We start from the raw sequence: 42,672 nt of genomic DNA, 5'->3' as shown, positions 1-42,672 counted from the left end.
GGCGCGCCGTTCTTTCGTAAGCCGTCGAACGACGGGACAACACAGGCATCACCGAGCGGCAGACCCACAAGGAACAAATCCCGGCCAGTCGACCGGCCACCCATCCCTACTAAACGATTAGGAGTGCATCGTATGACCGTTACCCTGACCGAGACAGTGGGGTGGACTCGGGCACAGATGGCGGCCAGAGCCGCATTGGAGCTGTCTGCGGGTGAGTACGTCAACCTCGGCATCGGGCTACCGACGCTGATTCCCAATCACCTTCCGGCGGGCATCGACGTCGTATTACACAGCGAGAACGGGATTCTCGGGACCGGGCCGTATCCGGACGCGGACGATATCGATGCCGACCTGATCAACGCGGGCAAGGAAACGGTCACCGTCAACGCCGGCGCCGCTTTCTTCGACTCCGCGCTGTCGTTCGGAATGATTCGGGGCGGACGCATCGACACAGCGATCCTCGGCGGGATGCAGGTGTCCGAGTCGGGCGACCTGGCGAACTGGATGGTTCCCGGCGCCATGATCAAGGGCATGGGCGGGGCGATGGACCTGGTCCACGGTGCGCGCAAGGTGATCGTGCTGATGGAACACACGGACAGATCCGGTGCACCGAAGATCGTGCGCGAGTGCACGTTGCCCCTCACCGGGCAGGGGGTGGTGCACCGGATCATCACGGACCTCGCCGTCGTCGACGTCACCGAAACGGGCCTCATTCTGCGTGAATGTGCGCCAGGCGTGTCCGAGGAGTCGGTGCGCGCGGCAACGGGAGCGTTGCTCGCATGACCGACGATCCCTCCACTCCCGTCATAGACCACATGCGCAGTAGTGGTCAGTGGAATCCGCAATGGAACGGACTCGCGGAGATGGACCCCGGCTGGATCGAGCAGTACATGACCACTGCGACCCAGCCGTGGCGGAGCGACGTTCTCTCGCCGAAGGTCATCGAGTTGCTCTGCATCGCAGTCGATGCCGCCTGCACGCACATGTATGCGCCAGGAGTTCGCCGACATATTCGCGCCGCCTTGGAACTCGGCGTCAGCGGCGAAGAGATCCTCGAAGTCCTGAAGTTGGCCACCGTTGTCGGCATTCACTCCTGCAACATCGGCGTGCCGATTCTGGTGGAAGAACTTCAGGAGCGCGCGAGCGCCGGCTCGATCGACGACCGCTCGAACGTGCCTGCAGGAGCGAAGCGAGACAACAACTCTGCCGGATCCTCGCCGGTGACCCGCGCGACGTAGGCACCGGCATCCTCCGTAGAGGAACGCCCAGATGCCGAAACTCCGCCGCGAGTAGCGCGGCAGGCGCACACTTTCGAGTATGCCCATTTCGCGGAAATTGATCCTGTTTATATGCGCACTCGGTTTGGTCGCTGGTTGCACGACGGATGATCACTCTAACGATTCATCGACAACCTCGGCGGCGTTGTCGTCCAACCCCGCACAGGCCGATGCCGTGCTGAAGGTCGTACGCGACTACATGGCGGAAGCGCACATGCGGTCCGTGATTCTGCGAGTTTCCGTCGACGGCAAGGAAATCGTCACGAAGGCGCTCGGTGAATCCATGACCGGCGTGCCTGCGACGACCGACATGCATTTCCGCAATGGAGCCGTCGCGATTTCCTACGTCTCGACGCTGTTGCTGAAGTTGGTCGACGAGAAGAAGGTCAGCCTCGACGACAAGGTCTCCAAGTACCTGCCCGATCTTCCGAACTCCAACCGGGTGAACCTACGCCAGCTGTCCCAAATGACCTCTGGCTACCAGGATTTCGTCCTCGGCAACGAGGCATTCGCGAAGAAGGCGTATGCCGATCCGTTCCAGGCATGGAGCACCGACGACCAGTTGGCGCTAGCGATCGACAAGCCACTGCTCTACGAGCCGGGCACCAACTGGAATTACGCCCACACCAACTATGTCATCTTGGGCCTCGCGTTGGAGAAGGCGACCGGCGAGAAGATGGCCGACCTGTTGCAGGAGAACGTACTCGGCCCGCTCGGTCTGAAGAACACGGTCCCGAACCTGACAGCAGAGATTCCGCAGCCAGTCCTCCATGCCTTCACTTCTGAGCGCAAGCAATTCCTCAATATCCCTGCGGATCAACCGTTCTACGAAGAATCGACCTACTGGAACCCGTCGTGGACCATCAATCACGGCGCCATCGAGACGACCAACATCGACGACCTGCACGACACTGCCGTCGCGCTCGGCACCGGAAAGCTGTTGTCCCCAGAGTCGTACAAGGCGATGACCACCACGGACCTCCGCGGCAAGACGACAGCCCTGCCGGGGTGTCTCACCTGCCGGCCGTTCGACAAGAACCAGACCTACGGGCTCGGCGTCTGGGTCATCGGCGATTGGTTGATGCAGAATCCGCTGTTCTACGGTTACGCCGCGTCCGAGGCATACCTGCCTTCGAAGAAGATCGCGATCGCGGTGGCCGTCACGTACTCGGAAGCAGCGTTCAGCGGATCGGGCGGCGTCCCCAATGGCGGCGATGTGTTGTTCCGCAAGATCGGGGCCGTGCTGGCGCCGGATGATGCACCACCGATGAAGTAGTTGCACAGCGATGAAGTAGTTGCACAACACAGCGCCACCCCGGCAGGAGACATCCGGGGTGGCGGTGTCGGCGGGAAAGGGTCAGTGGGCGTATGCCGGTGCGAACGACGACCGTTCGAACCTGCCTGCCGGGGCGAAGCGAGACAACAACTCTGCCGGATCCTCGCCGGTGACCCGCGCGACGTAGGCGCCCGCATCCTCCGCAGAGTCGACGTCGAGGAAGGACTGCGGGCGGTGCAGCAGGCCGACCAACGCCGAAGCGAACTTGGGGTCGACGGCGGCGGTGGCGAAGAACTGGCCACCGATATCGGCGAACTCGGGATCGCTGAGGAACAACCGGGTCACCTTGGCGGCAGCATCAGAGCGTGCGGCAAGGAACGATTCGTACTGCTCGGTCAGCCACGCCTCGTCGAACGACCCGTCGTGGTTGGCCGCCGCGGCCACGTACCGCTGCGCCTGGATCAGACCGCTCTGTGCACCTTGGCCCGCGATCGGGTCGTAGGCAACGGACGTGTCGCCCAGCGAGCCGACGACGTGGCCGCTCGCGGTCCGGCCGAAGCCCGCACGCACGACGGGACGAACGGCGCCCTTGAGCCACGAGTGCGGGTCCTCGGCGATGACCTCGGCGGTCTCCACCTCCGGCAGATCCCAGTCGATGTAGTCGCGGTACAGATCTTTGACGATGGCCAGCGCGGATTCTGCGGAATCTGCTGCGGCGAAGCGGGTTTCCCAATCGCTGCCCGGTCGCGCCCAACCGAGGAATGCCCAACTGGGTCCTGCATCCTTGTGCAGGTAGGGGCCCCACCACGCTTCGCCCTGCTCGGCAAAGATGGAGAACAGGCTGTGCCCGCCACCTGCGGGGCTGCGATGCGCGAAGACGCCCTCGTCGAATCCGAGGCCCTTGACGGTCACGGTCAGCAGGGTGCGCTGCGGCGCGTCGTAGACGGTGCGATCGGTGTCGATGGCGAACAGATCCGAGAGTCCGCCGCGACCGGTGGCGACGAGCGTCAGGTCGCTACGACCCGCGATGTCGTCGAGCGACTCGGGCGTGACGGGCTCGACGACGAACTTGCCGCCGCGCTCCAGGAACGCAGTGAGGCGCTCGTCGGCCTTGAGTCGGGTATCGACTGCGACGCCGACATAGCCGTCGAAGTTGCCGTCGAAGGCAATGAGTTCGGCGTTCTCGGGGCCGGCGATCCGAACGCTCAGGCCCGAATGCCGTGGCGCCCGTGATGTGTAGGTATCCAGTCCGAGCGCGACCTCGGCTTGCTGGGCCTCGCCGAACTCGAGCGCGGTGCCGGTGGCAGGCACGTCGTCGCACAACGATCGTTGGTCGCGGTCGCTGTAGAGCGTGACGTCGAACCCGGCGTCGAGCAGTCCGAGGGCGGCGGTCACTCCGGTCTGACCGGCGCCGACGACGGTGGCCGTACGGGTGGATCGGGATGCGGAAGTAGGTGATGTCATGGTCGAAGTCTCGCGCTGGCGCGCGCGTATCAGCAGAGTTGCGATCAGCGCGAATCGATTCCATGCCTGCGGTTCTCGACGATCTACGATTGACCGATGTCGTTGACCAGTTATCGTCAGATCGCAGCGCAGGCCGAGGCGCTGGTTGCGGGCGAGTCCGATCGAATTGCCAACGCCGCCAACCTGTCTGCGCTGCTGTTCCAGGAATTGCCTGATGTGAACTGGGCAGGCTTCTATTTCTACGACGGGCTCGAGCTGGTAGTGGGCCCGTTTCAGGGCAAACCCGCTTGCATCCGAATCCCCCTCGGCAAAGGCGTATGCGGCACGGCGGCTTCGACGCGCGAGACGCAGCTGGTGCCGGACGTGCACGCCTTCGCCGGACACATCGCCTGCGATTCGGACAGCCGATCGGAAATCGTTGTGCCGCTTGTTCATGACGGCGAGCTGATCGGTGTGCTGGATATCGACAGCCCGGTGCCCGATCGATTCGACGGAACCGATCGGGCCGGACTCGAAGCGATCGCGGCGGTGTACCTGGAAAGCCTCAGCCGCTAACTCTTGCGCTCGCCTGCACTCCATCCGAACGGCAGATCGGTGCCGTTCAGCAGGTGGTCACCGATCGAGCGGGTCTTGAAGATCGCCGGATTGTGCACCGAGATGGTGCGGGCGTTGCGCCAGTGCCGATCGAGCCGCAGCCGCTCCGAGACGATCGACGCACCCCCGAGTTCGAACAACTGGGTGGTCGCAGCAAGGACGGTATCGATCACGCCGAGCTGAGCCTGCCCGGCCGCCAACTCCGCTGCGACGATTACCTTTTCGTCCTTCGCGCCGCCGTCCAAGACCTCGTCGAGCACGTCGGCAACCGCAAGCACGCTGGCACGCGCCGAGAAGGTGGCAGCAGACAGTCGGCCGATCACCTGCTGCACCAGCGGGTCCTGGCGGGGCAGGTCAGCGGTGCCATGGGTGTACGTGCGGGTGCGAGCTTCGACGTAGTCCTTCGCGTCGCGCTCGGCACGCTGCGCGATTCCGGCCAGCACAGCCAGCTGGACCAGCTGCAGGTACGACGTCGCGTACGTCGGACCGGCGATGCCGTAACCCGGCCCGAGAATGCGATCCTCGGCGACTGCGACGTCGGTGAATTCGGTTGTGCCGCTGGCGGTCAGTCGCTGACCGAAGCCGTCCCAGTCGTCGTTCTGCCGCACGCCCTCGGCGTCCGCATCGACCAGAATCCCGAGCCGCTCGCCGTCACGGTCCGCGGCGACCAGGATGTGATCGGCGTACAACGATCCGGTGCTGTAGTACTTCACCCCGTTGAGCGCCCACGCGTCGCCCGAGGCGGTGAGGGCGGTGCGATACCGGTCCACCGCGCCCACACCGGGCTCGGTGATCGCGTTGCCGACCAGAGTGCCGTCGCTCACGGCACGGAGCCATCCATCACGTACCGGCCCCGGCTCGGCCAACAACTGGTCTTCGACGAACGACCAATGCACACGCAATGCCTGCGGCAAGTTCGACTCCGCGGCCGCCAGGTCGATGAGCAGTCGGAAGAGCTGGCGGACGCTGACGCCATAGCCGCCGTGCTCGACCGGCACGCGCAGGGCGCCGAACTTCTTCTCCTTCAGCCAGCCGACCTCGTCATATGGCAACCTGCGGTCGATCTCGCGCTCGACGGCGCCTGCGGCGATGCGCTCGAAGATCGGCGCGAAGATCTCGTCCAGCTCGACATCGGAATACTGCTTCTGGGCAATCTGAGTCATGCACCGGATCGTCGTCCTGTGGGCCGCGCGATTCACTGATTGCGCGCAGCGAGATTGGAATTCGTGCGTGGAGACTTTCCAGAAACCGGAGCCCGGCAGACCTCTTGAGCCCCAACAGTTTCAGGAGTTTCGTGTCGGTGGTCGCCGATACAATTCGGGCATGGGTTTAGGGGAGATTCTCGAGGAGATCAGGTCGGTGGGCCGCGTGTCGTGGCAGCTGACCGACGACGCGTTGGCGTCATCTCTTCTCGATGTCTGCTCCGCCATTCATGGTCTCGAAGCGTTGCGGTACCGGTTGATCAGCGACATGAACGAGCGGGGTGCCTCCCGTCCGGGTACACCAGTGTCGCCGCCTGGTTGGCGTGCAGCACCTCGCTGAATACCCGCGAGGCGGTTCGGATCGAACGGCGCGCGGATGCGTTGCGGAGTAGTCCGGAGGTGCGGGCAGCGTTCGAAGCCGACGACATCTGTGCCGATCACGCCGCGATGATCATTTCGTTTATGGAACGACCCCCGGCGGCGATGCCAGAGGAGGCGGCACCCGCTGCCCTGAAGTTTCTGTTGGATGCTGCGACGGATCGGGATACTCGGGTGTTGCGGGGTGCGGTCGTAAAGTTGAAGCAGGTCTTCGAAACCGATGATCCGCCACCCGCCGAAGATGTCGATCGCAACGAGTTCTTCGCCTCTCCCACCAGCAACGGGCGGGTGGTGCTCAAGGGTGATGTCGACGCCGAGACCGGGGAGATGCTGCTCTCCGCGTTGTCCCCGTTGTCGAAACCCCGACCCACCTCCGATGCCGAACCCGACCGACGCACCCCCAGCGCAACGCCGTGCGGATGCGTTGACCGAGGTGCTGCGCCGCTACCACGATGCCGCGTGCGGACCCGACGAAGGCAACGAACGCCCACACCTGCACGTCCACATCAACGCCAACGATCTCGTCGAAAGGCCTGCTGCGGATCGGGGTGCGTACGACGAGATGTTCGCCCAAACGGATGTGGGTTGGACGCCCTGGATGGGACCCTTATCGGTCGATACGGTTCGCCGGTTGGCCTGCGACTGCACCCTCTCACCGATTTTGTTGGACGAGAACGGCACCCCGATCGATCTCGGCAGAACTACGAAAGTGATTTCCCGAAAGTTGCGGCGCGCGTTGGTCGCTCGGGATCACGGCTGCGCGTTCCCCGGCTGCGGACGACCCCCGTCCTGGTGCGACGGACATCATGTCAAGCATTGGGCAGATGGCGGGCCCACAGATCTGGATAATTTGGTGCTGCTCTGCCGGTTTCATCACCGGATGATTCATCACAGCGGCTGGGAGGTGGTCATCGGGGAGGATCGCCACCCGTGGTTCATCCCACCCGTACAACGAGACCCATACCCGCCAACAACCGCGGCGCACCTGTACGGGTCTGACAACTACACAGCACGGCTCCGCATCGGTAACCGATGCGGAGCCGTCGTGCGTGTGGGTGAAGGAAGCTCCAGATCAGCCCGCGAAGTTGGGGCAGAGATTCGTCGTCGCTGCGCTGACGAAGAGCGTGCCCTGGCTGAAGTGGTAGGTCTGCTCGACGGCGCTCATTTCGTCGAGAACCGAAACCCCGGCGCGCAGGTGATCACACGTCGCATAACCCGCCGCCACCATCTGGTCCCCCGTCATGCCTGGCAACGTCGCCCCGTTGATGCTGATCTCGTCGAGGAACGATCCCGGGGTGGCCATAGCCGTGCCTGCCCCGAGAACGCCGGCACCCAGACCGGCAACTGTCAGAGCGAAGATCGAAGTGGCGATACGGGCGCGGATCCGGGTGTTGGGCATTTGTCCTCTTCTCGGTCTGTGGGGCGCCTTTGCGGCGTGAGATAAACGATCCGGCATTTCGCACATACCTGAAACCCACCCTGGGGCTGGGTGAACCCGACCCCGGGGTGGCGTTATCGCACCCTGACGTCCCAGCTGACATCATCAGGCAAGCGTCTGGACTCACTCGATGAAGGAGCACGCGTGGATACCGATACCGAAGCAAGGCCAGCGATCCACCCGACCGGCCGAAAAGGCGTTCGCGCTGCCGTTGTAGTCGGAGCACTCGGCGTCGTGTTCGGCGACATCGGTACCAGCCCGATCTACACCATTCAGACCGTCTTCAATCCGGCTGATCCGCACCCGGTGCCGATCAGCATCGACAACGTATACGGCGTGGTGTCGCTCATCTTCTGGTCGGTGATGATCATCGTGACGCTCACTTACGTCCTACTCGTCATGCGGGCCGACAACGACGGCGAGGGCGGCATCATGGCCCTGATCACGCTGCTGCGCCGGATGAGTCGTTCCGCGGGCCGAGCGGCGGCTCTGCTGGCCGTCCTCGGGATCTTCGGTGCCGCATTGTTTTTCGGTGACAGCATGATCACACCGGCAATTTCGGTACTGTCCGCTGTGGAGGGCCTGAAGGTCGTCGAACCAGGAATGGAACGGCTGATCATTCCGATCACCGTGGTGATCATCGTCGTGCTGTTCTCGTTTCAGCGCCGCGGTACGGCCTCGATCGGCAGGCTGTTCGGGCCCGTGATGATCGCCTGGTTCACAGCGATCGGCGCGTGCGGCGTGGTCGGCATCGTCGATCATCCGGCGATATTCAAGGCGCTCTCGCCGACGTACGCGCTGTCATTCGTGTTCGGGCACATCGGGATTGCCTTCTTTGCGCTCGCTGCGATCGTGCTTTCGGTTACCGGCGCCGAGGCGCTGTACGCCGACATGGGCCATTTCGGCCGCAAAGCAATTACCTACGGTTGGCTGGGGCTGGTACTACCGGCCTGTGTCCTGAGCTACCTGGGCCAGGGAGCGCTCATCCTCGGCGACGAAAGGAACGTGAGCGCGCCGTTCTTTCTGCTCACCCCCGACTGGGCCCGCTGGCCCATGGTGCTGTTGGCCACGGCTGCAACGGTGATCGCGTCGCAAGCGGTCATCACCGGCGCCTTCTCGGTGGCGTCGCAGGCCGCGCAGCTCGGCTACCTGCCCAGATTGCGAATCGCGCACACGTCCGAGTCGACGATCGGCCAGATCTACGTGCCGTGGATCAACTGGGTGCTGATGGTGTCGGTACTCACCCTCGTCTTCGCGTTCCGAAGTTCGGCAGCATTGGCGTTCGCGTTCGGCATGGCCGTCACCGGGACGATCACCATCACGACCACGCTGTTTCTGTACTACGCCCACACCAAATGGCGCACTCCGCTCTGGCTGGTCGTGATCGGTGGCGGCTTCCTGCTCACAGTCGACTTCGCGTTCTTCGCGGCGAACCTGACCAAACTGGTGCACGGCGCATGGCTGCCGCTGCTCATCGGGCTCACGGCATTCACCGTGATGACCACCTGGCAGCGTGGGCGCCAGATTGTCACCCGCGCACGGGAAACCGCCGAGGGATCGCTGCGCGAGTTCATCGACCACCTCCACGACTATCAGCCGCCGCTGGTGCGGGTCGCCGGCACTGCGGTGTTCCTCAACCGCGGCAACGAGACTGCACCGCTGGCGATGCGCGCCAATGTCGAGCACAACCGCGTGCTTCACGAATACGTCGTGATCATGTCGATCGACACGCTGCCGGTTCCGCGCGTGCCCGATGCCGAGCGGACCGAGGTCGACGCCCTCGGCTACGTCGAAGACGGGATCATCCACGTGACCGCACACTTCGGGTACATGGAAACGCCGAACATCCCGGACGTGTTGCGACTGCTCGACCACGCGCAGACCGAAGGGCCGATCGCGGTCGACGACGCGTCGTACTTCCTCTCCACGATCGAGCTGACGAAGGGCCCGGAAGCCACCATGGCGGCGTGGCGAAAGCACCTGTTCATCGCCACCTCCCACATCACAGCGGACGCCGCCGAGTACTTCGGCCTCCCGCGCGATCGAACAGTGATCATGGGATCGCGGATCGACGTCTAGGACTGCGCATTCGCCTTCGCAACACCCCGATCGACGTGCATAGTTAACGCGCCGCGTCGCAACGCTGCGGCATGGCACTAGGAGCGCGCATGCGGCGTCGGCTACGGGTCGTTGTCCGGGGGATCGTGGCGAGTTGCGCCAGCGCGTTGTTGGTGACCGCGGGCGGCGCCACCGCGGTCGCCGAGCCGCCACCCGTGGCCGATACGCCGACGACGGCAACGCAGGTCGATCCGCTGTACATGCTCTTCAACGCGCTGATGCTGCTGGAGGGATACCAGCGAGACTTCACTCCCGCGTCGTTGCAGTTCTGGGCTGAGCACCTGCTGAGCCTCCCGGGTCGTGTCGGCGAGAGCCTCCAGCACATGCTGGACCCGGCGCAGTATCAGGGCCCGGACGGTCAACTGCGATTGCGCGACAACGTGCAAAAACTCATCGACGACACCGCCCATCTCAATCCCACGCTCGTCGGCGCATCCACTCTCCCGGCCAACCCCGACTACCTGCCGAACTGGAGCAACAACGGCCGCTTCGGCACCGCCGCCGACAGCGCTCTCGACAGCGACGCGCTCGACGTCGCTCACGCGGGCAACGTGGGACTGACCGCCAAGTTCCGCTACCCGTGCACCGCCGCGGACGGCAGCGTCACTTACGAAACCCGCAGCGGCGCTTGCGTTCCCGGTAACCCCCCAGGCGCCGATTTCAAATACGGCGAGGCCCGCAAGATCCAGATCGTCAACTCACGCGGAATGCGCCTGGCCGCGACTCTGTGGTTGCCGGAACAAGCGCTGCAGCCGGGCAACACCAAGAAGTTCCCGATGACCGTCTTCACCGACGGCGTCGGCTCGATCCAGTCGTCGTACTACCTGTACACGATGACCGCGGTACGCCACGGCTACATCGGCCTCACATACGACGAGGCCGGCCAAGGCAGCAGCGACGGAACGGCTCTCGATCTGGTGGTGCCGTACAACACCCCACACTGTTTCGCCTCCGGTCCGTGTCGCGACATCGAGGACGTGATGCATTGGGCGGTCGGCGACGACGTGGTGCCGTCCGTCGATCTGAACAGCGAACTCCCCGACGGATCCAGCCTCGGCAGTCTCTGGAATACGTTGCGGTTTCCACGAATTGGCCAGCGGTACAACCCCGCTTACGCGCCGGCCGGTATGAACGTTCGCAATCCGGTGCTCGACAAGATCGACGTCGATCGGATCGGCGTCTGGGGGCACTCGTTGGGATCGGTCGCGACCAGCCACTACCTGTGGGACGTCGGTCGGGGCCACGGCATGGACGGGCGTCCGCTACCCAAACCTGCTGCGGCGGTATTGCTCTCCGGAGTCGAGCCGACCAACGGCGATGTGCCGACCCAGACGATCACCGCCGATCTGGACATCCCCGGCATCACCAGCGGCAGCGTCTTCCCGATCAACGACATCTACGACCCGACCGACGGCCCGATCGGCACCAAATCCTGGTACGACTGGGTTCGCGACCACGGAACCGGGCACGCCCCGCTGGAGTTTCTGACGATCAAGGGCGGCAGCCACTTCGACACTCAAGATCTCGATTTCATTTATCCGCAGACGCTCGAATCGCGCAAGACGTCATCGGACTACGCGCTCGCCTGGTTCGATTGCAACATCGAAGATGTCGGTGCGGCGTGCACCCAAGTCGTCACTCCCACAACCGGATTGTCGGAGTCGGTTGCGGCCGAATTCGCACCCAACGGAGGCCCGGGACCCAGCTACTGCCTCAACGTCCCGACCAAGCAAAGTCTGGAAACCGCCATCGCCGGACCGATCAGGGCCGCACTGGACTTGTTGTACAACGAACCGCAACCGCATCCATGCGTGGCTGGCCAGCCGATACCGATTCCCCACGCCGGATAGCGTGATCTACGACGTCAGTGCTCGTTCTTGATCACGAAGTACGAACCGCGAATTGTCCCGGCCAACTTCGACTTCTGTCGAGCGAACTTGAAACGTGAGGCAAGCTCCTCGGGGACTTCCATCCCGTCGGAGAGCTTGAATCCGACTGCCCGCTTTCCCTCGTCGGCAAGGGTGTACATCACGTTGATCGAGAGGCCGCTCTCGTAGAAGACGTACGCCATCCGGATGCCGTCGACCTCGAATTCGGTGGCCTCCAGCGGGCGAGAGGCGATGACGATGTCGCGTTCTTGCTCCAGGATCCCGTGCACCCAGTCGACCGTGGCTTTGGCGTCACCTGCGGACTCCACAGTGAACGTGTAGTCGTATTTGTTCTTGAAGTAGCGGGCCTCGTTCGCCCGTAGACCGGCAAGAGCGTCCGCCACTGGCGACGACTCCAATCCGACGGTCGAGACGTTTTTGAAATCCACTGCGTACGACATGCCTCCAGAGACTAGCGACTCTTACACAACTCGACGGGCACACAGCACTTTCCCGCCGGCCGCGTACGGCCGACGGGAAAGGATTCAAGGTGGCTCGTGATCAGCGGGCTACGGCGGATCAGCCCGCGAAGTTGGGGCACAGGTTCGTCGTGGCAGCGCTGACGAAGAGGGTGCCCTGGTTGAAGTGGTAGGTCTGCTCGACCGCAGACATTTCGTCGAGAACCGAAACCCCGGCGCGCAGGTGATCACACGTCGCATAGCCGGCGGCGATCATCTGATCCGCCGTCATGCCCGGCAACGTCGCGCCGTTGATGGTGATCTCGTCCATGAACGACACCGGATCCGCCATCGCCGTACCGGCGCCCATCACTCCGGCACCGAGACCGACGACGGTGAAGGCGAAGATCGAAGCGGCGACGCGGTTACGGGTGCGGGTGCTGAACATGGGGTTTCTCTTCTCTGTCAGGGGGAAGGTGACCGTTTCCGGTGTGAGATAAACGATCCGGCATTTCCGCCCCCGGCACTACACACCCTGGGGGTGGCCCAACCCGCCCCTCGGGATGAGGATCCCACACCCAGCGAGTCAGGTGCTCGCATCCTCGAGACCGAGCGCAGCCTTGAACGCATATGCCCACCAAGCCAATTGGGGGCCCGACCGACGTGCCGCAACCTCTCCGATGCCCGCACTACGACGAAAGGCGGCACCGTACACAGGATCGAGGGCCAGTGCCTGGTGTAGCGCAGCGACCGCCAACCTGGTGTCCGCCACCGGGCCTGCGTTACCGGCGCGCATTCGGGTGTCGTGCACGACGGCGACCACCGGTTCCAGGAAGCCCGCGCCCGGGTCCCGCCAACCGGCGGCGTGCAGCGAGACCGCCAAGGCCGCGTAGCCCTGGTCGTAGACGTGGGCGATCGCGTTGATCAGGGAGTCGACGTCGGCCCGATCGTCGGCCCAGGCGCTCACCGCACCCTCGACAGCGTCGCGAATCTTTCGCCCGCCGTGGTGCAGGAGCGCCACGAGAAGGTCTTCGCGGCCGCCGAAGTGATGTGCCACGCCCGCGTCGGTCATCCCCACTCGGTCGGCAACGGCCCGAACTCCGACGGCGCTCGGTCCGCGCGCGATCAGCAGGTCCTCGGCGGCGTGCAGTATCAGCCTCTTCGATTCCTCGGGGGACCTGCGAATACGAGTGGGCGACATGAGTCCACGATCTTACCTCGACATGTCAAGGTAAATCGTTTACCTTGAGCTACCAAGGTAACGAGGAGCATCGCAATGAACCGGATCACGCTCGAGCGCCCGAACGCGACCTTGGTCGGCACCTGCACCGGCGACGGCCCAGGGGTACTACTTCTGCACGCCGGGGGTGAGCGGCGTGACGTGTGGCAGCCGATCGCGGAAAGCTTGGCCGCCAACGGATATCGCTGCATCGCCTACGACTTGCGGGGACACGGCGACAGCGACAGCGCAGGTTCCGACGAGCTTGCCACCCATGTAGACGATGTCGTAGCGATGATCGCTGCGGAGCCCGATCCGATCACCCTGGTCGGCGCATCGCTGGGCGGCCTGGCCTCCGTGCTCGCCCTCGCCGACCCCGACGTGCGACGCCGCATCTCGGGAATGGCGCTGGTCGATGTTGTTCCCTACCTGGACCCCGGCCGAGTGCGCGGCTTCCTCAACGGTCTCCGCGACGGCTACGGTGATCGCCCACTGGTGCTGGACACACTGCGTCGACGCGCCGAGCTCGAAAACGCAACCACCGGTTTGGCCGAGCTGCCCACGCTGCTGGTGCGCGGCGAACTCTCGCCCGTCACCGATCACGAGAGTCGACGCTTCTCCGCCCAGGTTCCCCACGCCGTCATCAGAACTGTTCGCGGCGCAGGTCATCTCGTCGCGCGGGATGCGCCTGCCGACCTTGCCGAGCTACTACTGACGTTTCTGAACTCCCCCCAGGCGCGTCGCCGCCGAATGGACCTGCTGCTCGACGCGGTCTGCATCGACGACATCGCGCATCCAGGCGGAAAGCTGCGCAATCACCTGGATCGCACTGCCGCTACCTTGGAATCCTGGGGCGCTCCCGGCTGGGTCGCGGACGCGGGCAGGGTGCATGCCGCATACGGCACCGACGGATTTCCGCAAGCGATGCCGGGCCTCGCACCCGCGAGGATCGTGGCGGCGGCAGGGGTCGAGACAGAACGCCTGGTGGATCTGTACGGCCGATGCGACCGCACCCGTAGCTACGCGACCTTCCGCACCGACAGCCCGATGATCGTCGACCGCCACACCGGTGAGCAATTTCTGCTGACGGCAACGGAATTGAGAGCATTCGTGGAGCTCACAGCCGCCAACGAGCTCGACGTCGTCGCACACAGTCAGTCGGTGGCGGCCGAACACGGTGCCGAGCTGTCAGACCTGTTCGCCCGGCTGGCACCGCTGCTGTCACCTGCTGCCCGCGATGCGTGGTCGGCGATGTCGGCAACGGTGTCGTCCACAGCGGGGAAGTCGGTTAACGTCGATAGCGACCGGGCCTAGCGACCAAGGACTTTCGATGATCATGACAGGCAACAGCAATGTCTGAGCACGCGCTCGGCGACGGCGAACTATGGCGACTGCTGGCAGACACCCTCGGCGATGACGCCTGGCTGCATGCCGATGCCAAGCTGATCGCGGGCGGAAAGTCCAACCTCACGTTCGAACTGACCGCAGGCAATCGATCCGTCATCCTGCGACGTCCCCCGACCGGCAACGTGCTGCCCAGTGCACACGACATGGGCCGTGAAGCACGCGTCATCCGCGCACTCGGGCCCACGGCCGTGCCGGTCCCCGAGATCCTGCTCGAGGACCGGACCGGTGCCGTGGTCGGCGCGCCGTTCTATGTGATGTCGAAGGTCGAAGGCCTGATCATCCGCGACGAGTTGCCGACGGGCTTCGCCGACACCCCGGCCGAGAAGACGACGCTGACGAACACGCTCGTCGACACGCTGGCAGCGATCCACACGGTCGATCGCGCTGCGGCGGGCCTGGAGGACTTCGGCCGGCCACACGGGTTCATGGCACGCCAGCTGCGCCGCTGGACCGCACAGTGGGAAGCCAGCCGCGACGGCGGCGTCTCCCCCGTCGACGAACTCGGCAAAGAGCTCGCACCACTGCTGCCTGACGACGGCCCGATCGGACTGGTGCACGGCGACTTTCGGCTCGACAACTGCATGGTCGACAGCAAAGACCCCGGCCGGATCACCGGAGTGCTCGACTGGGAGATGTCGACCCTCGGTGACCCCTTCGCAGATCTGGGCATGCTGCTGTTCTACTGGCGCGAATCGGGCGACCCGATTCCCGCCCTCACCCCGGCCGTGACCGCGTTGCCCGGCTTTCCCGGCCGCGAGCATGTCGCGCAGCGATACGCCGCGCAAACCGGCGCCGATCTCGCCACCCTCGATGTGTATCGAGCATTCGCACATTTCAAGTTCGCCGTGATCGCCCAGGGCATCGCTGCCCGCGTCGCATCCGGTGCGATGGCAGGCCAGGATTTCGGCGATCTCAGTGCCGAGGTCGAATCGACTGCCGTTGCGGGATTGGAGATTCTGCGGCAGCACTAGTCCGCACGTGCCGGCAAGATCGAATGTCAGAGATCGAGTTCGATGTCCGAACGCGGAAGGCTGTTGCAGACGGTGATCCTGGCCAATTGTGCGCCGTCGCTCTCGAGTTGAGTGATACCGCGCAGCTTCGGTGAGACGCACGCACGGCACAGTCCACGCTCACACCCCGACGGCACGGTCACCCCGGCAGACCGCGCGGCCTCCAGCAGCGTTGTGCAGCCGTCGATTTCGATGTCGGTGTCGCTGCGCCGGAATCTCACCCGGTAGCGGTCGTCGGCGCCCTCGGCCGGGCGGACCAGGGCAGGCGGGCTGAACGACTCGGTGTGGAATCGGTCGGCGGGCAGTCCCAGTTCGGTGCAGAAGTCGCGCGCTAGATCGACGACGACACCCGGCGCGCAGACGTAGACGTCGCGGTCCGCGAGGTCGGGGACGAACTCGCGCAACAGGTTCACCGAGATCCGGCCCTGGCGCAGATGGTCGCGCGAGCGGGGCGCCACGTCGCAGAAGTGCTCGACTCGCAGGTTCGTCTGCTCCGTGAGTTGCCGGATCTCGTCGTCGAAGACGATCGAATGCTCGTCGCGGTTGAAGTAAAGCAGCACCGCGTCGGTATCCGGCGCTTCGCGCGCGATCTTGCGAATCATGCTGATGATCGGAGTGATTCCGACGCCGCCGGCGATGAACAGCGGACGCTCGGGCAGGTCTTTCATCACGAACGGTCCGTCGCTCGTCGGCGGACCGACGAGCATGATCCGCTTGCCGGAGCGCAGCGCGTCGTTGAGATGGTTGGACACCCGGCCGTCCTCGACGCGCTTGACGCAGATCTCGAAGACGTCGGAGTCGACGCTGTCGCGGACCAAGCTGTACTGGCGCACTAGGGTCTCGTCCCTGACAGGAACCCGGACCGACAGGAAAGCGCCTGCGTCCCAGGTGATGTCGTCCCACCCAGCGGGCTTGGCGATCCGGAAGGTGTGCGCCTGCCCGCGTGCCTCGCGACGAGTGCGAATCACCTTCGCTTTGGCGTCGAAGAACTTCGGCGCCTCCAGATACGGCTCGTAAGGGTTCCGCTGGAAGCGGACGCCGTACGCGAGACGCCTTACGGCGTCGATCGGTGCGCGTAGCAGCCGCAGCGGGTTTCGGACCTCCCGCTCGCCCATAGGCAGCGCAAGTATTCCGAGTTTGCGAAAGGCGAGCGGAATGTAGGTGTTGATCGGATAGGTGTTGTACGGCAGCCCGTGCCGCGCGCAAAGGTCACGCACATCGTCCTGGATCTCACGCTGGCGGTTCGGTGGCAGATCCGGAAACAGGTGATGCTCGAGGTGAGTGTCCAAGCCTCCGTAGAAGATCCGAAAGTCCGGCGGGTTCGGAAAATCGACATCCGCAAGGATGAATTGCAGCCAGTTGTCGAACCGCTCCGACCGTTCAAAGTTCGTTGTCCCGCGTATCTGACGCTCGTAGTACTGGTCCGGCGTCTCGCCCGGGCCCGGGTCGTGGAACAGTTCGACGTTCGGCGCGTGATGTTCGAGAGCGACGAGAAAGAACACCGCCATGTGCCCGAGCGTTGCGCCCAGCGCGTTGCCGAGCGCGGTGTGCAGCAGCCGAGGCCCCGCGGCGAATGGTTCACGGACATAGTCGCGTGAAGCGTGTTGCGCGATGATGTTCGACGTCGCCGGGAACGTTGACGGCCGCAGCACCTTCCGCCCTTCGGTGCGCGCCGCGGACATCGCGGTGTAGACGCCCATGTAGTACGACATCGATGACAGCAAGGCCGGGGCGATCAACGCCAGCTGGACCACGTGGTGGGCGTACCAGTCCTGACCGGGTTGCAGACGGACGATCGAGTACCCGAGGTCGTGATCCTTGTCGGTGATGTTGGTGAAAGGGTGATGATTCTGGTGGTGCATCACCTTCCACTCGTGCGGGTCGATGTTGAAGTCCCACACCCACCGATCGGAATGGAACTCGCCGCAGTTGGACAGGTGGTCGTAGCTACCGTGCAGGATGTTGTGCCCGAGCTCCGAGAATTCGAGCAGCGAATGCAGTGCGTAGAGCACGACGCCACGTCGCATTGCATCCGCTGAGCCACCCTGCTGGAGCAATTCGCGGCTGCACTTCTTGATCGCCTGCGAATACGCGGCAACGGTTCGGATGTGCTCGAGATCCTCGTCGCCCATTCGTGCGCGCGTCCGCTCGTAAAGTTCCGCAACATCCGTCGCAAGGCTTCGGTCGGCGACCGTCGGTCCGGCGAGCGTCATGGATCCTCCAAGGCGTGGCAACACGAAAGCTCAATCTTAGACAAATTGTGCCATTTGTCAACCAAATGTGCATCATCATGAATTTGTCGATCTGTTGAGGATGTTGCCAACCTGCTTCGGCTGAAGAATGTGATTCTGTGGACGCTCGGCAGGGCAGTCGGGACAACCACCCTGCCGCACAATATCGACGACGGGCGGCGGCGCCCGCGCACTGAGCGTCGCTGTGGCGATGCGCGAAATGTCGCGAAAGTTACTGTCCGACAACGGACAATTTGCTCATCAGCGGAAGATCGGCAAATCGCGAATCGGCCGTTCGAGCTAAGATCGGCGCATGCAACGCCATCGGCGCATGGTCCTGGCAGCGGCTGCGGCGCTGACGTTCGGCGTCGCGGCCTGCTCGTCGAACGCGTCTCCGGCGGCGTCCGCGGGTGACGCTAGTCCAGACAATCCCTTGATCGACTGCCGAGCGGTGACCGACGCCGAGATCGGCGTTGTCGTCGACGCCAGTGCGAGTAAACATCTGATCGACCACACCTCGTGCACCTGGCATGCGCAGGGGCCCGACGGTGCGACCGACATCAGCTTCACCTGGTCTCGACACGCGACGCTCTGGACCGCGGAGACGGCAGCCAAGCAGCAGGGCTACACCACAGAACCCGTCGACTTGCAGCATGGCAGCGGTTTCTACGCGCGCAATCCCCACGACGCCGACGAGTGCAAGTTGGCTGCCGAGGATCAGGGTGTCGTCACGTGGGGTGTGCGGGACGAGAACCGCGATGTCCGGCCCGACCCGTGCAACGCGGCATTGCAGCTGACCAACCTCACCGTCAAAGCAGATTACTGAGCGCCCCCGCGGTACCCGACGTCGGCGATGTGCGGGCAACTCCCGTACACCTGACCGTAATGATCGCTCCACGACCGATCGGCCGCGTCGGGAGGGCCCTGCGCCCAATGGTGTACGCGCGCAATGCGATACCGGTGCACGCACGCGCGGACCGGCTTGGCTTACGAAGTTCGAGCGTGTCGAGCAACTCGTCGTCGCACAGGGTCGCGACGAACGTGCGGGCGAGGAAGCGCAGTCGAGAAGGTAACCACCGCGCGGCATAGTCGTCGATCATGGTCCGTGCAACCGCGCTCCCACCCGGCGAGTACGCCCAATTTGCGCGTTCGTACTCGCGCGCCCACGCCGAGAATTCGTCGTAGGTAGGCGGAATATCGTGCAGGCCCATCGCCGTTCCGACGCCGCACCAGAAGCGATAGTTCGCCTCCATCTCGTTGCGGGACAACAACTTCACACCGAACCGCGCCGGAATGCGATCGGCTTCGAAAGCCAGCGACGCCAACGTGTAGAGGCTTTGATCGTTGGTGATCGGGAATGGCGCGTGGATCCGGTTGAGCCGCTCGATCGCGGCTCGACCACGATCCGACGAATACCCACTGCGCATGAACTCACCGAAGAACACCATGGTGTCGTCGTTGCGCTTGCGCGTATCACGCATGATCGGACCGCGGCCACCGCGATGGACCACCTTCGCGATAGACGGAACAGCCATCTGTCGGCAGAACGCGACGGTATACAACGCCGCGGTCAACATCGGGTCGCCGTAGCGGACTTCCGCGCTCAGGTGCGTGATCCGCTCGTTGTCGGCGACGGGATCGAGGGCGGCGATGGAATCGCGCGCCCAGCGCCGCGAGGCGAGTCCTCTCATGAACCGACGATATGTCGGTGGGTTCCGGCCTCGTTGGTCATCGGTTGCGATTCCTCCCGGATACCGGGAGGAATGTCACTCGATCAGGTCCCCGTCCTGGTCCGAATCGGCGGGACAGCGTCCGCCACAGCAGGCCCGACGGAACATGCCGATCGAGCACGACGTAGATGGCAGTCGAGTCGACCATCATCGTCAGATTGAGTTCTCGTCGAGCGTGGCCGTTACCCGCGAACAGGAGTTCGTCGCCCATGGCGAGTTCAACGTCGTCGTCGGGGCAGAGGATGGTCCCCTCGCCCCGAGCAAGCAAGAGCGGCACGATGCTCAGCCGCCGATTTCTGTCCTCGGGGTCGCGAAGCAACCCGCCGAGCGTGACCTGACCTTCCTGCAACAGGTCGACGAGGGCTGGGGCGTGGGTACCGTCGAGCGCAACCTTCCACAACGCGGGCAGCGCCTGGCCGCAGTGTCGGTGGAGCCGATCCACCAACTCGGCGGCCCAGTCGTTGCCGCGGGCGGGTACCTCGCGCAGAAATCGCCAGAGCAGGGGCGTGCTGATCTGCGCATAGACCTGGTGCGCAACCACTTCGGTCGGCACGAGCAGGGTGTCGACATGCATTGCCCGGAACAGCGCGGCATTGGATCGCCGATTCTGCCGGGCGGCGAGAAACAGCTCCGAGTTCAGCTGCCGCGCGTTGGCGAGGATGGACAGGTTCGTCGTGTCGTTGTCCGTTCCGGCGACCAGACCGATCGCAGTATCGAGGCGGGCCTGTTCCAGAACGCGCAGTTCGGACGCATCCCCTGCGATCACCTCTTCGTCGGTTTCCGCCGATTCGATGACGGTCACTTCCAGCCCGGCCGTGCGCAGATCTTCGGTCAGTTCGCGGCCGAATCGGCCGTAGCCGCACATGATCCAGCGTCCGTTCGGTGGGAGCCTTCCCCGTTGCGGCAGTTGCGCACCCGGCCCAGCCTCGAGCCATTCGAGCAGTTGATACGTGGCAGGAGCACGCAGCGCCACCCGCAGATGGTCACCGAACAGATCGAATGGGTTGACCACCGTCGGGGTACCGAACGCGCGGAGTCTTTCGGTGGTGGTTGCCGAATCTGTGCGCGCGAACACCGGTAGTTCCGGGCGCAGCAGGGCTGCGGTCATCGAGATAGTCAGGTTGGTCTCGTCGTTGTCGGTGAGTGCAAGGACGCCAACGCAATTCGCGTTGCCGAGCCCGGCAAGACTCAGCAGGTGCGGACTCGCGGCATCGGCAACGAGCACCGGAATGTCGGCGTGGAGCGGCTCGAGATCGAGCGCCTCGATCCGCTCGTCGGATTTGTCGACGACCACGACACGCTGGTCCAGTTCGTCGAACGCCGTCACCAAAAGCCGACCCGCCTGCCCGTAGCCCGCCAACAACAGAAACGGCTCCCGCAGCCGCGACACCTTCCGGGCGAAGCGCTGCAACGCCAACGCCCGACGGAATGCGGAGTCGCCCAACATCGTCAGCACCGATCCGATCGCGTAGGCCCAGCCGACGACGGAAAGATAGATGGAGATCGTCAACCAGAGCCGTTGCGCGATAGTGAACGGAAACGGCAATTCGCCGAACCCGATCGTCGTGGCCGTGTAGCTGATCACGTAGAACGAGTCGAACAGCGTCATCCGGGCCGGGTTGCCGTCCGCATCGACACCCGGAATGAGCGCCAGGCCGATCACACTGATCGCGAACAGGACGATGAGGGTGATCAGGGGTGCGCGCATACGCCGCATGACGAGGAAGATCGCGGCAGACGGCGGGGTGAAATCCTGTTGCTCCAGCTCGGACGCAGGAAGCCGCACCGGCTTTCGGGCACCGAACTGGCGCAGCGCGATCAGCAGCGGGTTGGCCATGGTCGCAGCGTCCGGTCAGCGGCGGAACGTCAGAGTCTCGGAAACCAGCAGAACGACCGAGACCAGGTTCGCGAGCAGTGCGCCACCCGACAACGACACCATGCTGGCTGTCGAGCCTGCCGTCATGCCGTGTCCGACGATCTGTTCGGCGAACACCCAGACCAGCCCGGCCGCGGCGAGCTGGAGATCCGCTACCAGGCTGGTGGCGAGATGAATCGCACCGAGCTGAGTCCGGTCGCCGAACTTCAGTACGGTCGCGATCAGGCTGATCGTCAACGCGGCAAACAGCTCGAAGATGTTGTGCAGCGCCGGATCGGACATGTCACCGATGAAGAACCCGAAATTCAATGTCGCAGCGAGCAACACGAAGAATCCGAAGACCACTTTTTCTAGGTTCATCCACCCGCCTCAGCTGAAATTGGACAAGTCACTCATGCAACTGTGTCACTTTCAGCCGATGTGCGGATCAGGTTGACGAACCGAGCGTGTGGGACGGATGCGACGACGCCACGCACTTTCTGCACATCCCGCTTCGGTTGCTACGGGTGCGATGCGTACACAACCTGCGCGTTGCAGTAAACAAGTGTTGGTGGCCAGGGCCGGGATCGAACCGGCGACCTTCCGCTTTTCAGGCGGACGCTCGTACCAACTGAGCTACCTGGCCGGACGGCACCCGAACTTCAATGCCAATCGCATAAATCGTTGTTGCCAACGAGATTTGCGACCCTGACGGGACTCGAACCCGCGACCTCCGCCGTGACAGGGCGGCGCGCTAACCAACTGCGCCACAGGGCCTTGCGTTGTTGCTGCAAAGCTGTGTTTCGAACTTCTTTTTCGAGCTCTGTAAAACTGTAAAACCGGCCGTGCGTACCCCCTACGGGATTCGAACCCGCGCTACCGCCTTGAAAGGGCGGCGTCCTAGGCCGCTAGACGAAGGGGGCCTGCCGTGTACTTACGCTATCTCAGCACTCCGACCAGTACCTCCAACGGCGTTCCGTTGGGAGCTGGGATAGCTTAAGACACCCGTGAACGAATTCCCAAATTCGCTGGCTAGGAGCCTGTATCGACGTCTTCGATGCGAGCTCCGAACTGCCATCCGGTGCGCTTCCATCGCTCCAACCATTCGGGTGTCGCCATGGCCTCGAGGATCACGCCGAAGCCCTCTTCGAAGCGGGAGCGAAGGTCGTCGCGTTCGGACAGCAGATCCGTCATATAGCGCTGGCCCGCCGTCACCGCGGCAAGCATGCGCGTGAACTTCTCGGGATCCGTGTCGGCTCGCAGCATTCCGCGCTCCTTGGCACGCGTGGCGAGGACGTACGTCGCCTTGCCCCACACGCTGCCGCCACCGGACTGCACATCGCTGTAGAACTCGGGCTCGATGATCAGTCGGAACTCGGCTTGCACAACCGCGTCGGTCTGAAAACGAAGAGCCAGCTCGTCGAGCATGCCGTGGAGAATCTCGAAGGGTTCCAGCTCGCCACGCGCCATCCACCGATCGGTGGTCTGCGCGTAGCGCTCCAGCGCCGTCTCCATGACAGCCCGCGCAAGATCTTCCTTCGAGTCGAAGTGGAAATACATCGCACCCTTGGTGGCATGCGACCCTTCCAGAATTCGATTCAAGGACGCAGCGGAGTACCCGCTCTTGCCGAACTCGACAGCGGCCGATCCGATGATCGCCGCGCGGGTACGGCGGGCCCGCTCTTGCTGCCGTGCCATGCCTCAATCGCCTCCGAAGCCCTGACGCCCTTTACGTAGTACGAGAGGACTCGTGCAACGCGGCGACGTCATCGTGGCGGTTCACGGGGAAATCACCAGGTTACGGGCACCGCCGCGAGCTCGCGATACGTACGCTGGGTGACAAAACCGAAAACACACCGAGTGGTATATTTGGGGTGCCTGGGTGCGCTGCAGGGGGTGCGCACCCGGGCATTCTGCTACAACGCGGTTCCTGCCTCCTGCGGCATCATATGTCGGTCGAGCCGCAATTGGCCTACAGCCAATCGCGCCGCTTGAAACTCAACCATAGGCCGAACCCGAGTCCAAGCAGTAGCACCGTGCTGAGCCAAAATCCTAGACGCGCGTCGTATCCCGGAAAAGGGACATTCTGGCCGAAGTAGCCAGTGACGCCCGTCGGTACCGCAATGATCGCGGCCCACGCGGTGAGCTTCTTCATTGTTTCATTCAACGAATTACCCTGCATCGCCAGCCCGGTCGACAGGATCGATTCGATCGTGTCGCGGAGTCCGTCGATGCGCTCGGTCGCCCGCAACGCGTGGTCGTAAACGTCCTGGTAGTAGGGCACCATGTCCGAATCGTTGGGGTGCGCGCCGCTGCGGACGAGAGTTCCGAACACTTCGTTCATCGGCAGAACGATTCGCGACAAACCGGTCACCGCGCGACGCTGCGTGAAGGTACCCCGCTGGATGACACGGATAGGGGCCGACGACTCGAGCAATTCGTCTTCCAGATCGCTGATCCGCTCGTCGAGCGTGTCGAGCACATCGAGATAGCCGCTGACCACCTTGTCGAGCAGTCCGTGCAGCAGAAATGGCACGCCGTGCCCGGCCAGATCGGCGTTGTCGTCCCACGCTTCCAGTACAGGAGCGAGTGGAAAGCCGTCGTCGGACCGGATCGTCACCAGCGTCCGATCGAGGATGAACAGCGTGATGTCGGTGGTGAGAATTCGATCGTCGCGCTCGAGATCCTCGTCGGCGAGCCGTGCCGATCGCGTATGCAGCATCTTGTGACCCGCAAACCGCACCAGCCGAGGCCGGCTCCGCGACGACAACGCCGACTCGATCGCCAATCGATGCAACTCCACCTGACCGCCGAGCAAAGGGCCGAGGTTCTTCAAGTCGTCGCTCGACGGCGCGAGCAGGTCGAACCACACCACCAGCGAATCGTCGTGTCGCAACTCGGTCAGCTCGTCGAGCGAAACATTGTGCGCCACCAAGGCATCGCCTCGGTAGACACGGTTGTTGAGTTCACACGACACCGACGGGGCAGCCACTCCCTCAGCGTCCCTTACGAACGCGCCGTCCGATACTCAACGCCGGAAGTAGCAGCGTACGCGGCGCGTAGCGACCACCCAATGTCATTGCCTTGGGCACCAAACCGGGTACGACGGTGCGCTTCCCGTTCTCCATGCCCGAGATGGCAGCTTCAGCAACATCTTCGGCGTCCATTTGCGTCGGACCCACCATCACCGCTTGCGCATTCGCGATATCGGCCCACTCGGTCTGTACCGGACCTGGGCTGACCACGGTGCACGACACGCCTGTCCCCCGCAGTTCCTCGTGCACCGACTCGGAGAAGGTTTGCACGAATGCCTTTGTCGCCGAATAGGTTGCCAGTCCCGGAATCGGCTGGAAGGCGGCGACGGATGCGACGTTGAGGATTGCGCCGCGACCGTGCTCCACCATCGAGCCGACGAAGGCATGCGTCAAATCGACGATCGCCGTGACGTTCAGCTCGATCTGATCCAGCTCACGATCGACAGGAAGCTCGGCAAACGTTCCGGCAGTACCGAATCCTGCGCAGTTGCACAGGCCGGACACTCGACGCACACTCTGCCGCAACTGGTCGACCAGCGACTTCCGTTGTGCCGCATCACCCAGATCGCGAGGATAGGTTTCGACGTTGATGCGATTGCGCGACCGGAGTTCGTCGGCGAGTTTGTCCAGCCGGTCTCGGCGTCGAGCGACCAGCGCGACATTGTGACCGCGAGCGGCGAACCCGCGGGCCAACTCGGTCCCGATGCCGGACGACGCGCCGGTGACCACCACCTGCGAATCGGTGGTGGGGTTGGGCAAACTCATCGACGCTCTCCTGACATCGGTTTGCTACCAGTGGTTTCCGGTGGTGATATCGACGAAGATCTTCTTGCCACCGGAGACCTTCTCCTCGCCTTCGGCAGGCGCGGGCGCGGACGCGGATGCCGAGTCCGCGAACATCTTGAACCCCTTGTTGCGTACGTAGTCCATGATCTCCGGCGTGATCGAGTCGGCGAACGACGCGACCCGACCGAACGCCGGACTGTAGCGACGAGGCCGTTCGATGATCGCATCGCAGATGACGTGTCCGGCTTCTTCGGGACTGAGCGTCGGGAAGTTGTCGTACAGCGTGGTCGGCGCGATCATCGGCGTCCGCACCAACGGCATGTGCACGGTGGTGAAGCGAACACCCTCGTCTTGAGTCTCGGCCTGGAAGGCGTCGGAGACGGTGTCGAGTGCCGCTTTCGACGCGATGTAGGCACCGAAGCGCGGCACCTTGGTCTGTACACCGATGGACGAGATGTTGATGACATGACCGAACCCGCGCTCGCGCATACCCGGCAACAGGCCGAGCATCAAGCGAAGGGGCGCAAAGTAATTGAGCTGCATGGTGCGCTCGAAGTCGTGGAACCGGTCGTAGGACAGCGTCAGCGACCGCCGAATCGAACGACCCGCATTGTTGACCAGGATGTCGATGTGGCCGTACTTGTTGATCACCTCGGAGACCAGTGCGTCGATGGCGTCCAGGTCGGTCAGGTCGCAGGGGTGTACGAACGCGGTTCCGCCGGCTGCGACCACTTCCGCTTCCGTCTCACGCAGCTTCTCCTCACCGCGCGCGACGAGGAGGACGGTGCCGCCTGCGCTGCCGATCTCGAGTGCCGCGGCCTTACCGATGCCCGACGACGCACCCGTGATCATCACGACCTTGTCCGCGAGCGCTTTCTCCAAAGACGGTTTGGGGAACAACAGGCGGGCTACGCCGTGCGGTGTGGTGGACGACGGCCGGTTGAGAGCCTTGTTGACTGCCTGGACAGGTTTGCCGACTACTGACCGAACTTGCTCGAGCGGATTCATCGATTTCGATCCCATCGAAAGTGCTGGAAGTACTGGAACAGATCGTCACATCATTGTGGTCGCCGAGAAGCCGGAATGGTGAAGGCAGATCGCGCGACTACTCGATCGGATCGCGCCGAGAGCGCGGCCGAATCGGGTAGTCCGTACTCATGCCCGATGTCGACGCGGAGCCGACGCTATGAGCTGACCTTGTCCACGAGCTCCAGGAGTCGCAATGTACAACAAGCAATCGATCTTGAGCATCATCGCCAATTTCCCTCCGGAACTGTGGGATTGGCTGATTCCGCACGGTCCAGCAATCACGTCGCGCATCGATCGGGTCTCGCTGAATCCGCAACCGCTGCCACCGAGGATCGCGCTGCAGGTGGGCGCGGCCAACGTCGCACAGCAAATCGCTGCCGCCGCGAGTTCGGCAGCAGACGGCGCAGAATCGCGCCTGCTCGAGCAGGCGATCGAGGACTGGTGCGGAACGCCGGTACCCGGCAGACCGATCCCGTGGCCGCACAAGTGGCCGGTCCCGCCTGGCGTCGGGCCTCGCGGTCCGCAGCCCGACCCGTGGGATCTCGCCGAGATGTACGCAGTGGCGGCACTCGCGTTCGCGTCGATTTCCGCGCGAACGGCCGATGCCGATCTGAGCGTGAGCTTCGGCGCAGCGTCGGAGAAACTCGCAGCATCGGCCGTCGAGGTCCAGCAGGTCGGCTAGCCGTTGCGTCTGTCTCATGGGCTTGCGTGGTGTCCGGTAGGCTGTCCAGCCGCGCCCCTTTAGCTCAGTTGGTAGAGCTACGGACTTTTAATCCGCAGGTCTAGACCAACTGACCAGCCCAAACAAGCCCCGCATGGGGCAAACGTGGGGCAGAGGGGTAAACAAGATGAACGACAACTCGACCAAGTGGGAACGCGCCGCAATCAGCCTCGCCGTCGCCGCATTCCTGATCGCCTACATATGCCTGTTCTACGCACTCACGTGGATACTCCTGGCCGCAGGCTGGCACGCATGAGCGCCCGAAACCGACCGCAAAAATGAGGCACTCGACCAGTGGTATAACCTCGACCACTTAGGGCAAGCCGCAGTGATTGGCCAACTCGCGTGGGAGAATCCGAAGGCACTCCTGAAAGCAATCCAGGCCACCATAAGCGAGGTTTCCGAATGAGCGACACCGGATAGGCAGACTGGTAGGCTGACCGCCTGCCAGGCCCCCATAGCTCAGTTGGTAGAGCTACTGACTTTTAATCAGCAGGTCGTAGGTTCGAGTCCTACTGGGGGCACCACGCCAAAGCAACAACACAAGAACAGGACGCACAGCAATGACCGCGGCAACCCAGCTCGACAACCGCAACACAGCATTCCGGTTCGCCAACATAATTGGCTTTGCCGTGCTCGCCCTAGGCATCCTGTTCTACGCCCTCGATTACGCCAACGCGCCGCAACTCTGCGCAGCCGGTACGTGCGTCAAGGACTCCCCCAACGCGCGCGGCCTAGTCATCGGCGCCATTGGGTTAATCGTTCTGCTCGCCGTGCATTACGCCCGCCCAGCTAAGCGGTAGACGCGCCAAACACAAAAAGAGGGGCACCCGGTGAAGGGTGCCCCTCTTTCTTATTCCGCCTTCGCTATGTACCGCCGAACCGGGTTGCCGTCCGCGTTGCGGATGGTGACACTGTTCGCCTCGCCGTACGTGTGGCGCCGGTTCTTTCCCCCCATTCGGACGTATAGAAGCCTTCGTCCTCCCAGTCGCGCGCCAGGCGCGAACACCCGTAAGGGTGTAACTTAACTCAATGGTGGAGAAGGTCTTAATTCCGCCCCCCAATCCGAAAGGCGACGCCAACGTGATCCACTACCTATCCAAGCAAGAGGTAGGCAAACTGATCGGGCTGAGCGTAAACACGATCAAGGCATACGACCGCGACGGACTCATGCCCGCCTACGACGCCAGAGTTGGACGCAACAACGGTTGGCTGCCCAAGACAATCCTTGATTGGTGGGCACAGGAACACCCAGCGAGCCGGAAAGGCGCCCATGCAGATAACCGCCCGTGAAGCCCGCCACGCCCTCAACCAACGGCGACGACGCAACGAACGCGAAGCCATCGAGCTACGCCGAACGATACGTAACGCGCAAGCCCGGTTAGACGAACTCCAGGCGGACACCCAAGATATTGACGTAAGTTTGTTCAACCTTGACCAATACCCATAGCTCCGAAAGGGCGCGTAAAACTTTGGTAACACTCCCTCGACCGCTACAGCTCAGCGGTAAAACAGCCAACCCGCTTTGCGCCATCGGAATCCACGCGCGCAACTCGCCAACACGTCGCGCGTTCCCAGCCAACTCGCATGAGGACACGATGACACTAGTTAAGCAATGCCTGCGTTGCGGCAACAAGTTCCACCGCCAACTACCCGCGAACCGGCTCCCCGGCGCATAGGCCCCAACGCAAAGAACTGCCCCGCCCACCCCCAACCAAAGGGGTAGAGCGGGGCAGTTTGCGTTAACCAAGAGTGTTGAACGAAACCTCTGGATACGTACCAGACGGGCCGTCAAGCAACACCTGCGCGGACCCCTTCAAGTGCTTATCAAAGAACGCGCGCGTGTACGCACGGCAACAAATGTGCGCCCGTGCGGGCGTGATCGTTCCCGACAAGCTCGAATCCGCAAGCGAAACCAAATCGGTAAACGCGTAGTGCTTCGACCCCGCAAGCTCGATCTGATACAGCGGTCCGCGAATCCGCGACTTGAACGCCGACCAATCAGCGCTGGTAATCCCCTGCTCGATAAACGCCATGAGCGGCTGATCCACACCGTTGTTGAACGCATAGTTGACCTGCCCCGACGACGTGAACTGACCGTCATAATCGAGACAGCACTTCAAGCGGGCATCGTGCGCCGCAACCTCAATCGCTGTCCACCCACCATTCGAGTGACCCATCATGCCAACCTTGGACGCATCAACAAGCCCAGCAATGCCGTTGCCGAACACAGCCGGATCAGTCAGCTTGTCCATCACATACCGGGCATCGTCAATGCGGGCATAAAGCTTCATATCACGAATAGCGGGCGTCTCCGTGCGGGTGTCCGTGAAGTACAGCGCGTCAGGGAACTCCGTTGCGGGAGACTCATAGTTACAGGCAATCGAAATCACGACGTACCCATACGACGCCAACTCTTCACATATCGCCGTGCCGTGCTCCTTGCCCACGTTCAAACCAGGCGAGTACATCACAACCGGCAACAGCCCCAAATCTGTACGCACAGGCGCATTCAGAAACGAATGCGTGACTTTCCCCACCATCACGGCAGGTGCGGGACCTCCCGACGCATGAGTCGCTTGGTCCTTCGTCGCCATCGTCGTTTCAGTGGCCGATACCTCCGACAGATACCGCGCCATGCGACCGAATGACGCTGTTGTCGGATACCAAACCGTCGTGGAAATCCGCCGCGTGTTCGCGGGCACAAACGGATCGGACCGACCCGTTTGGGTCAAGAAAACGTCTTGCGCGCCAATCCTGTACGGGCCGGTTGGCGCGGGCAAATTGACCTCAGGTTCAACCGTTGACGCAGGCGCACTAGTTCGTATGTACGTTCCGGAACCCGCGTTGACAGTCGGCGCAAATCCCGTGTACGACACCTGAACCTTAATCACATCGCTGAGCTGTAAATCAGCCGTAAAGGTGCAACTCGAAACCTGCGTGTTCTTGCCCGTCGTCGTGTCGCCAGTCGCGACAACTACGTTGTTAATCAACAACCGGACCGTAACCGCAGAGTTAACGACGGAACTACCAGACCAACTGACGCTTGCCGTGATCACAGTGCCAGGGCTGGCGCTATTCGGCTTAAGGCCGTTCGAGTCCGACGCAGAGCCGGGATCGGTAGTCCAACTGACGATTTGCGCGTAATTCGGCGAACCCGAGAGCGGCTGAGTATTCCACTTCGTAATGCCCGCAGGGACGAAAACAGGGATCGGGATTGTAGGCGCTTGAACGATCACGTTGCCACCGCTTCAACGTCCATTGTCAACCCTGCGCCCGACGTAGTCCCGACCGAAACTACATACGCCGCAATAACATCGCCCTTAGCGAACGGCCACGGGCCGGTCACCTTCACCCCGACGATTTGGGAACCCTGTGCAATCGTGACCCGCGAACCCGCAACCTGCGCGCCATTCTTACGCAACTCGACCACCAAGTTGCCCGAACTGTCCGCCGTATCGCACCGAAAGGTCACGGACGCCACACCGATAGCGCGCTGGAGCTTTACGGACTGTGCAATGTCGCCGTAAGAGGCCGCAACACGTGGAGTCATCGCGCCAAACGCGCGCAGGCTCATGTCGTAGGCGGAACCGCCCACGCCAGCCGGACCAGCCGAACCAGCATCGCCCTTGTCTCCCTTAGGCCCCTGTGCGCCAACCGAACCCGCCGAACCAGCATCGCCCTTGTCTCCCTTAGGCCCCTGTGCGCCCGTGTCGCCCTTGACGCCTTGTGGTCCAGCCGCGCCGGTATCGCCCTTGACGCCTTGCGATCCAGCCGCGCCGGTATCCCCCTTAGGCCCTTGCGATCCGCTGTCGCCCTTGACGCCTTGCGGCCCAGTCGCGCCGCGAAACGGCGCGCCGGACCCGTCCGGAGGCCACGCAGACCCATTCGACACATAGAGCAAGCCGTCCGCATTCACCACGTAAGCCGTTCCCGTAGGCCCAGGCGCAGGCAATGCCGCATAGGTCGCTACGGACCCCGCCAGCTCGACGCCGGTACCCGTGTCACCCTTCGCGCCCTGTGCGCCCGTGTCACCCTTCAAACCCTGGCTGCCCGCGTCGCCCTTTGGCCCCTGAATGCCCTGCGGGCCAACGGGACCCGCGTCACCCTTATCGCCCTTAACGCTAGCGCCATCGCGCCCCGCGACAGGCACAAGTAAACCGCCAGAGGGAATCTCGACCGGACCAAGCCCAGGCGCGCCCGGCGCAACACCGTTCAATGTCGAACTCATCGCTTCGCGACACCCTTCCGCACAAGACCCATGAGAACCGGGAAGTCTTTTACGCCGTCTTTGAACATGAGATAAAACCCGGTTCGGTCCTCAATGCCTGAAAATGCTTCCGACTCAATATGAATCGACGCCGTGCCGCCTGAAATGACGTAATCAAATCGCGTTTCTTCGCCGGGAGTGTCGCCAACCAAGTAGTACAACTGGACGCCGGGCGGGAAGTCGCCAGCGCCCCAGTGATAAGTCCATTCAAAATCGCCGTGAACCGTCACGTACAAGTTGCCGACCGGAGTGGGTAACCCGGCATCCTTTGGGCTGTAAGCCATTGCGCCACCTAATAATCAAGTAATAGCCCCACCATCGGGAACCGTCGGAGCGTTTACAATGTTCGCCACGTCGCGGGACCACCGCGAAGCGGTCAAAGCTGAACGCTTAGTGCCACCGTTCAACGTGCAAAATGCATTGGAAAAAGTGCCTGTAGCGACAGGCGTGTAAATCATGGAAACCTGCACGTACACCCAATGTTCGGGCGCCGAAGGGTCATCTTCGGGTGGCATGTTGTCCAGCACGAAAGTATGCGAGAAGTGCGAAGAGTTAGGGGCGGCAACAGCACTGAAACCGCTAGCGCCCATGCTGACACCAGTAACGCCATCGAAAACGCGCGACGACAAGATGGACCCATCCGCGCGCATAACCTGAATGACGTAGTGCGGAACAATCGCGTCATACGTCGTAATGACCGTGAAAAACGGTGCCGTCGAAGTAGGAATGATCGTTTGATTGAGCGTGTAGCCCTCAATGCACGTTTGGGAATCGACCCGCCACAGCCCGCCAGCCTTCAACACCAATCGGCCCGCACTGGTATCCACGCCAGCCTTTTTCATCGGCCCCAACTGTGTATTGAACGGAATCCTCACCACGGTTGAGGGCGGAACCGTGTACGTATGACTCATGAACGCGCACGCATGACCCGCAGTCGCCTGCAACAAATCGAGCCGACCGTTTAACGCAACCTGCCCGTCCTTCTGATCGGCAAGTACCGCGCCTTGATCCTCGAAACGGCCCTTCCAAGCATCCTGAACAATTTGCCAAACGTCGCGCGTTGGCTGCGTAATCTTTTGCCGGGCAGACGCTTCGGTCTCATCCTGACCGAACTTACCGCCCTGCTGATGCGCGCCACCCGGCGCAACACCGCCCGGTGTCGTCAACTCAAAGCGCCCCCGTCCGGCGCAACCGGAACAACCTCCGCGTGAACGGTTCCGTTGTCCCACTTATTAACCGACAGCGACGAACGCGCAGTGCCCCCATAAATCCATGCGCTCGCCTTCGGATGCGCCACGCCAACGCGAACATAGAACGCGTCATCCGTGGGCACAACGAACGTGTGCGAAAACGATGCAGTCTCCGCGCCCTGGGGCGTAATAACGATGTCAAACTCATGTTCACTGAAAACCGAATCGTTGCCCACCGCACAAACACTCAGGTACAACTGAGCCGCAACGGTGCCGTTAGTGAACCAATCGGAAGGCGGTTGTTTGAACGTGACATGAGCGTCTGACCTCCACAACCCTTTGCCCTGCAACCGGATTCCGTTGTTGTACAGGACCGCGCCCTTGTTAGGCCCAAGCACTGCATCGAACGGCAGCTTGACGAAATGCCCCCCGGCCACGTTCCAGTTGTAACTCATGTACAATGAGCAATAGCCCTCGACCGCCTCAAGCAAATCGAGCCGGTCATTCATCTCAACCTGGCCGTCGCGGATTTGCTCACCCAGCTCTTGCAGCGAACCCGTGACCAAGTGCAAATTATCCTGCGCCTCAGAGTATTTCGTTTTCACGCCACCTGTAGCCGCATTGATCACAGCCGCCTGCGTCACGTCCTGACCGAACCTGCCGCCCCACGTAAAGGCGCCATTCGGCCCGGTGATTACGCCGGGCGTTGTCATTCGTGCGCCTCCCGGTACTCCGCCAACTCCGCGCGCAGCGTCGTCAGCTCGACCATCGCAGCCGCAAGCGATTCCTGCGTCTCCGTCAATTGCTCACGCATGGCGCTGATTTCGGCTTGATACCTCACAGCATCAATGCGGCCCTGCTCAAGCACAGCGGTCAGTTGCAAGGACACGCCCGATAACTGGATAGAAAGGGTGGAAACCCGCTGATCGTTGAGAACCTGCGCAGCCGCTTCAATGCGCGCCTGCCGCTCAATCTTCCGAACGCGGAACTCTGAAACGTATTGCAAGACCGGCTTGCTCATATCACGCACCTTGGGGAAAGCCACAGAAGCAACCGTGATGATTGCCCCTATGACCCCGGCCCAAATAACCCAAGGATGCGCATCCACGGACGGCACCCGCGCCGACTACACGGAGTGACGCCCACCCTGAGGCGGAACCGCCGCAAGGAAAGGCAAATAGCGTTCAATGAGCGCGTTGACCAACGGATTCGCCAGCAACTTAGTAACCGTCGCGGCAATCACAATCAACTGCGCGCCCAGGACCGTAGTGTCCAAGCCGCCCGAAATCAGCACCGTTGGAACAACACTCAGCACGCCAACGAGAACCGCGAACACGGTTCGAGCCGTAGCCCGCCACGAATGATCTACCTGAGTTGGCATTACTTGCCCTCCAATGCAATAACGCGGTCGCGCAGATCGGCAATCGAATCGACAACCGTCTTATTCGAGCCGTCCGCGTTATGCCCAAGTTGGGGGAACCCGCGATAGTCGCCCGCGTCCCGCCCGCCCGTGAGCTGCTGGCGAATGTCCTTCACATCAGAGCCAATCGGCCCGACGTACGCCTTGATGAAAGTGATAATGCTGTTCGCGTCTGCCACGCTCAAATCTCCCGTATCGACTGCGCCGCCACCAACCAACAGCGGCCACGTCTTAGCCCCAATGAATCCGTCAACCAACGCAAACCCCTTGGCGCGCTGGAAATCCATAGCCGCCTTGTTGGTCGCTGCGTCATACACCCGAGTAACCGGCACACCCAATTTCTCCTGTGCCCGCGCAAGCCCGTCCAGCCACGGCACCGGCTCACCGGCTCGCCCGCTAACCGACTGCTCGGGCCCCGAATACCAGCCGTAATAGAAACCGTCCGGCAGCGGGAACACGTTCGGATCAATCTCGCCCACAATCGGCCCCGGCAGATACCAGAAATCGTGGAACAGCGAATCGTCCCAAGCTCGCGCCCAGTACGTAGTCCCGCCACGATTCACGGAGCCGATGATTACGCCACCCGGCATACCGCGCGACTCCGCATTCAGCCCATCCACCGTGCAAGCAACGTGCGAATCCTCGCCGCCGCCGCCATGCATCAGGCCCACCTTGACGGCAGCATTAGCCGGAACCGCACTTCGATTACTGCCCGCGTGGACAAGTCCAAGCGAATTGACGCCAGCGTTGCCGTACTCCCACGAACCCACGCGCAGCGCCTCAGTCGATCCGTAACGCGTATTCATGGGCTTACCCACACAACCGGCCACAACACCAAACGCGAGACCGGAACAGTCCGTTGACGCGCTCAAGTTCGTGTTGCTGAACGTGCCGCCATAACCGTAAGGCAGACCATTGCGCGCACGCAGATAAGCCTTCGTGTTCTCTACATTCTGGCGCAATACCGCCATATGTCCTCTTTCCTAGATACCGCGAAACCTGTTCAAGATTCCTTGGCGTTTCTTGCCCAACTGCTCAGCCGCGATAACCCGACGCTTAACCGCAATCGGTGCGCGATGCAAATAGCCGCACACATAAGAAACCGTGTGATCGGCAGGGTTGAAGTCATCCCAAACCGCAGCGCCGTCAGACTCCGCATCCCTGCCGCCAATGCGACCAATCTGCCTGTACCGCTCAAGCTGCATTTCCTGCTCGAACGCCGTCAGCGCAGCCGGGTCCTGAATAACCGACGCATCCGCGTCAGGTTCGTCAATGCCAACCACGCGCACGGCGCCGTTCATCGTGTTCTGCTGACCACGGAAAGGCATCTGCACTTTCTTGGTCTGCAACTCTGGGTGATGGCGAAAACCCAAATCGTGAAACAGTGCCGACCACTCCGGACGTACTTCGTCTTGAACCATCAACGGCGTACTGCCAGAGAACGGCAGAGCGACGAAAGCCCACTGAAAAGCGGACTTCGGGTCCGACTGGTCGCAACTCTCAAGAGTTGGGTAACCGCTCATTCGTTAAATCACTCCTAGATCACGCAGCATCGACAACATTTCTTGCATCTGCTCGAACGCCTTAATGATTGGGTCTTCAGGTTCCCGCTGACCGATAACGATTTTCCAGAGAGGCGAACTTTTGCGACTCCACGAAATCGTCAGCTCAGAAACGCGGTCAACGAAAATTTCGCCCGGTGGCATACCCAACACGGTTGACCCGATACGGTCACCCAAAAAGAAATGACCATGCCCACGTTGACCAACACGCCACGGCGCCGAATCAGCAATCGTTAAGGTGTGCCGCGTAGTTTCCCGCGTCTGCCACATGCCGGTGCGCATAGCCAAAAGCCACGCAAGCGTATAAGCGGCATCGGCGCCATCGGCCCATTTCTCATGGTAATGAGACCAGCCAAGCCTTTGCGCTCGCGCTGGGTCTTTCCACTTAGCGAATGCTAATATCGTGTCCTGATATAAAGGACGCAAGACTGCATCGGCAACACCCCCAAGGGGGGGAACGCCCGGAATCATGGCGGTCAAATCGCCAATCATTTGCACCGTAGCGCTGATCAACTCATTAACGCCAGGCATCGAGTGCCCGCCCGCTACAACGCCAACGTCAGTGGCAGGTTTCCAGGAGAACTCAGAAGACTGAATGCCCGTGTGCTCACCCTCGCGGAAAATGACACCCGGCACAGACGGCATCGAGCCCTTAAATCCCGGCTCGTAGTATTCGGCAGGCATATTCGGATCAGGCAGAGTTTCGACACTCTGCGTAAGACCGTTCCCACCAATACTAGTGAATGCGTGTATCAGACCGGAAAACAGATCGCCACCAAACGACGTGCCCGTATTCCAGCCAGATTTATCAATCAGATCGAACACAAGGCAGCCGTGCCGCAGGTCCGCACCCTCCCACGGCGGCTCATCGCCGTCGAGGTAACGCCGCGCCTCCCAAGACAATTGGGCGTCAGCCGCAATGTTCTTTGACACATCATGCATCGTCTTGAACCGCGAATGCACGATTGCCGCAACGGAAGTATCTGGAGTCGTGTCCGGCTTTACGACCATGCTCCAAGTGCTCTGATTGAAATTGAACCACTGCGACGCATCAAGCGGATTATCCGGCAGCATCCAAAGCGACGATTCCAGCCGCATAATGTTGCACAGCAATGTGGTTTTCAGACCCCAACGCGCTCGTCCGAAAACAACCCATAAACGCGGAAATTGCACTTCCGCAGGCAGCCAAGGATTCGACCAGCACAGGATATGCTTAAGCTCTTCGTAATCATGCTTGAACAAAGCGCGAACGAACTTACGCCCCGTCTCATCCTTGATTACTAGCAGCTCTTCCATGCGGCCAGACCAACGAGAGCCGTCCTTGTCCACGGTAATGTGGATATTCGTGGTCGCACGCTTTTTAACGTCCGTCATCCACCGCGACAAAAAGTAATCGAGCGGCAAGTCCAGAGAACCAACGCCAGTCTCATTATCGAGAAACTGAAAGCTAGCCTCATTCTCGCGCTTGACAATGCCGCGTAGGTTCCAATCCCCATCCCACAACCGCACAAGCGGAGGGATTAACCGGCGCTCTTTCTCCTTCTTGAGCCGCCCGGTAATCTCTTCGAATACCGCATCAAAATCAATTTCCTCAACCGTTGTAGCCAACTCACGACTCCATCAGGAAAGGGTGCGCGTACTCGCGAGGACAACGAACCTGAACGCCAACGCCAGCGGGCGCCCCGGTTACCTCAACCCGCAACATGGTTTTCTTTGTGTTGGGCGGCACTGGATAGCAGAACGTCCGCCCTTCCATGCGCATCCACACCTGCGTATCGAGCGAAGAGGTAACCTGGTCCTCTTCTTCATCGGTATTGACAACCAAGTGCTCACCAGCGATAAGAGACGGCAAAGGAACCATTCGGGTCGCATCCTCTTCCGCGCGCTCATAACGGTCATCACCAAACGAATAATCAGCCAGCTTGTACACCGCGCCGGGATACGCTTGAACCGTCCACTTGAGCCACATATTTTGTGCAGTCGGATTCGACACAGGCACATAACCAACAGCCGTGGAACCGTCCGTTGTGTCCGTGGTCGATTTCCACTTCTTCGTAACGTCAGGCTCAAGCCAACGCGGCTTTCCCGCTGTCAGCGAATAGATAACGTGGGCGTGCTCTTGTACAAACACGTCCACATCAGGGGCACACTTCAACGTCTCCGAAATGCGCAGCGGAACATGCCGCCGCGTATCCGGTGTCTCAATCCACAGCTTGGAATCAGCCTTATACGACCACGCCTGACGAAAGCGACTCATACTGTCCGCCAAGCCCAAACCGGGCTGAGGTACGAACTCCATGCCAAGAACTACGTCACGCTTATTCACACGGATACCGCCAAAATCGGCGCCCGTCTGAAAGGCGTGACTGTTCCAAATCGACTCAGTTGGCTCGTCGTAAATGCCCTCAGGATGCTCACCTAGCACAGCACCCTGAGAGCCCTTGCCCTTACCGTGGATTGTGATTACGTCGCCGTTATGCCCCTCAACCTCAATCAGCATTTCCGGCAAGGGTTCACCTTCTTGTGTAAGACCTACTCTGCAAACGCATTTCGGTTTGGTATTGCTTCATCGCCTCGCGCATATCGGAGACTTGGAACGTGACATTGGGCCGGTTCTGCAAGACCCGCTTGAGGTCATCCAGGCTCACGCCGCTCGACGCGGCAGGCTCCAAACCGCCACCCGCGAACTTCCGCAACTGATCCGGCGAATTGAAGATCGGCTCAGGCTTAGAGCTGAGGTTGATTCCCATTTCGCCAGGCTCAAGCCAGCCGCCCGTATCGAAGACTTTCGGCGCCTTCCGGCGTCCGGCCTTGACCCATTCCGGATCATCAACGCCAGCCTTGGGCGTGTACCCAAGCTGACCGGCAATGTCCCGATCGGAGAACAACGGCGGTTGAGGCAGAGCGTCCGTACCGTCTGCCCTTTTAGGCGCAAGTGACGAATAGTCGATATCCCAAAAACGTGAATCCCCAATGCCTTCCGGCAACTGCCCCAGCACGGCGTCAAACCCGATACCGGCAACCTGCGTCACGTAGTCACGCAACCGGCCCTTTAGCTCGAACCCCTCGCCGTCAACGCCCTTCGCCATCTTGTTTTGCGCTCGCGCAAGATCAGCGTCAGCCTTGAGCCGGTCCGTGTCCGTCGCTTCCAAGTCGGCATAGACCTCATTGCGCCGCTTCTTCGCGTCCTCAACCGCAGTCTGCAAATCAATGCGCTCAAGCTCCGTATCGCTGTACGCCTTCGACAACGCGGGAGCTTCCGGCGCAGGCCCGCCCTCGACACCATTGGCCGCTTCGTCCTTTTCGCCTTGCAGCTCAAGAACTTTCTGCTGCGCCTTTTTGACTTCTAGGTCCGACTCTCTGCGGTCAATATCGGATTTCTTCGCGTCCGCATAGTCCTTGTCTCGGGACGCTTGCGCTTTCTCGACAGCGAGCTTTGCCGACTCAAGGTCAAGTTCCTTGTCGTCATCCCACTCAGCGAGCTTCGCCTTTTTCCCGTACTTGCCGCCCGCACGGAACCCCGCAATGAGACTGTTCGGCAGGTGGAACTTGTACGGAAACTGAGAGTCCTGAGCGTTTGCGCGCCCACCATCAATGCCCGAAGTCCCGTATGCGCCGCCAGATTCGGCGTCATGGCCTGCGATAGTCGCCGCCATGTGCTCCTGCGAAACGCCAACCTGAAACAGCGTGCCAGCGGGACCAAGCCCCGGTTCCAAGCCCTCAGTTGCCCCATCGAGCAAGCTATACGTCGTGTACAGGCGCTTGGTAGACCCGACGATGCCCATAACGATCTGCTGCAACCAGCCGACCCAGCCTGAACAATCGAAGTTGTCGGGACCTGTTGCGCCCCAAACGTACTCATGCCCGTTCTTGGAACGCCCGGCGTCAAGCGCCGCCTGAATGCCGTCCTTGCTGACTGCCCCACCTTCGGCCCGCCGCAGCGCACCGGCTCGAATCCGCTGGCGCAGTGCGTAGATCGCTCCGTGACCGCCAGCCGCGTCAACCTCGTCAGAGGTTAGGACGTGCTCGTTGTCCGAAAGCATCGCCGGAATCGAATCCGACGTTGGACCGCCAGGTCCGCGCACGGCGCCGCCAGCCGCCCGGTACACAGGCAACGGACCCGAAACTTCCGCCGCACCGAACGCCGCAAGTCGCGCCTCTGCACCCTGCGAATTGGCAATGATGTTGAAGCGCTTATCCGGAATGTTCTTGTCAATGACCTCTTGAAGCTTTTTGAGCACAGCCTCATTCGGGGCACTGATCTTGATTACGCCCGGCTTGCCGGTAACCTCATCAACCTTCGCGCCAGCCTTGTCCAGCTCCGCGCGGGCTTCATCGGTAAGCGCGCTGACCGGAATCTCAACGCCCTCAGCGTTCGAGTCCAGCAACCCACGCAAAACAACTAGCTGCTGTTCGGAACTCTTAGCGCCCTTTAGCTCGGCCAGAATCTCAATCTTGTCCGGCATGTAGCCGATTTGTGCAGCCATTTCCTTGAGCTGAGTGATGCTCAACCCGGTAGACGCCGCCAAATCAACAAACGCCTGATCGTTTTGCGCGAAGATCGGCCCCAGATCGCCGCCAGACTTCGCAACGTCCAAGGTCGCATCAAGCAGACCCGTGAGCGTTGTTCGCAGCTTGTCACCGTTTTCAGTCGCGGTATTGACCGAACCGTCAGCATTGACCAGTGCGTCGCCATAACCCTTCGACTGATCAGCCAGCGCGCCCGCAGCCGCCGCCGTCTCGCGAACCGTCTTGTTGTACGACTGCATCGCGTCGCCAAGCTCGACCGGCTTACCAGACAACACGTCCAACGCGCGTTTCATAGCGCCGAGTCGGTCTGCCGCCGTAGACGATTCGTCAGCCAGAACCTTTACGGCATCCTGCAACCCGAAGAATCCGGGCGTGGAGTTCTTCGCCTCATCCTGCGCCTGTCGAATCTCGTTGCGAGCATCACCCAACTTGTCGGCAACAGCGGAACCGGCATCGCCAGTCTCGCGCAGCTTGCCCGTCAATTGGTCGTACTGCGGCCCGCCCTCGGCAACGACCTTGCCCAAGTCGTCCACGTTCAACTTCATGTCAGACAGGACTTTTTTGAGCGCGTCGTTGCGCTCGACGTTCGCGGTTACTTTGTCGTAGTTTTCTTCCCACGCATTATTCAGCCCAAGAACGTTTCCGGTCAGGTTGTCGATTGTGTGCCCGAACGTCTCACTGTTCGTGTGCCCACGCTCGCCCAGCGTCGTAATGTCCGCCAGAACCGACTTGACGATTTCGCCGCTCGCGGCAATCGCCTGATCGTTCAGGGCACCATTCGCCGCACCCACCGCAGCCCGAAACGCGCTCTGCGCCTTAGCGCCAGCCGTAACCGCCTCAGTGAGGGCGTTCTGTGCGCTCTTCGCTGAACCCGCAGAACTTGCGTTAGCGGCCAACAGGGCGCCGCCAGCGGCTAACCCAATGCCAGCCCATCCGCCCAACATGCCAACGATGCCGCTACCCGCCGACCTAATCGCAGTCAGCGAACCCGCAACAGTGCCCGCAGTCCTGCCAAACCGTTCCGCGCCGTCCGCCGCACTCCGGTACGACGTACCAACGCGGTCAAGAACAGGAACGTGCGACTGCAACGCACCAACCGCCGCACCGAACTTGCCGACAGACGCACCCGCGTTCTCCGCAAGTTTCTGCTGCAACTTCATCGTGTCGCCAAAGCCGCGAAGCTTGGACGTGACAGGACTAATCGAATCGCCTACCCGCGAAATCAACGACGGCAGCGTTTTGAAACCAACCCACGCCGCGACCAGGGCGACAACCGCCACTTGGTTGTCATCCATCAGGGACGAAACCGTTTGCAGCGCTGGCACAAGCACGCCGTTAGCAATCGAAGCCGCAGCGTCCAGCGCAGCTAGTAGGGACTGCCACGTTGAAATGCCGATTGCCGCACCGGCAGTAGAGAGAGACTTGACGATTGCCCCGATGGCGGGCGCCGCATCCTTGCCCGCCTGTAACAAATCTTGGACTACACCAGTGATGCTCGCGATAGAACCCTTGGCAATGTCGGAGTCCTTGAAGGACGCCCACGCCTTTTGAATCCGTGGCGCAAAGTCATCGAAGATTTTGGAATCGAGCGCGCCCGCAAGGTCAACGATCTTCGGCGTTACCTTGTCGATAAGCCCGGTCGTGCCCGTCAGCCCGGTCGATAACCGGCTAAACGTCGGTTTGAGCGCCGCAGCACCTAGACGGCCAAGAGCCGCCTCGACGTTGTTGAACGCGCCCTTGACTGTATCGCCCGACTTGAGCGCCGCGCCGCCAATGTTTTCCTGAATGACTTTCTGAAAGGTCGCAGCGTCAACCTTGCCCGCTGACACCATCTTGCCCAGCTCGTCAGCGCTGACCTTGTACTCATCTTGCAACCACTGGAAAATCGGAATGCCACGGTCCGCAAGCTGATTCAAGTTATCCGTGAACGCATGCCCTGACGTCTGAACCTTGTTGACAATCGCGCCCATTTCGCCCAACGACGAACCCGCGATAGTTGCCGCATCCGCCGTGAGCTTGAGATACTTAGTCAGCTCTTCGCCCGGCTTGATACCTGCCGCTACCGCCGAAGCTGCTACGCCCGCAGCATCGCCCAGCCCGTACGCCGTGCCCTTGACGGACGCGAGCGCCGAATCCATAATCGCCGCAACGCTTTTAGTGTCGTTGCCAAGCCCCGCCAATTTCGCTTGCGCGTCATCAATTGCGGTCAGTCGCCCCATGCCCTTAGCGAACGCAGTTGCAAGCGTTCCGCCCGCTGCAACGCCGACAGCGAGCGCGCCACCCTTGAGCGCCTTACCGATTCCGCCCGAAAGCTTTTCGCCGCTCGACGTGCCCGTTGCGGCAGCCTGCTTTTCTACATCACCAAAAGCTTGCTTAGCCTGCCCCGGAATCTTGCTCGCATCAGCGACCAGCGACACATACGCGGTAGCCAGTTCGACAGCCATAATTAACCCCTACTTTGCGGATCGAGCTGCCCGGCGCCTAGGGCGTGTCTCCCGAATATTTGCGTCCTGACCAGCGAGTATTAGCCGATGACGCGGATGGGTGTGATTTCTGACGAGTTCTGGGCTGCTGTCGAACCGGTGATGCCCTCGGATGTAGGTA

Annotated in this window: 39 protein-coding genes, 4 tRNA genes and 3 pseudogenes; 17 read left to right on the top strand and 29 right to left on the bottom strand. The window is 61.9% G+C overall.

The genetic code is table 11. The features are described from left to right. The first annotated feature begins 132 nt into the window (after positions 1-132). The 3 genes and pseudogenes from FOY51_RS25950 to FOY51_RS25940 all read left to right on the top strand — a co-directional run bounded on the left by FOY51_RS25950 (position 133) and on the right by FOY51_RS25940 (position 2,553). Positions 133-783, top strand: coding sequence for a 3-oxoacid CoA-transferase subunit B (locus tag FOY51_RS25950; protein ID WP_149433164.1), 651 nt, complete (start codon positions 133-135; stop codon positions 781-783). Then, a pseudogene (locus tag FOY51_RS25945) lies at positions 780-1,139 on the top strand (carboxymuconolactone decarboxylase family protein); the annotation flags it as partial. The gene FOY51_RS25950 and the pseudogene FOY51_RS25945, both read left to right, overlap by 4 nt. Before the next feature lie 178 nt (positions 1,140-1,317). Continuing rightward, positions 1,318-2,553, top strand: coding sequence for a serine hydrolase domain-containing protein (locus FOY51_RS25940; protein ID WP_149433162.1), 1,236 nt, complete (start codon positions 1,318-1,320; stop codon positions 2,551-2,553). A gap of 81 nt (positions 2,554-2,634) precedes the next feature. Here FOY51_RS25940 and FOY51_RS25935 read toward each other — a convergent pair whose 3' ends face one another. Continuing rightward, positions 2,635-4,017 carry a styrene monooxygenase/indole monooxygenase family protein gene (locus tag FOY51_RS25935; RefSeq protein ID WP_149433161.1) on the bottom strand — a complete coding sequence of 461 codons (1,383 nt, stop codon included), beginning with the start codon at positions 4,015-4,017 and terminating at the stop codon, positions 2,635-2,637. A gap of 96 nt (positions 4,018-4,113) precedes the next feature. Between FOY51_RS25935 and msrC the strand changes: the two genes are divergently transcribed. Further along, complete coding sequence (msrC, locus tag FOY51_RS25930) at positions 4,114-4,572, top strand: free L-methionine (R)-S-oxide reductase MsrC (RefSeq protein ID WP_149433160.1); 459 nt, start codon at positions 4,114-4,116, stop codon at positions 4,570-4,572. Here the strand turns inward: msrC and FOY51_RS25925 are convergent. After that, positions 4,569-5,774 carry an acyl-CoA dehydrogenase family protein gene (locus FOY51_RS25925; protein WP_149433159.1) on the bottom strand — a complete coding sequence of 402 codons (1,206 nt, stop codon included), beginning with the start codon at positions 5,772-5,774 and terminating at the stop codon, positions 4,569-4,571. The two genes, msrC and FOY51_RS25925, sit on opposite strands and share 4 nt — an antisense overlap. Positions 5,775-5,934: 160 nt before the next feature. On the opposite strand from FOY51_RS25925, the gene FOY51_RS25920 reads away from it, so the two are divergent. The 3 genes and pseudogenes from FOY51_RS25920 to FOY51_RS28055 form a co-directional block, all read left to right on the top strand. Next, positions 5,935-6,153 carry a hypothetical protein gene (locus FOY51_RS25920; RefSeq protein ID WP_149433158.1) on the top strand — a complete coding sequence of 73 codons (219 nt, stop codon included), beginning with the start codon at positions 5,935-5,937 and terminating at the stop codon, positions 6,151-6,153. Continuing rightward, positions 6,132-6,536 (top strand): annotated as a pseudogene (locus FOY51_RS28060) (hypothetical protein); the annotation flags it as partial. The gene FOY51_RS25920 and the pseudogene FOY51_RS28060, both read left to right, overlap by 22 nt. After that, positions 6,433-7,071 (top strand): annotated as a pseudogene (locus tag FOY51_RS28055) (HNH endonuclease signature motif containing protein); the annotation flags it as partial. The pseudogenes FOY51_RS28060 and FOY51_RS28055, both read left to right, overlap by 104 nt. 192 nt (positions 7,072-7,263) lie before the next feature. Here the strand turns inward: FOY51_RS28055 and FOY51_RS25910 are convergent. Further along, a complete protein-coding gene (locus FOY51_RS25910) occupies positions 7,264-7,590 on the bottom strand; it encodes a DUF732 domain-containing protein (RefSeq protein WP_187776478.1) in 327 nt (108 codons plus the stop codon). A gap of 183 nt (positions 7,591-7,773) precedes the next feature. Here FOY51_RS25910 and FOY51_RS25905 point away from each other — a divergent pair, with 183 nt between their 5' ends. Beyond that, positions 7,774-9,708: a potassium transporter Kup gene (locus tag FOY51_RS25905; RefSeq protein WP_371830491.1), complete on the top strand. Its 1,935-nt coding sequence runs from the start codon at positions 7,774-7,776 to the stop codon at positions 9,706-9,708. Positions 9,709-9,797: 89 nt separating this feature from the next. Beyond that, positions 9,798-11,597, top strand: coding sequence for an alpha/beta hydrolase family protein (locus FOY51_RS25900; RefSeq protein WP_149433156.1), 1,800 nt, complete (start codon positions 9,798-9,800; stop codon positions 11,595-11,597). Positions 11,598-11,611: 14 nt separating this feature from the next. Here the strand turns inward: FOY51_RS25900 and FOY51_RS25895 are convergent, their stop codons facing one another. The 3 genes from FOY51_RS25895 to FOY51_RS25885 form a co-directional block, all read right to left on the bottom strand. Continuing rightward, positions 11,612-12,076: a DUF8821 family protein gene (locus FOY51_RS25895; protein WP_149433155.1), complete on the bottom strand. Its 465-nt coding sequence runs from the start codon at positions 12,074-12,076 to the stop codon at positions 11,612-11,614. 118 nt (positions 12,077-12,194) lie between these two features. After that, a complete protein-coding gene (locus FOY51_RS25890) occupies positions 12,195-12,521 on the bottom strand; it encodes a DUF732 domain-containing protein (protein WP_149433154.1) in 327 nt (108 codons plus the stop codon). Between the two features lie 138 nt (positions 12,522-12,659). Beyond that, positions 12,660-13,274, bottom strand: a complete 615-nt coding sequence (locus tag FOY51_RS25885; protein WP_214633157.1) for a TetR/AcrR family transcriptional regulator — start codon at positions 13,272-13,274, stop codon at positions 12,660-12,662. Between the two features lie 75 nt (positions 13,275-13,349). Here FOY51_RS25885 and FOY51_RS25880 point away from each other — a divergent pair, with 75 nt between their 5' ends. Both FOY51_RS25880 and FOY51_RS25875 read left to right on the top strand, forming a co-directional pair. After that, the gene (locus tag FOY51_RS25880) at positions 13,350-14,606 is read left to right on the top strand and encodes an alpha/beta fold hydrolase (RefSeq protein ID WP_149433153.1); all 1,257 of its coding nucleotides are present in this window, start codon (positions 13,350-13,352) and stop codon (positions 14,604-14,606) included. 38 nt (positions 14,607-14,644) lie between these two features. After that, complete coding sequence (locus tag FOY51_RS25875; RefSeq protein WP_149433152.1) at positions 14,645-15,670, top strand: phosphotransferase family protein; 1,026 nt, start codon at positions 14,645-14,647, stop codon at positions 15,668-15,670. 26 nt (positions 15,671-15,696) lie between these two features. Here FOY51_RS25875 and FOY51_RS25870 read toward each other — a convergent pair whose 3' ends face one another. Next, positions 15,697-17,922, bottom strand: coding sequence for a fatty acid desaturase (locus FOY51_RS25870; protein ID WP_149433151.1), 2,226 nt, complete (start codon positions 17,920-17,922; stop codon positions 15,697-15,699). Between the two features lie 331 nt (positions 17,923-18,253). On the opposite strand from FOY51_RS25870, the gene FOY51_RS25865 reads away from it, so the two are divergent. Then, on the top strand, positions 18,254-18,766 hold the full coding sequence (locus FOY51_RS25865) for a DUF3558 family protein (RefSeq protein WP_149433150.1): 513 nt from the start codon (positions 18,254-18,256) through the stop codon (positions 18,764-18,766). Here the strand turns inward: FOY51_RS25865 and FOY51_RS25860 are convergent. From FOY51_RS25860 to FOY51_RS25815, 10 genes are all read right to left on the bottom strand, one after another. Then, entirely contained in the window at positions 18,750-19,631 is an 882-nt protein-coding gene (locus tag FOY51_RS25860) for an oxygenase MpaB family protein (protein WP_149433149.1), read from the bottom strand. The genes FOY51_RS25865 and FOY51_RS25860 overlap by 17 nt on opposite strands. Before the next feature lie 37 nt (positions 19,632-19,668). Then, positions 19,669-21,507, bottom strand: coding sequence for a potassium channel family protein (locus FOY51_RS25855; RefSeq protein WP_149433148.1), 1,839 nt, complete (start codon positions 21,505-21,507; stop codon positions 19,669-19,671). A gap of 15 nt (positions 21,508-21,522) precedes the next feature. Next, positions 21,523-21,906, bottom strand: coding sequence for a DUF6394 family protein (locus tag FOY51_RS25850; RefSeq protein WP_149433147.1), 384 nt, complete (start codon positions 21,904-21,906; stop codon positions 21,523-21,525). A gap of 188 nt (positions 21,907-22,094) precedes the next feature. Further along, positions 22,095-22,171: transfer RNA gene (locus FOY51_RS25845), tRNA-Phe, on the bottom strand. Positions 22,172-22,228: 57 nt separating this feature from the next. Next, positions 22,229-22,302, bottom strand: a tRNA-Asp gene (locus tag FOY51_RS25840). A gap of 73 nt (positions 22,303-22,375) precedes the next feature. Then, a tRNA-Glu gene (locus FOY51_RS25835) sits at positions 22,376-22,448 on the bottom strand. 109 nt (positions 22,449-22,557) lie between these two features. Then, positions 22,558-23,223, bottom strand: a complete 666-nt coding sequence (locus FOY51_RS25830) for a TetR family transcriptional regulator (RefSeq protein WP_149433146.1) — start codon at positions 23,221-23,223, stop codon at positions 22,558-22,560. A 274-nt stretch (positions 23,224-23,497) separates the two neighbouring features. Then, on the bottom strand, positions 23,498-24,517 hold the full coding sequence (locus FOY51_RS25825; protein WP_149433145.1) for a magnesium transporter CorA family protein: 1,020 nt from the start codon (positions 24,515-24,517) through the stop codon (positions 23,498-23,500). 4 nt (positions 24,518-24,521) lie between these two features. Next, positions 24,522-25,325 (bottom strand): SDR family NAD(P)-dependent oxidoreductase, encoded by an 804-nt coding sequence (locus tag FOY51_RS25820; RefSeq protein WP_149433144.1) that lies wholly within the window; start codon positions 25,323-25,325, stop codon positions 24,522-24,524. A 24-nt stretch (positions 25,326-25,349) separates the two neighbouring features. Beyond that, positions 25,350-26,354 (bottom strand): SDR family NAD(P)-dependent oxidoreductase, encoded by a 1,005-nt coding sequence (locus FOY51_RS25815; protein WP_149433143.1) that lies wholly within the window; start codon positions 26,352-26,354, stop codon positions 25,350-25,352. 214 nt (positions 26,355-26,568) lie between these two features. On the opposite strand from FOY51_RS25815, the gene FOY51_RS25810 reads away from it, so the two are divergent. The 5 genes from FOY51_RS25810 to FOY51_RS25795 all read left to right on the top strand — a co-directional run bounded on the left by FOY51_RS25810 (position 26,569) and on the right by FOY51_RS25795 (position 28,389). Then, on the top strand, positions 26,569-27,057 hold the full coding sequence (locus FOY51_RS25810) for a hypothetical protein (protein WP_149433142.1): 489 nt from the start codon (positions 26,569-26,571) through the stop codon (positions 27,055-27,057). A gap of 166 nt (positions 27,058-27,223) precedes the next feature. Further along, positions 27,224-27,352, top strand: a complete 129-nt coding sequence (locus tag FOY51_RS27880; RefSeq protein ID WP_290367924.1) for a hypothetical protein — start codon at positions 27,224-27,226, stop codon at positions 27,350-27,352. A 195-nt stretch (positions 27,353-27,547) separates the two neighbouring features. After that, a tRNA-Lys gene (locus FOY51_RS25805) sits at positions 27,548-27,623 on the top strand. 36 nt (positions 27,624-27,659) lie between these two features. Next, positions 27,660-27,899, top strand: a complete 240-nt coding sequence (locus FOY51_RS25800; RefSeq protein WP_149433141.1) for a hypothetical protein — start codon at positions 27,660-27,662, stop codon at positions 27,897-27,899. Between the two features lie 229 nt (positions 27,900-28,128). Beyond that, the gene (locus tag FOY51_RS25795; RefSeq protein ID WP_149433140.1) at positions 28,129-28,389 is read left to right on the top strand and encodes a MerR family transcriptional regulator; all 261 of its coding nucleotides are present in this window, start codon (positions 28,129-28,131) and stop codon (positions 28,387-28,389) included. 449 nt (positions 28,390-28,838) lie between these two features. Here FOY51_RS25795 and FOY51_RS25790 read toward each other — a convergent pair whose 3' ends face one another. The 12 genes from FOY51_RS25790 to FOY51_RS25735 form a co-directional block, all read right to left on the bottom strand. Then, entirely contained in the window at positions 28,839-30,089 is a 1,251-nt protein-coding gene (locus tag FOY51_RS25790) for an alpha/beta hydrolase family protein (protein WP_187776477.1), read from the bottom strand. Between the two features lie 242 nt (positions 30,090-30,331). Then, entirely contained in the window at positions 30,332-31,327 is a 996-nt protein-coding gene (locus tag FOY51_RS25785; RefSeq protein WP_149433138.1) for a collagen-like domain-containing protein, read from the bottom strand. After that, on the bottom strand, positions 31,324-31,650 hold the full coding sequence (locus FOY51_RS25780; protein ID WP_149433137.1) for an LtfC-like domain-containing protein: 327 nt from the start codon (positions 31,648-31,650) through the stop codon (positions 31,324-31,326). The genes FOY51_RS25785 and FOY51_RS25780 overlap by 4 nt, the downstream gene beginning before the upstream one ends. Before the next feature lie 15 nt (positions 31,651-31,665). Beyond that, the gene (locus FOY51_RS25775) at positions 31,666-32,532 is read right to left on the bottom strand and encodes a hypothetical protein (RefSeq protein WP_149433136.1); all 867 of its coding nucleotides are present in this window, start codon (positions 32,530-32,532) and stop codon (positions 31,666-31,668) included. Continuing rightward, the gene (locus FOY51_RS25770; protein WP_149433135.1) at positions 32,529-33,269 is read right to left on the bottom strand and encodes a hypothetical protein; all 741 of its coding nucleotides are present in this window, start codon (positions 33,267-33,269) and stop codon (positions 32,529-32,531) included. The genes FOY51_RS25775 and FOY51_RS25770 overlap by 4 nt, the downstream gene beginning before the upstream one ends. Next, on the bottom strand, positions 33,266-33,577 hold the full coding sequence (locus FOY51_RS25765; protein ID WP_149433134.1) for a hypothetical protein: 312 nt from the start codon (positions 33,575-33,577) through the stop codon (positions 33,266-33,268). Before FOY51_RS25765 ends, FOY51_RS25770 begins: the two co-directional genes overlap by 4 nt. A 105-nt stretch (positions 33,578-33,682) precedes the next feature. Further along, entirely contained in the window at positions 33,683-33,892 is a 210-nt protein-coding gene (locus FOY51_RS25760) for a hypothetical protein (protein ID WP_149433133.1), read from the bottom strand. 44 nt (positions 33,893-33,936) lie between these two features. Further along, positions 33,937-34,947: a peptidoglycan-binding domain-containing protein gene (locus FOY51_RS25755; RefSeq protein ID WP_149433132.1), complete on the bottom strand. Its 1,011-nt coding sequence runs from the start codon at positions 34,945-34,947 to the stop codon at positions 33,937-33,939. A 12-nt stretch (positions 34,948-34,959) separates the two neighbouring features. Next, complete coding sequence (locus tag FOY51_RS25750; protein WP_149433131.1) at positions 34,960-35,499, bottom strand: phage gene 29 protein family protein; 540 nt, start codon at positions 35,497-35,499, stop codon at positions 34,960-34,962. Between the two features lie 3 nt (positions 35,500-35,502). Beyond that, complete coding sequence (locus FOY51_RS25745; RefSeq protein ID WP_149433130.1) at positions 35,503-37,146, bottom strand: Gp37-like protein; 1,644 nt, start codon at positions 37,144-37,146, stop codon at positions 35,503-35,505. A 1-nt stretch (position 37,147) separates the two neighbouring features. After that, a complete protein-coding gene (locus FOY51_RS25740) occupies positions 37,148-38,047 on the bottom strand; it encodes a phage tail protein (protein ID WP_149433129.1) in 900 nt (299 codons plus the stop codon). 4 nt (positions 38,048-38,051) lie between these two features. Then, on the bottom strand, positions 38,052-42,512 hold the full coding sequence (locus FOY51_RS25735; RefSeq protein ID WP_149433128.1) for a tape measure protein: 4,461 nt from the start codon (positions 42,510-42,512) through the stop codon (positions 38,052-38,054). Between the last annotated feature and the right edge of the window lie 160 nt (positions 42,513-42,672).

This window comes from Antrihabitans cavernicola (assembly GCF_008297975.1).
GTDB lineage: Bacteria > Actinomycetota > Actinomycetes > Mycobacteriales > Mycobacteriaceae > Antrihabitans > Antrihabitans cavernicola.
This window is presented reverse-complemented; position numbering and strand designations above follow the sequence as displayed.

What these genes read in the sequence shown, in the direction of transcription:
- FOY51_RS25850 (WP_149433147.1), bottom strand. Translation starts at nt 21,906, where the DNA reads ATGAACCTAGAAAAAGTGGTCTTCGGATTCTTCGTGTTGCTCGCTGCG.
- FOY51_RS25765 (WP_149433134.1), bottom strand. Translation starts at nt 33,577, where the DNA reads ATGAGCAAGCCGGTCTTGCAATACGTTTCAGAGTTCCGCGTTCGGAAG.
- FOY51_RS25895 (WP_149433155.1), bottom strand. Translation starts at nt 12,076, where the DNA reads ATGTCGTACGCAGTGGATTTCAAAAACGTCTCGACCGTCGGATTGGAG.
- FOY51_RS25890 (WP_149433154.1), bottom strand. Translation starts at nt 12,521, where the DNA reads ATGTTCAGCACCCGCACCCGTAACCGCGTCGCCGCTTCGATCTTCGCC.
- FOY51_RS25750 (WP_149433131.1), bottom strand. Translation starts at nt 35,499, where the DNA reads ATGAGCGGTTACCCAACTCTTGAGAGTTGCGACCAGTCGGACCCGAAG.
- FOY51_RS25810 (WP_149433142.1), top strand. Translation starts at nt 26,569, where the DNA reads ATGTACAACAAGCAATCGATCTTGAGCATCATCGCCAATTTCCCTCCG.
- FOY51_RS25950 (WP_149433164.1), top strand. Translation starts at nt 133, where the DNA reads ATGACCGTTACCCTGACCGAGACAGTGGGGTGGACTCGGGCACAGATG.
- msrC (WP_149433160.1), top strand. Translation starts at nt 4,114, where the DNA reads ATGTCGTTGACCAGTTATCGTCAGATCGCAGCGCAGGCCGAGGCGCTG.
- FOY51_RS25865 (WP_149433150.1), top strand. Translation starts at nt 18,254, where the DNA reads ATGCAACGCCATCGGCGCATGGTCCTGGCAGCGGCTGCGGCGCTGACG.
- FOY51_RS25935 (WP_149433161.1), bottom strand. Translation starts at nt 4,017, where the DNA reads ATGACATCACCTACTTCCGCATCCCGATCCACCCGTACGGCCACCGTC.
- FOY51_RS25920 (WP_149433158.1), top strand. Translation starts at nt 5,935, where the DNA reads ATGGGTTTAGGGGAGATTCTCGAGGAGATCAGGTCGGTGGGCCGCGTG.
- FOY51_RS27880 (WP_290367924.1), top strand. Translation starts at nt 27,224, where the DNA reads ATGAACGACAACTCGACCAAGTGGGAACGCGCCGCAATCAGCCTCGCC.
- FOY51_RS25940 (WP_149433162.1), top strand. Translation starts at nt 1,318, where the DNA reads ATGCCCATTTCGCGGAAATTGATCCTGTTTATATGCGCACTCGGTTTG.
- FOY51_RS25785 (WP_149433138.1), bottom strand. Translation starts at nt 31,327, where the DNA reads ATGAGTTCGACATTGAACGGTGTTGCGCCGGGCGCGCCTGGGCTTGGT.
- FOY51_RS25855 (WP_149433148.1), bottom strand. Translation starts at nt 21,507, where the DNA reads ATGGCCAACCCGCTGCTGATCGCGCTGCGCCAGTTCGGTGCCCGAAAG.
- FOY51_RS25925 (WP_149433159.1), bottom strand. Translation starts at nt 5,774, where the DNA reads ATGACTCAGATTGCCCAGAAGCAGTATTCCGATGTCGAGCTGGACGAG.
- FOY51_RS25780 (WP_149433137.1), bottom strand. Translation starts at nt 31,650, where the DNA reads ATGGCTTACAGCCCAAAGGATGCCGGGTTACCCACTCCGGTCGGCAAC.
- FOY51_RS25900 (WP_149433156.1), top strand. Translation starts at nt 9,798, where the DNA reads ATGCGGCGTCGGCTACGGGTCGTTGTCCGGGGGATCGTGGCGAGTTGC.
- FOY51_RS25800 (WP_149433141.1), top strand. Translation starts at nt 27,660, where the DNA reads ATGACCGCGGCAACCCAGCTCGACAACCGCAACACAGCATTCCGGTTC.
- FOY51_RS25860 (WP_149433149.1), bottom strand. Translation starts at nt 19,631, where the DNA reads ATGAGAGGACTCGCCTCGCGGCGCTGGGCGCGCGATTCCATCGCCGCC.
- FOY51_RS25755 (WP_149433132.1), bottom strand. Translation starts at nt 34,947, where the DNA reads ATGGCGGTATTGCGCCAGAATGTAGAGAACACGAAGGCTTATCTGCGT.
- FOY51_RS25795 (WP_149433140.1), top strand. Translation starts at nt 28,129, where the DNA reads ATGGTGGAGAAGGTCTTAATTCCGCCCCCCAATCCGAAAGGCGACGCC.
- FOY51_RS25830 (WP_149433146.1), bottom strand. Translation starts at nt 23,223, where the DNA reads ATGGCACGGCAGCAAGAGCGGGCCCGCCGTACCCGCGCGGCGATCATC.
- FOY51_RS25875 (WP_149433152.1), top strand. Translation starts at nt 14,645, where the DNA reads ATGTCTGAGCACGCGCTCGGCGACGGCGAACTATGGCGACTGCTGGCA.
- FOY51_RS25820 (WP_149433144.1), bottom strand. Translation starts at nt 25,325, where the DNA reads ATGAGTTTGCCCAACCCCACCACCGATTCGCAGGTGGTGGTCACCGGC.
- FOY51_RS25870 (WP_149433151.1), bottom strand. Translation starts at nt 17,922, where the DNA reads ATGACGCTCGCCGGACCGACGGTCGCCGACCGAAGCCTTGCGACGGAT.
- FOY51_RS25880 (WP_149433153.1), top strand. Translation starts at nt 13,350, where the DNA reads ATGAACCGGATCACGCTCGAGCGCCCGAACGCGACCTTGGTCGGCACC.
- FOY51_RS25910 (WP_187776478.1), bottom strand. Translation starts at nt 7,590, where the DNA reads ATGCCCAACACCCGGATCCGCGCCCGTATCGCCACTTCGATCTTCGCT.
- FOY51_RS25885 (WP_214633157.1), bottom strand. Translation starts at nt 13,274, where the DNA reads ATGTCGCCCACTCGTATTCGCAGGTCCCCCGAGGAATCGAAGAGGCTG.
- FOY51_RS25770 (WP_149433135.1), bottom strand. Translation starts at nt 33,269, where the DNA reads ATGACAACGCCCGGCGTAATCACCGGGCCGAATGGCGCCTTTACGTGG.
- FOY51_RS25815 (WP_149433143.1), bottom strand. Translation starts at nt 26,354, where the DNA reads ATGAATCCGCTCGAGCAAGTTCGGTCAGTAGTCGGCAAACCTGTCCAG.
- FOY51_RS25735 (WP_149433128.1), bottom strand. Translation starts at nt 42,512, where the DNA reads ATGGCTGTCGAACTGGCTACCGCGTATGTGTCGCTGGTCGCTGATGCG.